Genomic DNA, 55,360 nt, shown 5'->3' on the forward strand with positions numbered 1-55,360 from the left:
ACCGGGTCTGGATTGCGCTTGCTCATGAAGATATCGGCGACCAGCACAGACGCACAACACTTGGCCCGCTTTGGATGCTGGTCAATTATTTTGCTTTCGTCGGCACGTTTGTCTTTGTTTTCGTGACCACAGACGCCAGCAACCCAAGCTATATAGCCTATGTGGCCATCGGGATGCTGGTGTGGTTCTACCTCAGCGAAACCATCACCACGAGCGTGTCGCTCTTTCAGCGCGAAGCGAGCTTCATTCAAGGCACGACCCTGCCACTGTTCGTCTATGTGATGCGATTGACGATGCAATGCATCATCAGGGCTGCTTATTCGCTGGCGGGCTGCGTTCTTATCCTGTTGCTGGGCGGCTACGGAATCAACACAAATTGGCTACTGTCGGCGCTGGGTCTGCTGCTCATCATCTTAGCGACTCCGGCGGTTGTCACGATTTTTGCGTTTCTTGGCGCTTTCTTCCCAGATAGTGAGTTCATAGTCGGGAACATGATGCGGGTAGGCATGTTCTTCACGCCCGTCTTTTGGGTCTATACCGGGCAAGATGGCGTTCAAAAACACGCTTATCATTGGAACCCGTTCACCTATTTCCTGGAGGGTGTGCGCGAGCCGATCACGGCAGGTATATTGCCGATGCATGCCTTGACGGTGACGGGCTGTATCTGTCTCGGCGCCTGGGCTCTTGCGTTGCTGCTGCTGGGTCATTATCGCAAGCGCATCGTTTTTCTGATTTGAGTTCCATGACTTCCATCAAACTAAACAATGTCAGCCTCGTTTATCGCCTGTTCGAAAAGTTGACGCTGTCGGCGCCTGGCCGGCGCCGAAGTGCCCTTGGCGGCCACATAGCAAATTCCGGCACCAAGCAGGTTGTGCAGGCGCTCGATGACGTCAGCTTCGCACTCAAGGCGGGCGACCGATTGGGACTTGTCGGCCCAAATGGCGCCGGCAAGACCACCCTGCTCAAGGTCCTATACGGAATCTATCAGCCGTCGGGCGGCACGATATCGATCGCGGGCAAGGTCGACGCACTGTTCAATATCCACATAGGGTTTCGTCCCGAGGCCACCGGGCGCAGAAACATCGTGCTGAGGGGGTTGATCAGCGGCTGGACGGCCGCCGAAATCGAAGAGAAGATGGAAGAAATAATCGATTTCAGCGAACTGGGCGATTTCATTGACCTACCGTTTAAGGCTTACAGCCAAGGCATGGCGGCACGTCTGGCATTTGCGGCAGCGACTGCGCTTGAGCCTGAAATTCTGCTGATGGATGAATGGATCGGCGCCGGCGACGCGTCATTCCAGGAAAAAGCCAAACGACGGATGGACGAACTGGCCGAAAAGGCCGGCATCATCGTGCTGGCCAGTCACGACGATGCGCTGATCCAGCGCGTTTGCACGAAGAAAATGACACTTCGAGCTGGCCGGGTAGAATCGCTAACTTAATGCATCCCGCGATGTTTGGCGGAAGCTTACTTTGTTGCACCGCGACCAAGCGTGGTTATCCATTGCACACTGCGGTAGAGCGGCCTAAGGACCCTGAACGCTGTTGGCGATCTAATCACGATCGATCTCTTGATCGAGAAGATGAGGCCGTGAAAGGCTCTTCTCACACCCAGGTTTCCGATTTCCACCGGTGCTCCATTGGCGCACAATGCTTGCAATTTGGCCTCCAGCATAACGTAGTTATGAGCAGCATGCCTGGCGGTCATCACGTGTCGGAAAGTGTATCCAGCGTCGATTGCGACATAGGCTATGATCCGCTCTATTGCATGGGCCAAACTCCCGTCCCGATAATCCATATTGGCGAAATCGTCCCAGCTCCACTTATTTGCGAAAAGCTTCCTGAGGGCAGCAGGACGAAACCAGTACATTCCGCCGTAAGGCGCGACAGGGCTATGGTCGTCCAGATTGACGGCAACACCCAGCTTGTCGGCCAGCTTTGCGACGTTGTCTTTGTTTCCAAACCACGAGTGGCCCATAGTCGGATACCCGATGTGAACCATCGGCGGCATAACGAGGCCAAGCGCAGGATTGTTGGCGAACAGATCAAGCAAATTCTGGACATATCCAGGAGTGTGGAGAAGGTTCTCAAACATGTGAAGTTTGAACAAGTCTCCCTTTGAGCCGTCTTGAGGAGATCGTTTGGAATGGATACGGCATATCAAGTCGTACCGGTCCTCGAGCGCGTAGTCCCGGCACCCGATCAGAAGGGCGGAGGTATCCCGGCCCTCATTCGACTGAACGACCAAAACCACGGCTTTCCTGGAATTTGGCGCTTTCGCGATCGCCTGCTTGATCAACGCCTGCTTTTTTGCGGTATCTGTCGTAATGATGAGGTCGTAGCCCTTCGGTATGTTTTCGGTGTAGCCTAGAATCTCATCGATCATGTCGACGTGATATACATGAGCAAGAACAGCTATCCGAAACCTGGTCCGGGCGCTCTGTGCACCCGTAGGCACATCTGGCAGCACGGAGAGAAGCGCGGCGTTGCCATTTAGCGTGCGGGGCGGGCCTAGGCGGCCGACACTTCTCCATATCAGCGACAAATCGTAGTTTGACCGGTCTTTGATTATCTCCAGAGCCCGCGGCAGATTGATAGCCTCGCGCTCCAGAAACAGCGTGTCATGAAAGAAGAGGCGCTTCTTTAAAATCGGGCTTCGGTCCTCCAGTGTTTTGTCTGGCTCCATTAGGACCGGATAGGGCGTCTTGTACCGTTCCGGGTCAAGCAACACCGAACAGGTGTAACCCAAGCCTTGGAAATGCGCAGTGAACACCGTCTCATGCTTTCCAATCGAATCCATATAGGAGAGGACGGGGTCCATTTCGGTCCAATAATGACGAAATGCTTTTGATTGATGCATAGACCGCCGGACCGCGATGAAATGGGAGTTGAGATGGAAGGGCATCTCTGTTCTTCTGGAGTCGAACGGATGGGGCCTCAGGGCTCTGTGACCGGAGATCCCCCAAAAATCACAGGGACGTTGGTCCATTTCCGAGAACATTTCCGAAAAGGGGAAGATCGGCCCGTAAAACGTGTGGTTGAAGAGCAAAATCTCATCGAAGCGAGACAGTTCCTCCCACCCTATATGTTCAAGGGCGGCCTTGTACGCCCACACATCGAACCCACTATTGTCCCTGATCAGGAATTCATCGGCGGCTAACGAGAGGAGAGACTCGGCCTCTTTGTCTGCGGGTCCGTTGGAAACCACCACCATGTGCTCGACGAAAGGGCGTATCGAGGCAAGCAGATGAAAATAATACTCATCTATCTTGCCGTGCGGATCATAATAGAACGCGACCGCTAAACGCTTCATCAGCTTTCCTTGTTGAATTTCTTCACCGGTGTCGGTCAGAGCGTCGGAAAAACCAGGCAACCGACTACCCCCTCACGTCCGACTGAACTGCTTCGCCACTCAGCAGCGGATCGGTGCTCTTGCGACCGGCAACTCGAGACGAGAACCGCTTGCCCCATCTGTTGACTGGATCCTCAACGAAGTAGTTCATGAGGAAGGCCGCCGGGATTACCAAGGCCAAAGTCATCGTCAGACTGAATACGAAGGCAACTGTTTGACTTGCGACCAGTTGCTGGATCGACCTCATGGTCGGAATGAGGATGACGATAATGGGCATGTGAAGAAGGTAGACTGAATAACTGATTCTTCCCAACCAAGCTGAAACACTATTGACGATCACAGCAATGGGAGCAAGGCCAAGGCCGACGACCAGCGAACCGAACATAAATCCTTCCCAATAGTATTTGTCCAATAGCGCGACCTTGTCGGTGGCGATTGCAAAAAATAGCACAGGGACAGACGCGACGAGAGCCAACCCGATCTCCTTCCTCTCCGGACGCTTTTCCAGCAGCGGCAAAGTGTAAAATGCAACGATCCCAAACATAAACATCGGGGATCGATAAAGAATTGAATAGAGATGATAGTTTACCGGGTCTGCAACGAACAAGTTAATGGTCATAAAGAACATGGAGGCTACACCAATCGAAATGAATAGCGCAGTAACTGAAAGTAAAATCCCCTTTGAACGCCCGTACACCAGTGGGAACATGAGGTAAAATAGCATTTCTACCCCTATCGTCCAACCTGCTGGCACGATAGAAGATTGATAATCTGGAACCAAATTGAAAGCAAACGTTAGGTTCAACAGGATTGATTTTGCATCGATCAATACCCCGCTGAAATTATGAATGCACATGACTAGGATCATTAAATAGAATAGAGGGGCGATCCTGAAAAAGCGACGCAGCGCGAACCCAATTATTGGCCGAGCTTCGCGGTCATGAACTGGCATGCTAAGGCAGAGCGAAAATGCACTCACGACGAAAAACAGGCTCACGCCCATAACGCCATTTACGACGAACAGATCGAGAAACGCCGCCACCTGGAGCCGCGGAGACGGGAGCATGGCTACGTGCACAACAACTACCCAAAGAGCGGCCAGTCCACGTAGCGCGTCAAGGAAGACCACCCGTTTTGAACTGGCGTTGGAGGCGATTGGCAATTTGATAACTTTCATCGGGATTGTGGAACACCAAGACCTTGTAAGACTCCGACTGCGCAATCTATCGGCTTAAGGCTATTCTGCTCCGCGTACATCGTTGAATTCTGCGCCACTCTGAGCGCAAGGCTTAAGAGTTGAGCCTCATATCCACCCAGTCGCAGAGGCGCCCTATCCCGCTTTCGACAGAACACTGCGGCTGCCATTTCAGATCTGTTACTGTACGGCCTATTTCCGCTACAGCCCACCGGACGTCGCCGTTGCGGTACATCCCATTGACGTGCGGTTCCGGCGCACCGTATCTACCCGCAATGATCTTTGCCAATTCCAAAATGGTTGTCTTCTGGCCGGTTCCCACATCATAGGCGAGAGATTGAGAGAGTTCTGTCTCGGTCGCCATAACGATGGCTGAACCCACATCATCGATGAAGACGAAATCTCTTCCGATGTTGCCGTCCTCGTAAATCGGGATGCTTTTCCCTTCTCTGGCCATTCGAATGAAGAGCGACACAATTCCAGTGTACGGGTTGGTCAAGGACTGGCCCGGCCCATAAACGTTTTGCAGTCGCAGCACATTCACCGCAGACCCAAACGAGAGCGCCCAAGACCGGAGCATCTGCTCTTGTGCTAACTTCGTTGCGCCGTAAATGCTGCTCGGATGAGGAACTACGCTCTCTGCGTTCATCGACATTGGCTCTAGACCGAGAAAATCCCACTCCGCACGCTCAAGCTGCTGTCTCGATCTCTGACCAGGATATGTGACCTCGCCCGACTTCATGGATCGCCATGCCCCTTCTCCATAGACAGCGCGACTGGAAGACAGAACGAAGCGCTCTGGCACGTGCGATGCAGCGGCGAATGCATCGAGCATCCTTGAGGTGCCAACCACGTTCACCAGGGCGTGGCGCGAGGCCTCTGTAAGGGATTGCCCCGTGCCTGTCTCCGCTGCCAGATGCACCACGACGTCCGGTCGTACGGTTTCCAATGCCTGCGCCCAGGTCGAAGCCTCGGTCACGTCGGCAATTATGAGTTCGACCCGAGGGTCAAGTTCGACAGGACGTTTCCGTTCAGCGTGAATCTGGGGATGCAAACTATCGATGACAATTACACGCCCGAAACGGTCCGCCAACTTGGTCGACAGCGCACAACCAATGAATCCGGCTCCGCCGGTCACCACACATATTTTGGACATTCGATCAGCATTCCATGTTTCGGTGCGGGTGTTCGCCATCAGCGGCGACCCAATCTGAAAAGATTGGCGACGCGAAACTTGAGCATTTTGGAACACCACCTGACATTGCCTGAAAATGCCCGCAGAGGTGCAGTGACTCGCCAACTTGTTGAGTTCTTGAATTCTTCAACAGCAAGCTCGGTTTCAGTTATTTTTGCCTCAAGTGCAGTCGTCAACGCTTGCGCCTGCACAATTTCCTTATCGCGCCCTTCGACCTGTCGCTGCCACTCTTCTCGGCTCAGCGCAAAGTGTGCCTCGCACTCGCTCGCCCGCGTTGCCGCCCGCTCGCGCTCGACTGTCAGCGCAGCGATCTCGCTGTCGCGCTGTTCGACCTGTCGCTGCCACTCTTCGCGGCTTAGCGCGAACTGTGCTTCCCTCTGCCTCACCCCATGAGACGTATTCTCGTGATGAGCGACCGCTTGGCCCAAATGGGCGAAGGCTGTTCGTACAGCCCCCAGGCTGGAGCCTTGTCTGCCGGCTGCGAAAAGCGCCTCGACGGCCTTCGGATAACTGTCGCCAAGCGCCAGAACGCCAAGTCCGTGCCCATGCAGGAACTCGAAATGCGGCCGGCCCGCCGAGATCTCGCTCCAGAAACGAAAGACGCCGAAACCGCGCTCTCGCACATTGGTATCGTGAAAGAGCACAACGGCGTTTTGCGAGAGCTTCGGCCGCCAAACGTCGAAGTCATGCCGAACAGCTTCGTAGGTGTGCAGACCGTCGATGTGCAACAGATCGATGCTGTCATCCTCGAAATGGCTAACGGCCTCGTCGAATGTCGACCGCACTAGGCGTGAGAAGGAGCCATACTTTGGTGCGTGGTAGGCGACCAGATCGGAATAGACTTCCTCTCCGTAAAAACCCGCATGCTCGTCACCTGTCCAAGTGTCGACCGCGTAGCAATTGCAGGTCAGACGCAATAGCTCGATAGCTTGGCAAGCGGCACAATAGGAGACCCCGTTCTGCGTGCCAAGCTCCACAAACCGACGAGGTCTGAGCGCATCGACTAGCCAAAACATGAATGGGACATGCTCAACCCATGCAGATAGAGCCATGAGCTCAGGGAACCTGAATGTTGTCGAATTGAAAGGAATCATAGCTGCCTTTCCGGCCCAGCCAAGCGCATTGTCCCCACAATGGGCAAGGGCATCGTCAAGCGGGCCAAAGGCATTGGAGCACCTTTTCTGTCGACTTCTTCCAATCAGGCGAGGTCCACCCAAACGACGCTGCGAACTTTGCCCTCGACAACCGCGAATTGGCGGGGCGCTTTGATCTGGTTGGATAATCGCTGGTCGCGATGTCGCGTATCCCCGCATAAGGGCCGCCAACCCTCCGGCTCGTCTCCATAATATGCCGGGCAAAGCCGCTCCAGTTGGTCTCGCCGGTGCCGGCAAGATGATAAATGCCGTAGCCGTCAAAATCGCCGCGCAACACCGCCGCCGCATGCAGGATCGCGTCGGCAATATCAAGTGCGGATGTCGGATTTCCCCATTGGTCGGCGACCACGGCGATCTCGTCGCGGTCGCCGGCCAGCCGCAGCATGGTTTTCACGAAATTCTTGCCGAACGGGCTGTAGACCCAGGCGGTGCGCAGGATCAGATGGCGCGGATTGACGGCGGCCACGGCCAGCTCGCCGGCAAGCTTGGAGGCGCCGTAGACGCCGAGCGGTGCGGTGGCGTCGGTCTCGACATAGGCGCCGTCCTTGGTGCCATCGAAGACGTAGTCGGTCGACAGATGGATTACGGGCACGCCGAGCTTCGCGGCCGCCTCGGCGACCTTGCCGGCGCCGACGGCGTTCACAGCGAAGGCAAGATCGGGCTCGTCCTCGGCCTGGTCGACGGCGGTGTAGGCGGCAGCCGACACCACGATATCCGGCCGCGCTGCCGCGAGTGCGTCGAACACCGTATCGGGCCGCGCCAGATCGAGCACTGGGCGGCCGAGGGTGACGACCTCGATGCCATCGCGCCTCTGCCCGGCCTCCAGCAGGCTGGCAGCGACCTGACCGTCGCGTCCGGTGACAACCAGCCTCACGCCGCGCCCTTCCTGTCTTCAACCTGGCCGCGCGACCGGACTTGCCCCAGCCGCTCGCCGGCGTAGCGCTGCTCGCGGATCGGTCCCCACCACCATTTGTTGTCGAGGAACCAGTCGACGGTCCTTGCAAGGCCGCTGTCGAAACTCTCCGCCGGCGCCCAACCGAGATCCCGGCCGATCTTGGAGGCATCGATTGCATAGCGGCGGTCGTGGCCGGGCCGATCGGTGACGAAGCTGATCAAATCGCGGTAGCTCCTGCCGCCGCTGCGCGGACGCCTGATGTCGAGCAGGCCGCAGATCGTCTCGACGACGCCAAGGTTGGTACGCTCGGAATTGCCGCCGACATTGTAACTTTCGCCGGGCTGGCCCTTTGTGGCGACCAGTTCCAGAGCACGGGCGTGATCCTCTACGAACAGCCAGTCGCGCACATTGGCGCCAGCGCCGTAGACCGGCAGCGGCTTTTCGTCGAGCGCGTTGAGGATGACCAGCGGGATCAGCTTTTCGGGGAAGTGATAAGGCCCGTAATTGTTCGAACAGTTGGAGAGCACGACCGGCAGGCCGTACGTCTCGTGCCAGGCCCGCACCAGATGGTCGGATGCGGCCTTGGAGGCGGAATAGGGCGAGGATGGCGCGTAAGGCGTCTCCTCCACGAACATGCCGCCATCGAAGGGCAGATCGCCGAACACCTCGTCGGTCGAGACATGGTGGAAGCGGAAGCGCGCCTTCCTGTCCTCGTCAAGGCCGCGCCAATATTCGAGCGCCGAATTCAGCACCCGGTAGGTGCCGACGATGTTGGTCTCGATGAAGGCGCCGGGTCCGTCGATCGAGCGGTCGACATGGCTTTCGGCGGCGAGGTTCATGACGACGTCGATCTCGTCGCGGTGGAGGATGTCGAGAACCGCCCGCTCGTCACAGATGTCGGCCTGCGCAAATTTGTAGTTGTGTGCATTCTCGATGGTGCGCAGCGAGGCCAGATTGCCGGCATAGGTGAGCTTGTCGAGATTGGTCACATGGTAGGCGGGATTGGCGCACAAATGCCGGCACACGGCCGAGCCGATGAAGCCGGCACCGCCTGTCACCAGAAAATTCATGGCGCTCTCCTCACATCGTCGCGCGTCATGCGAACACCTCGGCCTCAGCAAGCGCCGACGCCTTGAGGTCCTTGGCCGAGAGCTCGAAGGCGCCGGCCGGCGACGGCCAATCGATGCCGATATCAGGATCGTCGAAACGGATCGATCGATCATGCGCCGGCGAATAGGTGTCGGTGACCTTATACAGAACCTCGGTGTCCGGCACGAGCGTGACGAAACCGTGCGCGAAACCCTTCGGCACGAGGATCTGGTTGCCTCTCTCGGCCGATATTTCGAGCGCGACCCATTTGCCGAAGGTTTTCGAGCTGCGGCGGATGTCGACCGCCACGTCGAGAATCTTGCCTCGGATCACACGCAGCAACTTGTCCTGCGCGCGTGGAGGCAGTTGATAGTGAAGCCCCCGCACGACACCTGCGGCAGCCGAATAGGAATGATTGTCCTGGACGAAACGCAGATCGATGCCGGCCTCGGCAAAGGCCTCGGCATTCCAGGTTTCGATGAAATAACCGCGCGCATCGCCGTGCCGCTTCGGCACGATTTCCAGCACGCCGTCCAAACCGAGCTGCCTGACTTCCAGCACCCTATGTCTCCGTCAGCTCGGTGACACGCCGGCGCAGATAGGCGGCGTATTCGTTCTTGCCCAGGCGCGTGGCGCGCTCAAGCACCTTGTCGGCGGTCAGCCAGCCCTGCTCGAAAGCGATTTCTTCAGGACAGGCGACTTTGATCCCCTGGCGGTGCTCGATCGTGCGCACGAAGGAAGAGGCTTCATGCAGGCTGTCATGCGTGCCGGTGTCGAGCCAGGCATAGCCGCGGCCGAGCTGATGCACGTGCAATTTCCCGCGCTCGAGATAGACGTTGTTGACCGCCGTGATCTCGAGTTCGCCACGCGCCGAGGGCTTGATCGTCGACGCGATGTCGACGACCTCATTGTCGTAGAAATAGAGGCCGGTGACCGCCCAGTTGGACTTCGGCTCCCGCGGCTTCTCCTCGATCGTCAAAGCCGTGCCGCTGAGCTTGTCGAACGACACCACGCCGTAGCGCTGCGGGTCCTCGACATGGTAGGCGAACACCGACGCGCCGCTTTGGCGCTGCGCAGCAGTGCGGCAGAGCTGCGACAGGCCCTCGCCGAAATAGATGTTGTCGCCGAGAATCATCGACACATTATCCTTGCCGATGAAGTCGCGGCCGATGATGAAGGCCTCGGCAAGCCCGTTGGGCTGCGCCTGCTCGGCATAGGAGAATTCGACCCCGAATTCCGAACCGTCGCCCAGCAACTCCCGAAACACCGGCAAGTCGCGAGGTGTCGAAATGATCAAAATCTGGCGGATACCGGCGAGCATCAAGACGCTCAGCGGATAAAAAATCATCGGCTTGTCGTATATCGGCAGAATCTGCTTAGAGATCGCTAATGTAAGGGGATACAGACGCGTCCCGCTGCCTCCTGCAAGGATTATTCCCTTCAACAAGCTCTCCTTGAATTACCGGCCCCCGCCTCGAAATCAAGTTGCCCGTGCTTAGGTTTCGCGCAATGGCTTGTCAATTCAATCTCGGCCGTGGATCGGCGCCAGAATTGCTCTGCATCTGCCGCCTCGCGGCAATTTGACCGACCAGGCACAAGCTGACGGTGCAAATGGGCGTGGCGATTTGGCAACCGGCTTGCACCATCGGCTGGCGGACGCGTGACAACAAAAAGCCGGCGGGCCTTGGACCCGCCGGCTCATTCATTTGTCCGGTTTCAGGGCTGCTTGGGCAGCAGCGACCATACCGCCGGCACCAGGCTGGCGGCGAGCGCAACCTTGATCAGGTCGCCGAGGACGAACGGCAAAACGCCGAACTGCCACGCCTTTTCCGCGCCGATGAGGGTGGCCAGCCAGGCAAAGCCCATGGCCATCATGACGATTTCGGCGACCAGCATGGCGTTGAACAACTTGATCGGGTGGCGGTCCCAGCCGCGGTCGGCGGCCCAGCCGACAATGGCCGCCATGACGACGAAGCCGGCGAGATAACCGCCGGTGCCGCCGATCATGTAGGCGATGCCGATGCCCTTTTCAGGCGTGCTTTGGAAGACCGGGAAGCCCATGGCGCCTTCGGCCATGTAGAGAAGCAGGGTAGCGACGCCAAGCCGCAGGCCAAATGCAGTGGCGATCAGCAGGACGGCCAGCGTCTGCAGCGAGATGTCGACCGGCCCGAGCACGACTTTCGTCTTGGCCGACAGGGTCAAAAGCAGCGTTCCGGCGATCGCCAGCAAAAGCTGGGTTGCCAGGCGCTGCGCGCCCTCCTGGGGCAAAGCGAGAGAAACAAGCGGGCGCATCGTCGTTGCAAGTGCCATGGTCTTCCCCAATCCGGATTGCCGCAGATCGCGGCCTTGCGTTTTTCTATATTGGCTTCCGTGTTATGCGGCAATCAGTTTTGCCGTCTTCCTGAACAGAGATTCAACGACACCGCCATGGCGCTCAAATTCGACACCAGCTTCGATCCGGCATATGGCGAGGGCGTCACCGTTGCGCCGGACGTCTTGCGCGTCACCGCCAAAAACCCCAGCCCGTTCACCTTTCACGGCACCAACAGCTACATCGTCGGGCGCGATACGCTGGCGGTGATCGATCCCGGCCCCGATGACGAGGCGCATTTCCAGACGCTGCTCAAGGTGATCGCAAACCGGCCGGTCAGCCATATCTTCGTCAGCCACACGCATCGCGACCATTCTCCGCTGGCCGCCCGGCTGAAAGCGCACACCGGCGCTATTGTACTGGCCGAAGGCCCGCACCGCCCGGCAAGGCCGCTGCGGATCGGCGAGATCAACCCGCTCGACGCCAGCGCCGACACGGTTTTCGTCCCGGAGATCGCGTTGCCCGACAATGCGCTGGTCGAGGGCGATGACTGGACGATCCGGACGGTGCTGACGCCGGGCCACACCGCCAATCACGCGGCATTTGCGCTCGAAGGCACCGGCATCCTGTTTTCAGCCGACCATGTGATGGCGTGGGCGACATCGATCGTGGCGCCGCCGGACGGAGCGATGGCCGACTACATGGCCTCGCTCGACAGGCTGATCGCGCGCGGCGATCGCCTGCTGCTGCCCGGCCATGGCGGCCCGGTGACCGCGCCGCGCAGCTTCATGCGCGGCCTCAAGACCCATCGCAAGATGCGCGAACGGGCGATCCTCGAACGGATCCGCGACAGCGACCGGACGATCCCGGACATGGTCAAGGCTATCTACCGGGACACCGACCCGCGCCTGCATGGCGCCGCCGGCCTGTCGGTGCTTGCCCATCTCGAGGACCTGGTGGCGCGCGGCCTGGTTGCTACCCAGGGTGACCCGGCCATCGACGGCGTTTTTGTGCCGGTGGGGTAGAACTACTCAGCCGGCGCGGCACCCACCTGCCCTGCAACCTCCTGGTCGAGTTCGGCGAGGAACCCGACGATGCGCGCCGCATTGTCGCCGAGGTCGTAGCGGCCGTAGCGGGAGGCTGAGCGCATGTCGACGACGATGGTGTCGCCATCATTGCTGACCCGGATGGCGACGTCGGCGGGCAGGCCTACGACGAAGCTCCGGGCAACGGCCGATATCGTCACCTCGTCTTGACCGTCCGTCACCGGATATGGCGCAGTAAGTTGCCAATCGCGGCGGTCGAGCACGGTTTCAACGGCGTCGACGACGGTTTCGAACGGCAGATTGTAGCTGTGCCCGGTGACCAGCGGATAGGCGTCGGCCTGCAGGCGCACTTCGCCAGGCGTTGGCGGCGCGAGCACGTTCATGTCCTTGGTGCGGTCGCTGGTCTCGAGCACCGGCGGATTGTCGAGGTCCGTCGAAATGTCCCTCAGGGGCGGCGTGGTCGCCGCCAAATAGGTGGCAAAGCCGTAGGGCGTCAGCACCAGCAGCGCCAGCAGGGCGCCGACCGAGAGGTCGCGGCCGCCACGGTCACCGAAATGCCACAGCCGGGACAAAGCGAGGCCGGCAAACAGCAAAGCGAACGCGGCAAGCAAGGCGACGATCGCCAGCACCCACAGGAAGGCCGGCGTTTCGACCAGTTCGAAATGATGGCCGGCCAGCACGGTGAGCAGCAGGACCAGGGCAAAAGCGCCCGTGCGCCGCGACCAGCCGGCCGCCTTCGATGTCTGCCGCTCGTCAATTTCCATTGTCTTCAGCACCGCCCCAACCCGCACAGACGCTTAGAGCAAAGGATGCTCAAATTGAACATCCCCTGCCCTAACGTTTTTGCGGCCGGTAGCTTGAAGGTCAAGGAAACGCACGGTCCCGGTCAATCCGTCGGCAGGCGGTAGTCGCTGAACTGCTTGCGCAAGGTGATCTTCTGGATCTTGCCGGTGGCGGTGTGCGGGATTTCACTGACGAAAGCGACGTCGTCGGGTATCCACCATTTCGGCACCTTGCCGTCCATGAACGCCAGTATATCGGCCTTGCTCGGCTCCTTGCCGGGCTTGGCGACCACGACCAGCAAGGGCCGCTCGCCCCATTTCGAATGATGGACGCCGATCGCCGCGGCCTCGGCGACATCGGGATGGCCGACGGCGAGGTTCTCCAGGTCGATGGTCGATATCCACTCGCCGCCCGACTTGATGACGTCCTTGGCGCGATCGGTGATCTGCATGTAGCCGCCGGAATCGATATGGGCGACATCGCCAGTGTCGAACCAGCCGTCCTTGTCGAACTGCTCGGCTCCGACGCCGCCATAATAGGCGCTGGCGACGGCTGGACCGCGCACCTTCAGCCGGCCGAAGGTCTTGCCGTCCCAAGGCAGTTCCTTGTCGTCGTCATCCGTCACCTTCATCTCGACCCCGAAGGGCGGGTAGCCCTGCTTGCCCTGGATATCGAGCCGGTCCTCGCCCTCGAGCGCTTGATACTGCGGCTTCATGGTGCACAGCGTGCCGAGCGGTGACATTTCGGTCATGCCCCAGGCATGGATGACTTCGACACCGTAATTGTCCTGGAATTTCCTGATGATGGCGCGCGGGCAGGACGAGCCGCCGATGACGACTTTGCTGAGATAGGGAAGCTTCTTGCCGGTGTCTTCCAGATGCTGCAGCAGCATCATCCAGACGGTCGGCACGGCGGCGCTGAAGGTCACCTTCTCGGTGTCGAGCAGCTCGTAGATCGAGGCGCCGTCCATCTTGCAACCGGGCATGACCAGCTTGGCGCCGATCATCGGCGCGCTCTGGCCAAGGCCCCAGGCATTGGCATGAAACATCGGCACGACGGGGAGGATCGTGTCCCGCGCGGAGAGGCCCATGGCGTCGGGCATGGCAGCAATCATGGCATGCAGCACATTCGAGCGGTGGCTGTAGAGCACACCTTTGGGATCGCCCGTCGTGCCGGAGGTGTAGCACATGCCGGCTGCGGTGTTTTCGCCGAAAACCTTCCAGGCGAAGTCGCCATCGGCCTCGTTCAACCAGTCCTCATAGGCAACCACATTCGACAGCGTCGTTTCAGGCAGATGCGCCTTGTCGGTCAGGACGATCACCTTTTTCAGCGATTTGACCGCGCCGGCGATCTTTTCCAGCAGCGGCATGAAGGTCAGGTCGACGAAGATCCCTCTATCCTGCGCATTGTTCATGATCCAGACGATCTGCTCGGGGAACAAACGCGGGTTGAGCGTATGGTAGATGGCGCCGATGCCCATGATGCCGTACCAGGCCTCTATGTGGCGCGCCGTGTTCCAGGCCAGGGTCGCGATGCGGTCGCCGAGCACAAAGCCATCGCGCTCCAACCGTTGAGCGACCTTGAGCGCGCGGCGATGAACTTCAGCATAGGTGGTGCGAACGACAGGACCTTCGATCGAGCGCGAGACGATCTCGCGCGTCCCGTGCTGCCGCTCGGCATTGTCGATCAGCTTGTGGCAGAGCAGCGGCCATTCCTGCATCAGTCCGAGCATCTGGTTCCTCCCATTGCTTCCTCGTTTTTCCCGTCTTTTGTTCCATTGTGGGACGAACGGACGGATTGTCCAGCCATGACGTCTCCAACCGTTAACGGCTGAAGCAAGCAGTGATCGAAAGGCGGGGAAAACCGCCACAATCCGGCCATCGTCGACGTTAAGGTTCGTTAACGGGGTAGGGGTGCGGATTGGCGACTGAAAGAGGTTCGCATGGACACGCAGCTCGACGGCAAGCAGATCGACGGCAAGCAGATCGATTACAGGCAGATCGACGACAGGCAGCTGGATGACAGCGAGGCCCAAGACGTGCAGTTGGACGATATTCGCCTCGACGACAAAGAGCTTGAAGACACGCTTGCCGCAAGTCTGGCCGATCTCGTGCCGGAGGCCAAAAAGGTCTCCGAAGACGAATTTGTCGAGGTGGTCGGCGGCGCCCTTGAAGCGGTCGGCGGCACGCTGCTGTTCAAAATGTGCGTCCAGAACGAAGGCGAAGGCCAGCATGTCGCCGCCGCATCGATCGGCGATGGCGGCAATCGCCAGTTCCTGCTGCTCACCTTGCCGACAGGCGGCGGCCCACTGAAGGTCGAGACGACGTCAAGAAGCACCAACCCGGTAGCCGGTATTGCCGCGGCCTATGCCGGCCTCATGGACGTGTTCAAGACCGCAGCCTGAGCATTCCACGCGGGATCGTTTTTAGTGATCGGAAGGCCAGCTCTGGGCTACTGGCGAAGGCTTGCGCAACGGGTTCTCCAGACACATTTTAGAGACATGGGAAGCATCCCGCACGCTCTCAATCGGACTGTGCTCCCAATCGAACAAGGAGAACCCCGCATGGACCAGATCGCCAACCCCGCCCCCGGCTTTCAGAGCAATCCCGGCAAGGTCATCACCGTCGAACCCTATCGCGGTACCGTGGTCGTGCGTGCCGGCGATACGGTGATCGCCTCATCGACGCGGGCGAAGCTTCTGTCCGAACCGCCCTACCGCCAGGCATTCTACATCCCCTTCGAAGACATCGACTTCACCCAGCTCGGCAAAACCACCCTGTCGACCCACTGCCCCTACAAGGGCGACGCCAGCTACTGGAGCGTGCTGCCGGCCAGCGAGACCGGCAAGGACGCAATGTGGGGCTATGAGCAGCCGTTCGACGAAATGGCTGAGATTCGCGACCACGGCGCCTTCTATCCCGACAGGGTGACGATCGAAGCAGCACCGGCCTGAGCAAGCGACTCAAGCCGCCGTTGCTCGCTTCGTCATCCCAGGGTCTTCGCGACGGAGCTTCGCTCCTGTTTCATCCTGGGATGACGAAGCTCAGAGGCCTCGGCTAATCTCAAACGTCGGCGACGTCAGTCCAAAGGCGGTGAAACTGCCTGCCGCCGCCTGATCCTAATCAGTCGTCCCGTCGTTGCCGACACCGTCGGCGTCATCCAGCCGCACGAACATCAGCCCCTTGGCCTTCAGCGCGAGCAGACCTTGCACGACGCCCTCGCCGGCGGCGTGGGTCGGCTGGTTGATGTGGGCGATGATGACATCGCCATCCTTGGCGGCGGCGATGCGCCGGGCGGTTTCTTTTGCGCCGAGCAACGAGCCGCCATCGCCGTTGATCGAAAAGCCGGCGACCTTGAAGCCAAGCTTGCGGATCATGGCGATAGCCGACGGGCTGTATTCGGCGGTCGCGCCGCGAAACCATTTCGGCGCCGGCTCGCCGGTGCCAGCGAGAGCGGCAGCGCCCGATTCGACTTCGGCCTGCACCGCTTCCGGGCTGCCGGCGCTGCGGATGCCATAGATCTTGCGCGGCGTGTCGACGGCCGGGATGTGATGGCCGCCATGGTTTTCCAGTTCGAACAGGTCCGGATGCGCGCGCATGATCTCGACGGCGGCGGCGTTGCGCTTCAGCCAGATACCGGTGACGAAGATCGTCGCCGGAATCCGGTTCTCCACCAGCGCCGACAGGATCCTCGTATCGGTCTGGCCGCCGCAGGCGTCGAGCGTAAGCGCGACGCGGCCGACACTGCTACCGTCCTCAGCCTTCAGATGCAGCGCCGGCTCGACAAGCGGCGCGGCCTGGGCCGAGGACACGGCCACGATAGATAGCGCCAAGGCGCAAAACAGCTTTTGCAAGGGATGCCTGTCTTGTCTGAGAATCGGCGCTGTCATAGCCGCATCCCAGGACCCGCAACAAGGCGGAAATCGGGATAGTGGCCGTGAGAAAGCTGATATCCCGACAATGTGACCGCCGCGCACCGTCAGACGGCGTGTTCCAGTTCCACATGCGTGCGTGACAGGACTTCGCGCACGGCCGCGACGACCGGTTCGACCTCGAGGCGCCAGACGCAGCAGGCCTTGCTGGGATCGAGCGGATTGCACAGGCTGCCCGCCACGCAATTGCACGGCATGGATGGCTGCAAGGCGAGGCTGGGCACGCCGACCGGTCCCCAGACGGCCGGGCTGGTCAGGCCGAAAAGGCCGACAACCGGCGTTCCGGCCGCTGCTGCCATGTGCATGGGGCCGCTCTCATTGCCGACAAACAGCCGCGCCTGCTGCAACACCGCCAGCAGCGTTTCCAGCGACAGCGCGCCGACGAGGTTGACGATCGACGCGGCACTGGCGAGGATCTGCTCGGCCGGCTTGCGCTCGTCAGGGCCGCCGACGAGTACGAAATCCAGTCCGGTTTCGCGCGAAATCGTGTCGATCACGGCGGCAAAGCGTTCATGCTGCCAGCGCCGGCCGTGAAAACTTGCGCCGGCATGCACCGCGATAAAGCCGTTTGGCCGCAAATGGTGTTTGTCCAGCAATGCCTGGGCCCTCGCCGTCTCCATCGGCAATGGCCGAATCGACGGCACCCGCACGCGCAGGCCGACGCCGAGCGGCTCGAGCGGCGAAAGGTAGCGGTAGAGATAGTGACGTTCGCCAAAACCGAACGGCTCGGCAAAGACATTGGCGGGCTGGCGCTCATGCCAGCGCAGCGGCCTTTCCGGAGGATTGTAGCCGATGCGGGTGCTGGCGTTGAGGAACCTGACGATGAGCCGCGATGTCTTTGAATCGGTGAGGTCGATGGTCAGGTCGAAACGGAATTGGCGCAGCTTGCTGATCATAGAATAGAGCTCGCGCCCACGCTCCAGCGGGGTGCCGCGCATGGCGGCGCGGCGGAAGCTGACGACCTCGGCGGCGATGCCGTGCGCGGTGACGAAACTGGCGAGGCGCGCCTCGCAGAGAAAGACGATCCTGACACCGGGATATTCGAGCTGCAGGTTCTTGGCGAGCGTGGAGGACAGAACAATATCGCCGATGAACTTGGTCTGGATAATCAGGATCGAGCGGAAGGGTCTGGGCGAAATCTGTAACATCTTTTTCTCGGCACCGGGCGGGTTGGGGGGCCGTGAAATTGGGAAGAAACGATGTCGGGATTGCGTGTTGGGGCGCGCACATCAGCGTGAATTTGCTTACAAAATCGTAAGCTTAGCGCCAAACGGCCACCCACGGGTGGCCGTTTCATCGATACCGAAAGGACTGTGTCGAAATCAGGATGCCGCGGCGCTCTTTTTGGGGCGCGGCACTGCTGTTTTGGCAATCTGCACCGCGGCTTGGGCTGCGGCCAATCTCGCGATCGGCACGCGGTAGGGAGAGCACGAGACATAGTCGAGGCCGACCTCTTCGCAGAAGCGGATCGAGGCCGGATCGCCGCCATGTTCACCGCATATGCCGAGCTTGATGTCGGGCCGTGTCGCCCTGCCCTTTTGCGCAGCCATGCGCACCAGTTCGCCGACGCCCTCGATGTCGAGCGAGACGAACGGGTCCTGCTCGATGATGCCTTTCTGCCGATAGGTCTCGAGGAAGGACGCCGCATCGTCGCGCGAGATGCCGAAAGTGGTCTGGGTGAGGTCGTTGGTGCCGAAGGAGAAGAACTCGGCCGTAGCAGCGATGACGTGGGCGCGGATCGCCGCGCGCGGAAGCTCGATCATCGTGCCGGTGAGATAGTCGATCTTGACGCCGGTCTCGTCCATGACAGCCTTGGCGACCGCATCGATGCGCGCCTTGACGTAGTCGAGCTCCTTCACCAGGCCGACCAGCGGCACCATGATCTCGGGAACGACCAGCGCGCCGGCTTTCTTGCCGGCCTCGACGGCTGCCTCGAAAATGGCGCGCGCCTGCATCTCGGCAATCTCGGGATAGGAGACGGCGAGGCGGCAGCCGCGATGGCCGAGCATCGGGTTGAACTCGTGCAGGGCTTCGGTGCGCTGCCTGAGCTTGTCGAGCGAGACGTTCATGGCGGCGGCGACCTCCGCCACCTCCGCTTCCGTCTTGGGCAGGAATTCGTGCAGCGGCGGATCGAGCAGCCGGATCGTCACCGGCAGGCCGGCCATGATCTCGAACAGTTCGAGGAAATCCGAGCGCTGCATCGGCAACAGCTTGGCAAGCGCGGTGCGGCGGTCCTTCTCGGTATCGGCCAGGATCATCTCGCGCATGGCGACGATACGCTCGCCGTCGAAGAACATGTGCTCGGTGCGGCAGAGGCCGATGCCTTCGGCGCCGAAGGAGCGCGCCATGCGCGCATCGAGCGGCGTCTCGGCATTGGTGCGCACCTTCATGCGGCGCACCGCATCGGCCCATTCCATGATGGCGGCGAAATCGCCCGACAGTTCCGGCTGCAGCATCGACACGGCGCCCTTCAGCACCTGGCCGTTGCTACCATCGATGGTGATGATGTCGCCCTTGCGGAAGGTCTGGCCCATCGACATCAGCGTGCCGGCCTTGTAGTCGACACGCAGCGAGCCGGCGCCCGAAACGCAAGGCTTGCCCATGCCGCGCGCGACCACGGCGGCGTGGCTGGTCATGCCGCCGCGCGTGGTCAGGATGCCTTCTGAAGCATGCATGCCGTGAATGTCTTCGGGGCTGGTTTCGATGCGCACCAGGATTGCCTTGCGACCTTGCGTCTTCAGATCCTCGGCATCGGCGGACGAGAAGACGATCTCGCCGGTCGCGGCGCCCGGAGAAGCCGGCAGGCCGACGCCGATGACATCGCGCGCGGCCTTGGGGTCGATGGTAGGATGCAACAGCTGATCGAGCGAGGCGGGATCGATGCGGGCGACCGCCTCCTCCGTCGTGATCAGCTTGTCGCGCGCCATTTCGACGGCAATCTTCAGCGCCGCCTTGGCGGTGCGCTTGCCGGAACGCGTCTGCAGCATCCACAATTTGCCGCGCTCGATGGTGAATTCGAGATCCTGCATGTCGCGGTAGTGCTGTTCCAGGCGGTCGGAGATGTCGACGAAGGACCGGAACGCGTCCGGCATCAGTTTCTGCAGCGACGGCTTGTCGGAGCCGGCGGCGATGCGCGCCGCCTCGGTGATGTTTTGCGGCGTGCGGATGCCGGCTACGACATCCTCGCCCTGCGCGTTCACCAGGAATTCGCCATAGAGCATCTTTTCGCCGGTCGAGGGGTTGCGCGTGAAGGCGACGCCGGTGGCCGACGTCTCGCCCATGTTGCCGAATACCATGGCCTGGACATTGACCGCCGTGCCCCAGCTTTCCGGGATGTCGTGTAGGCGCCGGTAGGTGATGGCGCGGTTGTTCATCCAGCTGGAAAACACCGCGCCGATCGCCCCCCACAGCTGCTCGTGCGGGTCCTGCGGAAACGGCTTGTCGAGTTCCTCCTCGACCTTGGCCTTGTAAAGGGCGATGACGCTCTGCCATTCCTGCGCTGTCAGTTCGGTGTCGAGCTCGTGGCCGAGGCTCGCCTTCTGGTCCTCCAGGATTTCCTCGAACACTTCGTGGTCGAGACCCATGACGACATCGGAATACATCTGAATGAAGCGGCGGTAGCTGTCATAGGCAAAGCGGGCATCGCCGGAATCGGCTGCCAACGCCTCGACCGTCTCGTCATTGAGGCCGAGATTGAGCACGGTGTCCATCATGCCCGGCATCGAGGCCCTGGCCCCGGAGCGGACCGAGACCAGAAGCAGCTTCGACGGATCGCCGAAACGGCGCCCCGTCAGCTGCCCGATATGGTCCAGCGCCTTGACGACATCGGCCTGCAACGCGGCCGGATAGCTGTTGCCGTTGGCGTAATAGGCGTTGCAGACTTCGGTGGTGAGGGTGAAGCCCGGCGGCACGGGCAGGCCAAGACTGCACATCTCGGCCAGATTGGCGCCTTTGCCGCCGAGAAGGTTGCGGTCGCCCGCACGTCCCTCCGCGGCGCCATCGCCGAAGGTGTAGACCCATTTGGTCATGCTCGCCCTCCAAGTCCTCGGAAGATAGAACACCGGGGCCAAGACCCGGTTCCCCCGCGTTCCGACCCGAGCGTTATTATGCTGCAGTGCGAAAGGCAAGGTGTGGCAGCGAAGCCCGGCGACTACAATCGATTAAGCAAAAGCTGCGTCGAAAAGACTTGCCGGATCGCTGCCCAGGATATAGAACATATAGGGAACAAGTTGGGAGCAGCGTGATGAAACTCAACGGAAAACTCGACTATCTCGAACTGCCCGCGACCGGCGCGACGCTGGACAGCGTCAAGGCTTTCTACAGCGCCGCCTTCTCGTGGTCGTTCACCGATTACGGGCCGACCTATTCGGCCTTCGGCGAAGGGCTCGATGGCGGCTTCCAGGCCGATGCAGCGGAGGCGCCGGCGAAACCATTGCCGGTGCTCTATTCGCAGGATCTGGAAGCAACGCTCGACGTTGTCGAAAGCGCCGGCGGCACGATCGTCAAGCCGATATTCTCGTTCCCGGGCGGCAGGCGGTTCCATTTCACCGATCCCGCTGGCAACGAGTTGGCGGTCTGGGGCGAATAGCGCGTCCCCGCGCCAAGCGGTGGATCAGTTTTGCACAGTGGCCAACTCGGCATTGAGCTTTCGTGCCGCTCGTCCTATAAGGCCGCGCGCAACGGGCAAAGCTCGCTTGCTGGGGCGTCGCCAAGTGGTAAGGCATCGGTTTTTGGTACCGACATTCCCAGGTTCGAATCCTGGCGCCCCAGCCAAATCACATGCCTTTGGAATCAATGATTTACCGACCTTATCGATGGCTGCCGTCAGGAGCTATCTGACTCCCACGCGACCCCGACTCCGTTGACAGAGCCGGGGCCGTGCGGAGAGGATCAGTAATCGTTGTCGTCCTGGATGACGACGGGATGATGCCGATGATGTCGATAATAGCGATGATGGCTGCGCTCGATCGAGCCGGTCACGATGACCGTATCCCGGCGATGATGTCTGCGGCCGTGGTCGTAGAAGGCAACCGTGCCGTGTCTGCGGTGATGAAGGCGTTGACCCTGGTCATTGATGACCTTTACGCTCCTGTGATGATGTCGATGGTGGGTCGTGATGACCACGTCAGCTTCGGCTGCCGGAGCTATCGTCGGCATGGCAATGAACAGCGCCAAGGCGCTCACGATCATTGTTTTCATTGTAATATCTCCACCTGCTAATTATCCCTTCGCGGGGATAACCGCGTCCCATCCCTTTGGTTCCGAGTAGCGTCGTCGGTCCACGGGCGCGATCAGTGACGGCTGCTCCCGTGCAACACGGCGTATCGAAAGAAGAAGTTGCGACAGCAGCTCCTGTTGGCAACTTCTGGTAAAGGCGCTCTTTCAAGCCGACCACCAGGGTTACGCCACTCGACAAAGGAGCGCTGCACAGGACCCTTCTATGTCGTCGCGTTCGATCTCCTGATCTGTGACGGGAAACACCCGTCTTGCGAGGAAGACCGTCGGCACAATTTGTGAGATTTACGAGACCAATCAGGCCATCTTAGATCGCCTAAGTCGGGCCGTCTCAGATCCCGTAAGAAAGTGCAAGGTAAACCACCGGCGCCAAGATCAGCAGAACCGCGATTCCGATAACCACTGCGATTGCCAGGCGCTCTGTTCGCCTGACAAGCTCAGCGACCTTGTCGTCGTCAGCCGATGGTATGAGGTCAAGAACGGAAGAAACCTCCGCAGGACTGTCGTTGTCGTTTGCGGGTCGGGTTGCGCCGTCACGCACAGATCTCTGGACAAAGGTCACTGTTAGCCTCGCTATTGAAACGCACGCCGTTGGCGGTGTCACGACAATCGGGTGCCCGCTAACCTCTCAGGAATGGCGGGCACCCGATTGACCACCGATGAAGGGACTCATGCTCGGCAGCCCGGTTCCAATGTATCGGGAGGGCATAGGTTGCCCGCCTTCAGGCCTATGGCTCCGACGTCAGGACTTCAGTCATACCCTGTTCGGACCTTGGTCTGGCAATCGACGAAGCGCTGGCCGCCATTTTGTTTCGACGCAGAAAATGCGGGAACATTAGTAGGCTCTTACGAGTTCACTCCCAGCAACTAGTTCGGGAGAGATACGGTGAACAACATAATCTGGCTCATCGGAGCAGTCGTTATCGTGATTGCGATACTGAGCTTCCTGGGCTTCCGATAAACGTGGCAGCTGAATTGCGGTCGGAGCCTATTGCCATCTGTGCCTTATAGGCATCGCTTTCGCGTTGGCCGGGCGCTTTGCATGTGGGCTTTGGCGTTCGCTCTCAGGTGGCGCTTAAATTCCTTCTCTTCGAACCTTACAGAATGCGCGTCGCAAGCAGGTCGCAAGGGCGACGGTCCTGTTGCAACAGTCGGATCGAGGCCATCGCCGACGAAATCAACAAAGCATGCTGCGTCAGCTCGCCTCGCGCATCGCCTCGGCGGCCTGCAGATCGACCGAGACCAGTTGGCTGACGCCCTGCTCGGCCATGGTCACGCCGAACAGGCGGTTCATGCGCGCCATCGTGATCGGGTTGTGGGTGATGATGACGAAGCGCGTCTCGGTGGTCGCGGCCATTTCGTCCATAAGGTTGCAGAAGCGCTCGACATTGTGATCGTCGAGCGGCGCGTCGACTTCGTCGAGCACGCAGATCGGCGCCGGATTGGTCAGGAACACGGCAAATATCAGCGACATCGCCGTCAGTGCCTGCTCGCCGCCGGACAGCAGCGTCATGGTCTGCGGCTTCTTGCCGGGCGGACGTGCCAGGATTTCGAGCCCGGCTTCGAGCGGGTCGTCGGATTCGATCAGCTGCAGTTCGGCCGTGCCGCCACCGAACAGATGCGAGAACAGCCGCTGGAAATGGCCGTTGACCACCTCGAAAGCGGCAAGCAGCCGTTCGCGGCCTTCGCGGTTCAGGCTCTGGATCGCTTGCCTGAGCTTGCGGATCGCCTCGATGATGTCCTCGCGCTCGGAGACGATGGTCTCCAGCCGGTCCGACAATTCCTTCTGCTCTTCCTCGGCGCGCAGATTGACGGCGCCGAGCCGCTCGCGCTCAACCTTCAGCCGGTCGAGCTGGCGCTCGATCTCGGCCATTTCCGGCATCGGGCTGTCGGCTTCCAGGCCAGTATGGCGAATGACCAGATGCGGCGGCGTGTTCAGCGTTTCCTGGATGCGCGCCTCGACCTCGAGCCGGCGCTCATCGGCGGCGGTCAATCGCTCTTCGGCGCGGACGCGGGTTTCGCGGGAATCGGCCAGCGACTGGATGGCCGCGGTGGCGGCCTTGTCCAGCTCGGCCTGCTTGTTCTCGGCCTCCTGCAAACGGTCGGCGGCCGCCTTGCGCAAGGTCTCGGCCTCGGTCAGCTGCGACAGCAGCGCGCGCCGCCTGGCGTCGATCTCGTCGGGGGCGTCGGCCAGCGTTTCGCGCTCGGCCTCGGCCTCGGCCCTGCGCTCGCCCAGCGAGGCAATCTGCGTCGAGGCGTTTTCGGCCCGCTGCAACCAGTTGCTGCGCTCGGCGCCGATGGCGTCGAGCCGGCGCGTGCGCGCCTCGGCTTCGCGGCGCAGGCCTTCATGGACGGCGCGCGCGTCGGCCAAGGTTGCGCGGTCCCTGCCGACATTGGCGGCGGATTGTTCAAGCTGCAATTGCAGGTCGCCGAGATCGGGGGCGTCCTGCAGCAGCATTTCGGCCTCGGCGAAGGCGGCGGCCGTTTCTTCATGGCTGTCGACGATTCGTGCGCGCGCCTCGTCCAGGGCGGCGCGGCGGCTTGCCAGCTCGCCACCGGCCTTTTCGGCCTCGGCCAGCGCGCTGCGGGCGGCGTCCAGGCCGTGCTGGGCATCGCGCCCGGCCTGGCGGGCATTGCGTTCGGCCTCACTCGCCTGGCGGAGTGCATGTTCGGCCTGGGCAAGGGCAGCCTCTGCCTCGCGCATGATCTGCGTCGCCTGCACCGCCTCGGCATCGAGCTCGGCCAGCCGGTTCTTCTGCGCCAGCCTTTGCGCGGCCGCGGTCGGTGCATCGGCGCTGGCGGTCAGCCCGTCCCAGCGCCACAGCGCGCCGTCACGGCTGACCAGCCGCTGGCCGGGGGCAAGCAGCGTCTGCAGGCGTTTGCCGTCGGCGGCATCGACGATGCCGATCTGCGCCAACCGGCGGGCAAGCTGCGAAGGCGCGCGCACCACGCTGGCGAGGCTCTTGAGGCCTTCCGGCAAGGCCGCATCGCCTGGTTGAACCTGGCTTTCGCCCCAGTGCACCGGCGCGCTGCGGTCGAGCGGCACGTCGAGATCCTCGCCAAGCGCAGCACCAAGGGCCGTCTCATAGCCGCGTTCGACGCTGAGTTGCTCCAGCACCGACGGGAAAAGATCGCCGCTGGCGGCATTGAGGATCTTGGCCAGCGTGCGGGCTTCGGTCTCGATGCCGGCGAGTTCGGCCCTGGCATCCTGCAGCGGCGGACGGGCGGCACTCTCGGTGGCGCGCGCCTCGGCGACCGCCTGTTCGGCAGCAATGGCGCCGGCCTCGGCCTCCTCCAACCGGGCGAGCGCGTCCTCGACCAGAGCGCGCTTCTCGGCGGGATCGGGCAAGCCCGCAACCTTCGACATAATCTCGGACAATTCGCGGTCGACATCGGCCAGATGGCGGGCAAAGCGATCGCGGCGTTCGGCGTTTTCGCGCAGCGTGCGTTCGATCTGATTGCGCGCGGCGGCGGCCTCGGCGCGTTCGGCGGTTAGCGCAGCGAGCTTGGCTTCGCTCTGCGAGAGCGTTGTGCCGGCCTGCTCGAAAGCGGCCCGCGTCGTGGCCTCGCGTTCGGCGGCGCCGGCATTTTCGGAATTGAGCGTGGCTTCTTCTTCGCGCAGGCGCTCAAGAATATCCGCATTGTCGCGCACCATGCGCTCCTCGCGCGCGATGTCGCCGTCGAGCTGCTGCAGCCGGCGCTCGAGTTCGGCCTGGCGGGCGCGGATGCGGCCTGCCTCCTCCTCGATCTGCGCCTTGGCGATCGACAGGCGCTGGAAGGCGGCAGCCGCGGCGGCCTCGGCATCGCGCAGATCGGGCAGCCGGTGGGCGCCGATGCCTTGCTCACGGGCGGCAGCCATCTGGGCGGCGGCGCGGTCGCCGACCAGAGCTGTGGCAACCGCCAATGCCGAACGCGCATCGCCCTCCTGGGTTTTGGCCAAAGTCCAGCGCAGATGCAAGAGCGTGGCTTCCGCCTTGCGGATATCGGCCGACAGGTTCTTGAAGCGCGATGCCTGGCGCGCCTGGCGCTTAAGGCTTTCGATCTGGCTCTCCAGTTCGCCGACGACATCGTCCAGCCGTTCCAGATTTTGTTCGGCCGCCTTCAGCCGAAGCTCGGCCTCGTGACGGCGCGTGTGCAGGCCGGAAATGCCGGCGGCCTCTTCGAGCAGCGCGCGGCGCGCCTGCGGCTTGGCCTGGATCAGTTCGCCGATGCGGCCCTGTCCGACCATGGAAGGCGAGCGCGCGCCGGTCGACTGGTCGGCGAACAGAAGCTGCACGTCCTTGGCGCGGGCTTCCTTGCCGTTGATGCGGTAGAGCGAGCCGGCTTCGCGCTCGATGCGGCGCGACACTTGCAATTCATCGGCGTCGTTGAAGGCGGCGGGCGCGGTCCGGTCGCTATTGTCGAGGAACAGCGTGACTTCGGCGGTGTTGCGGGCCGGGCGCGTTCCCGAGCCGGAAAAGATCACGTCGTCCATGCCGGACGCGCGCATGTTCTTGTATGAGCTTTCGCCCATCACCCAGCGCATCGCCTCGACAAGGTTCGACTTGCCGCAGCCATTCGGCCCGACAATGCCGGTCAGGCCACGTTCGATGACGAACTCGCCGGGTTCGACGAAGGACTTGAAGCCGAGGAGGCGAAGGCGCGAAAACTTCATTCGCGCCTGCCTGGAAGGCACAAAGGTGCGCTGACGCCGAAGCGCAGTCGCTCCGGCGCCGCCTGGACGTCAGAGCAGAGGGTCGATGATGGCCGATATTTCCTCAATCGACATCGCACCTTTGTAGGTTTTCCCGTTGATGAAGAAGGTCGGCGTCGAGTCGACCTTGAATTCATCGGCGCCGCGCTTCTGGACCGATCTCACATCGTCCAGAAGTTTCTGGTCCGTCAAGCAGGCCTCGAAGGACTCCTGTGTAAAACCGGCGAGCTTGGAGATCTGCAGCAGCGCATCCTTGGTATTGTTGACGCCGACCCAGTTGGCCTGCTGCTTGAACAGCACGTCGACCATCGGGAAATAATTGTCCTTCGAACAGCGCGCCAGCATGAAACCGGCCTCGGCGCTCGGATCGAATGGGAATTCGCGCAGGATGTAACGCGCCTTGCCGGTGTCGATGTATTTGGTCTTCAACTCAGGGAAGGTGGTCGCGGCGAAATGCGCACAATGCGGGCAGGTCATCGAGGCATATTCGACGATGGTGACCTTGGCGTCATCCTTGCCGAGCTGCTTGTCGGGCAAAGCGCCGGGCTTCAGCAGTTCGGCCATGTCGACATTGCCGGAAGACTCCGGGACCTTGACGGCGGCCGGAGTGGCAGGCGTCGAAGCAGGCGCGGGAGCCGCAGGCTTCACATCCGCTGCTTTGGCGTCCTCGCCTGAATCGCTGCATGCGGCGAGCATAGCCACTGCCGGAATGACGGCCAGCGAAGACAGGAGGTTTCTGCGGGACAAGCTACGGTTCATGCGAATCACCTGACTGTGGTTTGATTTTGCAACGCAAAGGCTAGAAAAGGCGAGAGTTGGCGGGAATTAAGGCATCGCCGTCCCCATTCCAATCGCCAAACTCTACATGCAGGATCACGAATGCGCGAGATAGATGACGCGTTCATGACCGACTGATTGCCGGTTGATTACCTTGGCCGCTTCCTTTGGCCAAGAATTGTGGCGCCAAGACGCTCCAGCGAGGCGCGCAAGCCTTCATCCTCGATCTTGCCGACGGTATCGGACAATTTGGCCTTTTCGACAGAAGTCAGTGCTCTCGGCGTCGGTTTCGGCCGGGCTTTGTCCCTCAGCACCGGCTTTTGCACGATCCGGATCCTGCCGATCGCGTTGAAGCCGAGAAAGGCATTGACGCGGTTGATGATCTCGCCGGTCTCGTGCTGTAGGTGCAGCGCGGCCATGCCCTCGCAGGCGATGACCAGCACCGCCGGCTCGAACGGATCGTCCTCATGCATGCGGCGCGGCCACTGGATTTTTTCGGGGCGCGAATGGCCGGCGAGCCTGGGGCCGGCGATCTCTTCCCATGACTGCACCAGCCCGATCGAAATGCCGGCCCGCTTGCGCAGCACGGGGTCGAGGATCGCGGTCGCGAGATCGCTCACCGGAACGGGATTGCCGTAAGGCGTTCTCCCTGCCATGTACGTTCTCCAGCCACGCTCCTCACCAGCCTAGAGCCAGCCCGCGATCAATGGCACTGCACGAACAGACCCGCAAGGCCGCATCCGAACCAACTCTATCAGGAGAGATCGCCGCGCGTCTGCTTGCCTGGTATGACGCGCACCATCGCGAACTGCCGTGGCGGATCACGCCGCACGCGGCGGCCGGCGGTGCACGGCCGGACCCCTATCGCATCTGGCTGTCGGAAGTGATGCTGCAGCAGACCACGGTCGAAGCGGTAAAATCCTATTTTCGCGCCTTTGTCGAGAAATGGCCTGATGTGAAGGCGCTGGCGGCTGCGCCGGCCGAGGATGTGATGAAGGCCTGGGCCGGGCTCGGCTATTATTCACGGGCGCGCAACCTCAAGGCCTGCGCCGATCTGGTTGCGAGCCAGGGCGGCCGTTTTCCCGACAAAGAAACGGGATTGAGGGAATTGCCGGGGATCGGCGCCTATACGGCGGCGGCGATCGCGGCGATCGCCTTCGACCGTCCGGCGGCGGTCGTCGACGGCAATGTCGAACGTGTCATCTCGCGGCTCTATTCGATCGCAACGCCGCTCAGCGAGGCAAAGCCCGAGATCCGCGCGCTCGTCGAAAGACTGGTTCCGCAGACAAGGCCGGGCGACTTCGCCCAGGCAATGATGGACCTTGGCGCCACGATCTGCACGCCAAGACGGCCGCGCTGCATGCTGTGCCCGGTGCGCGAGGATTGCAGCGCCATCCTGTCCGGCGACCCCGAGCGCTTTCCGGTCCGCCTGCCCAAGGTCGACAAACCACTCAGGCGGGGTGCCGCCTTCGTCGTCGAGCGAGGCGACGGCGCCATCCTGCTGCGCAAGCGGCCTGACAAGGGCCTGCTCGGCGGCATGACCGAGGTGCCGACCACAGGTTGGACAGCCCGGATAGACGGCGCAACCACTTCGGAGGCAGCGCCCTTCGCTGCGGACTGGCGGCGCGCCGGAGAGATCGCGCATGTCTTCACCCATTTCGCGCTCGAGCTCGAAGTTTTTCACGCTCAAGTGAAAAGTGATGCGCCGGAAGGGCATTTCTGGTCGCTGGCCCATGACATTTCCGGTGAAGCGCTGCCGACGGTCATGAAAAAGGTCATCGAAGCAGCGATACCGGGCGCAACCAAAAAACACCGCCCAATTGACTAGCATTCGCTTTGAAAGGCCAGAAATGACTGAAATCCGCCATATCGTGTTCGACATCGGCCGCGTCTTGCTCCACTACGATCCAAACATTCCGTTCAGCCGCCTCATTCCCGATGCCGAAGAGCGCAAGTGGTTCTTCGACAATGTCTGCACGCATGACTGGAACATCGAGCAGGACCGTGGCCGGACGTGGGAAGAGGCGGAAGCGCTGCTGATCGCGGATTACCCGGATCATGCTGAAAATATTCGCAATTTCCGTCGCTATTGGAATGACATGGTGCCGCATGCCTATGACGACAGCGTCGCCATCATGCTCGGTCTGATCGAGAGCGGCCGCGACGTGACCATGCTGACGAATTTCGCCGCCGACACGCTTGCCGAGGCGAGGCTGCGCTTCGATTTCCTCAGCCGCCCGCGCGGCGTGACCGTGTCGGCCGATATCCGTGAGATCAAGCCCGACCGCGCCATCTACGACCATCACGTCGCCGCGTTCGGTCTCGAACCGTCAGCCACGCTGTTCATCGACGACAGCCCCAGGAATGTCGATGGAGCCAGGGCGGCTGGCTGGAATGCTGTGCTGTTCACAGATGCAAAAACGCTCAAGGCGGACCTTGAGCGGTATGGCATCGCGACCTGAGCTACGCAGAGGGGTCGAAGGTAGCGCTTTATGGCGCCCCCCTCTGCCCTGCCGGGCATCTCCCCCCAAGGGGGAGATCAGCAGCCGCTGCGGCCGTTCTCACCTTGCAAGATCAAAAATTGGCGAAAGCGTTGATGACAGCAATCTCCCCCCTTGAGGGGAGATGCCCGGCAGGGCAGAGGGGGGCCGTCGTAGAGCGCCGAATTTAAACCTTGAATCTCAGGCCCCTGCGCGCTCCATACCGAGCCTGGCGATGCGGCGCAGTTCGTCGATCGGGGTCAGGCCGCCCGAGCGCTCATAGTGCCAGAAGGTCCAGCCATTGCAGGCGTCCAGGCCCTGCACTTCGGCGCCGATCTTGTGGATCGAGCCGGCGCTGTCACCGATGGCAACCGTGCCGTCGGCGCGTACCTTGGCCGACCAGCGCTTCTTGGCATCGTAAAGCGTGGCGCCGGGCTGCATAAGCCCGGTATCGATGAGGCTGACAAAGGCGACGCGCGGCTCGGCGCGCTTGCCGGTGAGCACGGCGAGATCGGCGCTTTCCAGCGGCCGCACGGCATCGATGCGCTCATTGGCGGCGTCGATATAGGCCTGTTCGCGCTCGATGCCGACGAAATGGCGGCCGAGGCGCTTGGCCACGGCACCGGTGGTGCCGGAACCGAAAAACGGGTCGAGCACGATGTCGCCCGGCTTGGTCGAGGCCATCATGATGCGGGCGAGCAGCGCTTCCGGCTTCTGCGTCGGATGCAGCTTGTCGCCATTGTCGTTCTTCAGCCGCTCGCCGCCAGTGCAGATCGGGAACAGCCAGTCGGAGCGCATCTGGATGTCGTCGTTCGATGCCTTCATCGCTTCGTAATTGAAGGTATAGCCCTTGCCCTTCTGGTCGCGCGAGGCCCAGATCATGGTCTCATGCGCGTTCTGGAAGCGGCGACCGCGGAAATTCGGCATAGGGTTGGTCTTGCGCCAGACGACATCGTTGAGAATCCAGAAGCCGAGATCCTGCATCTTGGCGCCGACGCGGAAGATGTTGTGGTAGGAGCCGATGACCCAGATGGTGCCATTCGGCTTCAGCACGCGGCGTGCCGCCAGGAGCCAGGCGCGGGTGAAGGCGTCATAGGCCTCGAAGCTCTCGAACTGGTCCCAGTCATCGTCGACGGCGTCGACCTTGGACTGGTCGGGCCGGTGCAAATCGCCGTCGAGTTGCAGATTGTAAGGCGGATCGGCGAAGATGACGTCGATGGATTTTTCCGGCAGCCGGTCGAGCGCGGCGACACAATCGCCCTTGAGGATCGTGTCCAGCCACTCGGATTGCTGGGGGGCGTGGGAGAGGTCGGCGACAAGACGCACGGCAGACATTTTTACACCCAAGGCACGCGTTACTGTTTACTCCCCGTTATGGTTACCGATCAGCGTAAATATTCGGTGAAGGACGCAACGGTCCAGGCAGCCCTGACGTCGTCAATTTGCGCAGCCCGGCCCGTTGGTGTATGTCGCGCCGCTTGAGCCTTGCCGGGCCTCCATCACCCTCCCTCGTTCGGATTGCCATGCCCCAGCCAGATCTTGTCATCTTCGATTGCGACGGCGTGCTCGTCGATTCCGAAATCATCGCAGCCCGCGTCGAGGCCGAATTGCTGACCTTGGCCGGATATGAAATCTCGGCTGAGGAATACGCCGAAACCTATGCCGGACTGACCTTCAAGGACATCATGATGCGGGTCGAGCAAAAATCCGCCATCCCGTTCCAGGCCTCGATGATCGACCGGGCCGAAGAGCTGGTCGACCGCAAACTGCGCAGCGACGTGCGCGCCATCGACGGCGTGCGCGAGGCGGTCGCCGCGGTCACCGCGCCGCGCTGCGTCTGCTCGAACTCACGCTTGGAGCGGATCGAGTTCATGCTCGAGAAAGTGGGCCTGCTGCCGTTCTTCGCCGGCCGGATTTTTTCAGCGCTGGAAATACCAAGCAAGAAAACCAAGCCCGCGCCGGATGTGTTCCTGATCGCGGCGCAGCAACTCAACGCCAATCCGGCAAACACCTTCGTCATCGAGGATTCGGTGCACGGCGTCACCGGCGCCAGGGCCGCTGGCATGCGCGTGATCGGCTTCACCGGCGCCGCGCACAGCTATCCCGGCCATGCCGATGTGCTGACCGAAGCCGGCGCCGAAACCGTCATCCGCCGCTGGGCCGAACTGAAAAGTGTGGTTGCCGCTCTGTCGGAATGGTCGGACGCCTGAACCGATCAGTCCTTGGCTTTGGCCGACCTGGCCGGTTTCTTCTTAGCCCTGTTGTAGGCAATCGCGGCGCGGACGAGCGCTTTCAGCGCATCCGCATCGATCACGTCGCCCTCCGACACATCGATGGCGCGCCACACCTTGCCGTTGAGCCCGTTGTTGAACAGCCTGTCGGGATCCGGCAGGCTGGCACCGTGAGAAAAGGTCAGCTTCACCTTGTCCTTGTGAGCGTTGCCGACGGCGATCATGCCGTCGCGTGACCATACCGGGCTGCCCATCCACTTCCACTCCTCGATGATTTCCGGGTCGGCGTCGAGGATGGTCTTGCGCAGGCTGGCCAACGTCTTGCCCCGCCAATCGTCCAGCTCCCGGATTCGGGCATCTATCCGCTCGGAGGCAGAGGCGCCTCCCTCGTCCTTGCTCGACATGCTGATCTTCATGGTCTGCCTCCGTTCACATCTTCTCGCCGGGCAATCGGCTGGCCTGCTTCACCCAGGAGGCGAAGCGGGCTTCGTCGATCTCTTCGCCTTCATGGATGTCGAGATAGCGCACTTCCTTTTGCCTGGAACCGCCGGGAGGCACAGGATCGAGCGACGTGCCGCGAAAGAAGGCGACTTTGACGTATCTGGTGAAGCAATGCAGGCTGAGGAACCAACCGTCGCCCTCGATGCCATAGAACGGTGAGTTCCACTTCACCGCCTTGCAGACGCCGGGGAAGGCGCTGACGATAAGTGCGTCGATCCGGCGCCCGACATCGCTTTTCCAGCCCGGCATGGCGGCAATATATGCCTGCACCGGAGCGTCCCCATAGACCTTAGGGATCTGCGGGTTGCCGCCCGAAAGCAGGACCGGCTTTTCCGGCTTGTCTGGGGCCGGTTTTGCGACCTTCGATTTTCCCGGCGCCTTGGCCATGTCCTACCCTTGCGCGCCCTGCTCGCCACGCGATCTCGCGACGTAAGGCAGCACGAACATGTAGAGGCCGCTGAACAGCAGCAGGAATAGCGGCAGCAGCGGCGAATAGACCACCCAGGCCGGAGGTTGCCCGAACGCCATGGTGATGAAATTGGCTGCCACGGTCAGCGTGAAGATGATCGACAGCCAACGATGGGTTTGACGTATCCATTTGCTCAAGTTCATTGCAACTTCCTCTTGAACCAGCGCCTACCAACGCGCCAGTTGGGTGATCTGGATGAGATTGCCGCAGCTGTCGTTGAGCTGGGCGATGGTCGAGCCGGTCACTTCTGTCGGCGCCATGGCGAACGCACCGCCGCGTCCCTTGATGCGCTCGTAATCACCCTTGACGTCGTCGGTGAACAGCATGAGCGCGGGCTGCCCCTGCTTGAAGATGGCCTGCTGGTAGGCCTTGGCGGCCGGGTTGTCGTTGAGCGCCAGCTGTAGCTCGGCTCCCTCGGGCTCATCGGGTGAGATGACGGTCAGCCAACGAAAAGCCCCATTGCTGAAGTCGGCCTTCACAGCAAAGCCCAGCACGTCGGTGTAGAAGCGCAGTGCGTTGTCCTGGTTGTCCACATAGACGCTGGTCAGCTTGATCTTCATCGATTTCCTCCTTTTTGCATTCGGTGCCCCGCGATCAGGGCATGGTACCGGCAGGCTTCAATCCGGCTTCGCCAGGACCTGCTCCAGCTTGGTGAGGAATTGCTGCCACCCGGCCCTGGCGCCGCCATAGGCCTGCTTCTGGCTCGGATGGAAGCCCGACTGCTCGACGCGCAGATGGGTTCCCGAGCTCGTGGGTGTGAGCGTGAACGTCACCACGCTCTTCAGATTGTAGGCGGCATCCTCATGCGCAAAATCCCAGCTGTAGGACAGCGTCCTGTTTTGCTCGATGGCCAGCACCTCGCAGTCGAGCACGCCGCCCCAGTCGCCGCGAAGATTGAAGCTGTGGCCGACGACAGGCTTGAAATCGTTCTTCATGAGCCAATCCTCCATCAGATGCGGCTGCGTCAACGCGCGCCAGATCTTCTCCGCCGGCCAGGATATTTCACGTTCGACGACGACGGTGCGCAGTTCGGGATTGCTCACTGGTCCATCCTTTTCAGCAGGTTCTCGAGATCATCGAAGCGGCTCTCCCAGAATCCTGTCATTTGAACTGTCCAGTCGGTCAGCGGACCAAGTGCCTCGGGCTGCGCGCTGTAGTGGGTCTGGCGTCCGGCGTGGCGGTCACGCACCAGGCCGGCCAGCTTCAGGACGCCGAGATGCTTCGACACCGCCGGTTGCGAGACCCCGGACTGCGCCGTCAGCGCCCCCACGGTCTGCTCACCTTGGCGGCACAAGCGCTCGAAGATGGCCCGCCGGGTCGGGTCGGCAAGCGTTCTGAACAAAGTATCGTGGGCGTCCGGCATCGGGATCAATAACCTGCGAGCTATTGATTGACGTATAACCGCCGGGATATGGATGAGTCAAGTGCGCTGGCGGAATGGATCGAGATTAAAGCGCAGACGCGACCTGCCGCAGGCGCACGCCTGCAGGATTACGATCGGATCGTTTGGATCTTTCAAAGAGTTGACCGGCACCGTCGCAGCAGCGACGGCGCCCAGGCGCTTAGTTCGTCGCCGGAGCGCGCTTCTTTTTCTTGCCGGACTTCTTGTCCACCGCCGCCGGCGCGGTGTCGTCATAGCCGGCATAGACAGTGTAATCCCGGGCGGAGGGTTCGGGCACGACGACGTTGGGATCGGTGAACACGAACTGGGTGGCGGTCGAGGGATCGCTGACCTGGATCTGATAGGGGTGGATCTGCGAATAAAGCACGTCGGGGCCGTGCATGACGGCAATGCGGATCGGCATGGTGATGGTGCCGGGGGCGAACAGCGGTCCCGGCACGATCTTGCCGGCAACGCCAACCTTCATCGTCAACTGGCCGTTGGCACGGCTGCAATCGCGGCTCACATCGCTGATCGAGGCCTGGTAGATGATCTTGGCCGGATCCTTGTTCGGATCGACGATGGAGCCGTCAGGCGCCGTCTGCGCGGCGGCAGCGGCCTCGGCATCCTGTGTTGCATCAGCCTTTTTCTTTTTCGGCTGCGGCGCGCCCTTGGCGTAGGTATTGAAGTATGCGGTGCCATCGCGCACCGTCACTTTCGGGCAGTAGGCCTGCAACTGGCTGGCGAGAACCTTGGGATCCTGAGGCGGTATTGGCGCATTCGGGTCGGTCTTCTTGCCGAAACCGAGATTGAGGATGCCATTGTCGCTCGATTGGCAACCGGCGGCGGCAAGCATAAAGCCGGTTAGCGCCAGACCCGCGACAAAGCGACGGTTGAACTTATGAAACGCCATGAAACTGCACTTCCCTCTCGCAAAGTTGGTGACGTATAGCAACGCCACGGCAAAAATGCGACTGAGGCGGCTCGGAAAATTAACCAATTGCCGTGGATGAAACCGGCGGCAGCAATGGACCTTTGACGATGCGCTATGTGAGTACCCGCGGGGATGCGCCCGTGCTTGGATTTGCCGATGCGGTGCTGGCGGGGCTGGCCCGCGACGGCGGGCTTTATGTGCCGCAGACATGGCCGCAGTTTTCGGCAGCCGAGATCCGCGCCATGCGCGGCCTGCCCTATGCGGACCTCGCCATCCGCGTGCTGACGCCGTTCCTCGGCGGCGAGATCGCCGCACCCGTCTTCGAGCGCCTGGTGCGAGAAGCCTATGCCACCTTCCGCCACCGGGCCGTCTGCCCGCTGGTGCAGACCGGCGCCAACACGTTCATCCTCGAGCTCTTCCACGGTCCGACGCTGGCCTTCAAGGACGTTGCCATGCAGCTGCTTGCCCGGCTGATGGACCATGTACTGACTGAGCGCGGCCAGCGCGCCACCATCGTCGGCGCGACCTCGGGTGACACTGGCGGCGCCGCCATCGATGCCTTTGCCGGCCGCGACCGAACTGACATTTTCGTGATGTTCCCGCATGGCCGCGTCTCGCCGGTGCAGCAGCGGCAGATGACGACATCGACGGCCGCCAACGTCCAGGCGCTGGCGATCGAAGGCAATTTCGACGATTGCCAGGGCCTGCTGAAGGATATGTTCAACGATCATGGTTTTCGTGATCGCGTGTCGCTGTCGGGCGTCAATTCGATCAACTGGGCCCGCATCATGGCCCAGATCGTCTATTATTTTTCCTCGGCGCTTTCGCTCGGCGCGCCGGACAGGCCGGTCTCCTTTACCGTGCCGACCGGCAATTTCGGCGATATTTTCGCCGGTTACGCCGCCAAGAAGATGGGCCTGCCGATCGAGCGGCTGATCGTCGCCACCAACGACAACGACATATTGGCGCGCACTTTCGCGACCGGTGAATACCGCACCAAGGGTGTGTTTGCGACGACGTCGCCATCGATGGACATCCAGGTATCGTCGAACTTCGAGCGACTGCTGTTCGAGGCCTGCGACCGTAACGCAGAGACGGTGCGGCGTTACATGGCCGGCCTCAAGCAATCCGGCGCCTTCACCATCGAAACCGCGGAAATCGACCGGATGCGGTCCGAATTCGACGCCGGGCGCGCCGATATGGACGAGGTTGCAGCCACCATTCGCTCGACGCTCGAATCCAGCAATTATCTGCTCGATCCGCACACGGCCGCGGCCGTGCATGTCGCCGCCGGCCAGGCCGACGGTGCAGTGCCGATGGTGGTGCTGGGCACGGCGCACCCGGCCAAGTTTCCGGCCGCCGTCGAAGCCGCCTGCGGCGTGTGGCCGGCCCTGCCCGCATGGCTGGGGTCCTTGATGTCAGCCGACGAAAAGTACACGGTACTTCCATCCGACCTGAAAATGGTGGAAGATTACGTGAGCCGCCACTCAAGGGCAGCGCGTTAGGGAGTACTTGCCATATGGGTGTTGAGGTAAGCCGTCTGTCGAACGGCCTGACAGTCGCCACCGAAACCCTTCCAAGCCTCGAATCCGTTGCCCTTGGCGCCTGGGTCAAGTCCGGCGCCCGCAATGAGCGTGACGACGAGCACGGAATGGCCCATCTGCTCGAGCATATGGCCTTCAAGGGTACGAAAAGGCGGACGGCCTTCGAGATCGCCTCGGAAATCGAGGATGTCGGCGGCGAGATCAATGCCGCCACATCAGTCGAGACGACGTCCTATTACGCCAGGGTGCTGTCCGACGATGTGCCGCTGGCGGTGGATATCCTTGCTGATATCCTGCAGGAGTCCGAATTCGACCCAGAGGAACTGGAGCGCGAGCAGCATGTGATCCTGCAGGAGATCGGCGCCGCGCACGACACACCCGACGACATCGTCTTCGACCGTTTCACCGAGACCGCCTTCCGCCACCAGACGATCGGCCGCTCGATCCTCGGCACGCCGGAAACCGTCAAATCCTTCACCTCCAAACAGCTGCATGATTTCATCGAGCGCCAATATGGCGCCGAGAAGATGGTGATCGTGGCGGCAGGCGACATCAAGCACGACAATTTCGTGCGCGAGGTCGAAAAGCAGCTCGGCGGTTTCCGCAGCAAGTCCGACAGCACGATGCCGCAATATGCGCAGTATGTCGGCGGCGATTTCCGCGAGGATCGCGACCTGATGGACGCGCAGATCGTGCTCGGCTTCGAAGGCCGAGCCTATCATGTGCGCGATTTCTACGCTTCGCAGGTGCTGTCGATGATCCTCGGCGGCGGCATGTCGTCCCGGCTGTTCCAGGAGGTTCGCGAAAAGCGTGGCCTGTGCTATTCGGTCTATGCTTTCCACTGGGGTTTTTCCGATACCGGCATCTTCGGCGTTCATGCCGCGACCGGGCAGAGCGACATTGCCGAACTGGTGCCGGTCATTATCGACGAGCTGCAGAAGGCCGGCGAGAATATCCTTCAGGAAGAGCTCGACCGCGCCCGCGCGCAATATCGCGCCGGCCTGATCATGTCGGCTGAAAGCCCGGCCAGCCGCGCCTCGCAGATCGCCAGGCAGCTGCTTCTGTTCGGTCGGCCGATCGCCAAGGAGGAATTGATGGAACGGCTGTCGGCGCTGACCGTCGAGCGGCTGACCGACCTTTCGTCCCGGCTGTTTTCGACCAAGCCGACGCTGACTGCGGTTGGACCGGTGGGTACGCTCGCGCCCTATGAGGCGATTCTCGATTCGCTTGCGGGCACGCACACCACGGCCCGCAAGCTCGCCGTCTAAGCCTTCAAGCGCCGGTGTTCGCGCTCCCTTTCTTTCGCCGTGACCTGCCGGCACTGAAAGGCGACCGGGTCATGCTGCGCGTGCCCTACACCAACGACTATCGCGAATGGTCGGCGGTGCGCGGCGAAAGCCGTGCCTTCCTCGAACCGTGGGAGCCGCGCTGGACGCCCGATGAACTCGACCGCACCGCCTGGCGGCTGCGCATCGGCCGCTACCGCGAAGACTATGCGCAGGGAACCGCCATCGCCTTCTTCATCTTCGAGAAGGCGAGCGGCAAGCTTGCAGGCGGCATTACGCTCGGCAATATCCGCCACGGCGTCTCGCAAAGCGGCCATGTCGGCTACTGGATCGGGGAGCGGTTCGGCGGCCGCGGCCTGATGACCGACGCGGTCAAGGTGGTCTGCCGCTTCGCCTTCGATACGCTGAGGTTGCACCGGATCGAAGCTGCCTGTATTCCCGACAATGTCCGGTCGATCCGCGTGCTTGAAAAAGCCGGATTCCGGCGCGAAGGACTTCTGCGATCCTACCTCAGGATCAACGGCATCTGGCAGGACCACTACCTCTACGCCCGGATCGCGGACGATCCGCCGGGCGCTGGAACGAAGGACTGATTTTTGACGAATTTCCTGCGAAACGGGTCGCTGTTGGCCTTTGTTCTGGCGGTTGTCGTCACGCTTTGCGCGGCGCTCCCGGCCTTCGCCGTCGAACCGATCAAGATTGCCCGCGACGATGTCGCGCTCGACCTGTCGCGCGCCGTCCAGATCTACGTCAATCAGGGCGAAAACTTCCAGGTGTCGACCGCGCCCGGTCCCGACGGCATCGTGCGGCGCATCGAGGTCGAGGCCAATGACGCGCGCTCGAGCGGCGACTGGGCGGTATTCGCGCTCGCCAACACCACCGACCAGCAGCTCGACCGGCTGATCGTGGCGCCGCATTTCCGGCTGGTGAATTCCGGCATCTTCTGGCCCGATCTCGGCGCCACCCGCATCGCCGCGATCACCCCCAGCGAGGGCTTCGCGCTCGACCGCCAGTCAAGCTCCGACGCCGACGTGTTCCGGGTGACGCTGAACCCGGGAACGGTGATCACCTTCATCGCCGAACTCGCCTCGCCGAAGCTGCCGCAGGTCTATCTATGGGAGCCGGAAGCCTACAAGGACTCGGTCAATTCCTATACGCTGTTCCGCGGCATCGTCATCGGCATCGCCGGGCTGCTGGCGCTCTTCCTGACCATCCTTTTCGTCGTCAAGGGAACCTCGATGTTTCCGGCGACAGCCGCACTTGCGTGGGCGGTACTTGCCTATATCTGCGTCGATTTCGGCTTTCTAAACAAGATCATAGAGATATCGCCCGGGAACGAGCAGATGTGGCGGGCGGGAACGGAGGTGGCGCTTGCGGCGACCTTCGTGGTGTTCCTGTTCGCCTATCTCAACCTCAACCGGTGGCACGGCCATTTCAGCTATGGCGCGCTGGTCTGGATCCTCGGCCTGGTGCTGATTGCGGGTGTGGCCATCATCGATCCGGCCGTCGCCGCCGGTATTGCCCGGCTGTCCTTCGCCGCCACCGCGCTGACCGGGCTTGGCCTCATCATCCTGCTCGGTCTTCGTGGTTATGATCGTGCGATCATGCTGGTGCCAAGTTGGGTGATGGTGCTGCTATGGCTATGCGGGTCGTGGATGGCGATCACCGGCATGCTCGACAACGACATCGCCCAGCCGGCATTGGGCGGCGGGCTGATCCTGATCATCCTTTTGATCGGCTTCACCGTCATGCAGCATGCCTTTGCCGGCGGCGCGCTGCATCAGGGCCTGTTCTCCGATCTCGAGCGCCAGGCGCTGGCCGTCGCCGGCTCCGGCGACACGGTGTGGGACTGGGACGTGCTGCGCGACCGCGTCGTCACCAAGCCCGACGTCAGCATCCAGCTTGGCCTCGCTCCCAACAGCCTGGGGGGTGCGGCCCGCAACTGGCTGCCGGTGCTGCATGCCGACGACCGCGACACGTTCCGCACCACGCTCGACGTGGTGCTCGAACATCGGCGCGGCCGGGTCTCGCAGAATTTCCGCCTGCGCGGCGCCGACGGGCACTACCACTGGTTCTTGCTTCGGGCGCGGCCGGTGATCGGCTCGGATGGCGAAGTGATTCGCTGCGTCGGCACCATGGTCGACGTCACCGAGCAGAAAAAGTCCGAGGAAAGGCTGCTGCACGATGCCGTTCACGACAATCTGACCGGCCTGCCCAACCGCGAACTTCTGATGAACCGGCTGGAAGCCATCATCTCGATCGCGCGCACCGAAGAGAAGGTGCGCCCCACCGTCTTCGTCATCGACATCGACCGTTTCAAGCAGGTCAATGACGGGCTTGGCATCTCGGCCGGCGACACCATCCTGCTCACCATTGCGCGCCGCTTGCACCGGCTGTTGAAACCGAAGGATTCGCTGTCGCGCTTTGCCGGTGACCAGTTCGCCCTGATGCTGCTCTCCGAACAGGAACCCTCCCGCATCGCGGCGGTGGCAGACGCCATCAAGCACGCGATCAACAACCCGATCACCTTCGCCAAGCGCGAGATCGTGCTGACCGCCTCGATCGGCCTGATCACCTGGACCTCGGCGCAGACTTCGGCAGAAGACATGGTCAAGGACGCCGAGCTTGCCATGCACCAGGCCAAGCGCTTCGGCGGCGACAGGATCGAGCCGTTCCGGCCGGCCTTCCGCACCGTCGGCACCGACCGGCTGCAATTCGAATCCGATCTGCGCCGCGCCATCGAGCGGCGCGAATTCACCCTTGCCTACCAGCCGATCGTGCGGCTGGAGGACGGCAGCATTGCCGGCTTCGAAGCGCTGCTGCGTTGGGACCATCCGCGCCGCGGCATGATCCCGCCCGGCGATTTCATTCCGGTCGCCGAAAGCTGTGGCCTGATCGTGCAGCTTGGGCTGTTTGCCATGCAGCAGGCGGCCGAAGACCTCGCCGGCTGGCAAAAGCAGATCGGCGACACCCCGCTGTCGGTGTCGGTCAATCTGTCCAGCCGCCAGCTGATCCGCCGCGACCTGGTCAGCGATGTCCGCTCGGTCATCGCCCGCGCCAATCTGAAGCCGCGCTGCTTCCGGCTCGAACTTACCGAATCGCTCGTCATGGACAATCCAGAGCAGACCTCGCATGTGCTGACCAAACTCAAGCAGCTCGGCATCGGCCTGTCGCTGGACGATTTCGGCACCGGCTATTCCTCGCTCGCCTATCTGACCCGCTTCCCCTTCGACACCATCAAGATCGACAAGAGCTTCGTCGACGACGCGACGCCGAAGCGGGCGGTGCTGCTCAAATCCATGGTCAACATGGCGCATGAACTCGGCCTGTCGGTGGTGGCCGAGGGCATTTCCGACGAAAGCGATGCGCTGGAATTGCGCCAGATGGGCTGCGAATATGTGCAAAGCTTCATGTTCGGCGCGCCGATGCCAGGCGACCAGGTGCTGAAGGCGTTGAAAGAGCAGTACCCGATGACGCAGGCGTGATGGGTGAGGCATGCGTCGTGCAGGCGCGTGGTTACATTGGAATGAACCGCGAAAATTAGCTGAAGCGACCGCGCCTTCGTCATCCTAGGGCGAAGCAAGGAGCGCAGCGACGCAGCGCAGACCCTAGGATGACGAAAGTGGCGGGCGGCTTCGGCTAGTCGCGAAGGTTCGGCGGAACGTCGGCGAGGCGAGGCCTCAGGCGTGCCCCGCGGCCAGGCTCAAATGCGCCAGATCAATCCCGATCGATGCCAGGATGCGGTCGTATTTGCGCTCGATGTCGGCGTCGAACAGAAGCTCCGGCGTGGCCGGACAGGTCAGCCAGCCATTCTCGGCGATCTCGGTTTCCAGCTGGCCGGCGCCCCAGCCGGAATAGCCGAGCGCCATCAACGCGCGCCGCGGGCCGCGGCCGGACGAGATGGCGCGCAATATGTCGACCGTCGCGGTCAGGCAGATATCGTCGGAGACGGTGAGCGAGGATTCCACCCGGTAGTCGCCCGAGTGAAGGACGAAGCCGCGGCTGCGGTCCACCGGGCCGCCATTGCGCACCACGAAGTCGCGAGCCTGCGCCGGCAGCCTGATCGCCTCCTGCTCGTTCATGATGCCGAGCTGCACCAGAAGATCGGGAAACAGCATCTGCTGCGTCTGGTTGATGATCAGGCCCATGGCGCCTTCATCGCTGTGCGCACAGATGTAGATGACCGAGCGCGTGAAGCGATCGTCCTTCATGCCGGGCATGGCAATCAGAAACTGGTCGTCAAGAAAGCCGCGTCCACCGGCCGTCTTTTTGTGGCGCAACAAGTCCATGGACGGGAGCGTAACGCGTTTCCGGGACGCCGAAAAGATGCGCCGCGTGGGATTCGGCCAAAGCCCAATGGTTGGAACAACTGAATCTTGAGTGCGAACTTCGCTCGGCCGATTGCTTGAACCCAACTGTTCCTTGCCCGAAGGTCACGCAAATATGATACGCAGAGCGCCATGAAAACATTGCGCGGCCATGAACTGACGATCAAATCAACGCCATGCAAAGATTGAAAATCCTGCTGCTCGGCGCCGCCATTGGATGCGGAGCAGCTATTCCCGCCGCCGCGTCCTCTTCCGACTGGTACAACAGCGAAGGCGGCAGGGTGCGGCTGGTGACATCAGGCAAGGCCGACGAGGCCGGTCGCATACAGGGCGTGCTCGACATCGCGCTCAAGCCCGGCTGGAAAACTTATTGGCGCGATCCGGGCGACGCCGGCGTGCCGCCGCAGATCGACGTTTCGGCCAGCACCAACATCACCGATGCTGCGTTTTCCTTCCCGCCGCCGCAGCGCCATGACGACGGCTACGGCAAATGGGCCGGCTACAACCATCCGGTCTCGCTGCCGGTGACATTCACTTTGTCGTCGCCTGGGGATGCGGCCGTCATCGATGCCGACATCTTTCTTGGCATCTGCGAGACGATCTGTATTCCGGTGCAGACGCGGCTGAGCGTCGATCCCGCCGCCGATCCCGACAATGCCGAGGATGCGGCGCTGGTGAAGGCTGCACTCGCCACCTTGCCCGCGCCTGCCAAGCCCGATTTCGGGATCAAGGTGCTGCCGGGCGACCATGAGACGCTGATGGTCGAGGCGACTTTTCCCGGAGATCCGGAGGCGGCGGATTTATTCGTCGCCGGGGGACGCGATTATATGTTCGGGGCGCCTGCACGCAGCGAAAAGGACGGCCGGCTGGTATTTACCATTCCGATCCTCGACCGGCCGTCGACGACACCGACCGATGGCGGGTTGTATTACACCCTGACAAGTGCCAAAGGCGCGGTCGAGGGCGTTCTGCCGTTCCCCTGATACCGAACCCGATCCGGGCTTTCCCTTGATCCAGGCCTTGTCGGCGGTTGCGGGAGATGCCCGATTTCGCTATCGCAAGAAACCTTCCCTGCTTTTCACACGAGGACCATCATGACGATTGCCGTTGGCGACAAACTGCCCGATGCGACCTTCAAGGAAATGACCGCCGACGGCGCCAAGGTGATCACCTCGGCCGAGATTTTCGCGGGCAAGAAGGTCGTGCTGTTCGGTGTTCCAGGCGCCTTCACGCCGACCTGCAGCAACAATCATCTGCCGGGCTATCTCGAGAACCACGATGCCATCCTGGCCCGCGGCGTCGACACCATCGCCGTCGTGTCGGTCAACGACGTCCATGTCATGGGTGCCTGGGCCAATTTCACCGGCGGTCAAGGCAAGATCCTCTATCTCGCCGACGGCAATGGCGATTTCGCCAAGTCGATCGGCCTCGACTCCGACTATTCCAGCGGCGGCATGGGATTGCGCTCGAAGCGCTTCTCGATGATCGTCGACAACGGCAAGGTCACCGCGCTCAACGTCGAGACCAAGCCAGGAGTCGACACGTCGGGTGCCGCTCACATTCTGAGCCAGCTCTAAACCGCGGCGGCCGCCTCGGCTCATGAACGCCATGGCCTGACGACCACGCGCTTCCAGCCGGATTGCCTGCTTTGGGGGACATCGACGATGTTTGACATCATCTGGCGCAGCATTGCGATTGGCATCGGCGCCACGGTGCTGATGGATCTTTGGGCGCTGTTCCTGCATCTGGCGCTCAGTCAGCCGCGGCCGAACTGGGGGCCGCCCGGCCGCTGGGTCTGGCACCTTAGGGAAGGCAAGGTTTTCCACGACGATATCGCCCAAGCCGCACCCTATGCGCATGAGCAGGCGCTGGGCTGGGCTTTCCACTATGTCACCGGCATCGTCTACGGCTTCATCCTGGTGGCGCTGGTGGGCACGGCATGGTTGGACGCGCCGACCTTCCTGCCGGCCTTCATCCTCGGCATGGTCACCATCGGCGCCGGCTGGTTCCTGCTGGCGCCCGGCATGGGCGGCGGCTGGGCTGCCTCAAAGCGTCCCAACGCGATGCAGATCCGCGCCTTCAACGTGATCTCGCACACGGTGTTCGCGCTCGGCCTCTACGGCACGGCCCTGCTGATCCGCTGAGGACGGGTTCTATCTGTTGGTCGCGCGCGGCTTCATCGCGGCTACGGTATCGATGATCTCCTGACATCCGCTTTAGCGCGACGCCAGACTGTCTATCGGCCGCCATCCGTGGACGACGCGGCGCGTGCCGACGTCATAGGCGAAGTAATTACCACCGCCGGCCGGCTGGTCCGCCGCGCGGCTGATTGCGCGGCCGCTGAGCGAGAGCAGCAGCAATGTTCCGACGCCGCCATGGCCGACGAAGGCAATGTCGCCGCCGTCGGCAGCACCCAGCACCGTTTCGACCTCGCTGACAATGCGTTGCTGGGCGTCGATGGCCCGTTCCCAGCCGCGAATGCTTTTGTGCGGATTGGCGAAGAACTGGTCGGCGACCGCCTCGAACTCCGGCGGCGGCAGGAAGCCGGTTGCCGACCGATCGTTCTCATGCATGCGCTCCTTCACCTCGACCGCGAGGCCGAGGTGTTTGCCAAGGATCTCGGCGGTTTCGATCGCCTTGCGCTCGGCCGACGAGACGACACGGCGGATCGATCCGACCCATGGCTGATCGAGCATGGCTGATGCTCGCGCTCGTCCGATCTCGGACAGCCCCCAGTGCGGCACGGGAACGTTGGCATCGATCTGAACCTGGGGATGGGTGATGTAGTATACGATCGGCATGATTGAGATCCCCTTGCCGATAGCTTGAGCTCAATAGCTTTGGGTCGAGCGCCGTGCCCGTGGCGCCGGCTGCTTCTCGGATGCCGCCGGCTTCAGCGCCACTTTCGGCGCCGCAGGTTTGGCTGAGCCCCTCTTGAACGGCGCCATACCTTCCCTTGCGAGTTCGTCGGCGCGTTCGTTCTCGGTGTGGCCGGCATGGCCCTTGACCCAGTTCCAGGTCACCTTGTGGCGCCCATTGGCCTCATCCAGCGCCTGCCACAGTTCACCGTTCTTGACCGGCTTCTTGTCGGCGGTCTTCCAGCCGTTTTTCTTCCAGCCGTGGATCCATTTGGAGATACCGTCCATGACATATTTGCTGTCGGTGTGAAGCTCGACGGCGCACGGCTCCTTCAGCGCATTCAGCGCCGAGATGGCGGCCAGCAGCTCCATACGGTTATTGGTCGTCTCGGCCTCGCCGCCCGACAATTCCCTGGTCTTGCCGTTGAAGCGCAGGATGGCGCCCCAGCCGCCGGGACCGGGATTGCCCGAGCAGGCGCCGTCGGTGAAGATTTCAACCTGCTTGGTCATGTCAGTCCGTATTCAGAAGGCGACTTGATCGCGCGGTGGAAGCGCATGCGGCGGATATATTCGGTCGGATCGCGCTTCATGACCAGCCCGCCGTCGGGAACGGTCAGCCAGTCATAGAGCCGGGTCAGCATAAAGCGCAGCGCCGAGCCGCGAGAAAGCATCGGCAGCGCTGCTTTCTCGCCATCGCTCAAAGGCCGCACGCTCTGATAGCCGGCCAGCAGCGCCGTGCCTTTGGTCAGGTTGAAGGAGAAATCCTTCTCGAAACACCAGGCGTTGAGACAGGTGGCGACGTCATAGGCGTAGAGGTCGTGGCAGGCGAAATAGAAGTCGATGAGGCCGGACAGTTTCTCGCCGAGGAAGAAGACATTGTCGGGAAACAGATCGGCATGGATGATGCCTGCCGGCAGGCCCTGCGGCCAATGGCGTTCGAAATCCGCGAAATCCGCGTCGACCTCGGCCGCCAGTCCCGGCTCGACCTCGTCGGCTCGGTCGCGCGAGGCATTCCAGAGTTTGCGCCAGCCCTCGATGGCGAGCGCGTTGTCACGCGTCATCGCAAAATCCTGGCCGGCGAGATGCAGGGCGGCGAGCGCCTTGCCGACCTCCGCGCAATGCGCCGCTGTCGGCCGCCGCAGCGACAGGCCTTCGAGGAAGGTGATGATGACCGCGGGACGGCCGGCCAGCGTGCCGATGACGGTGCCGTCATGCGCGGTCACCGGCAGCGGACAGGAAATGCCTTTGCGGGCGAGATGGCCCATCAGGCCGAGGAAGAACGGCAGGTCGGCCTTGTCGACGCGCTTCTCGTAGAGCGTCAGTATGTAAGAGCCGCTTGAGGTGTGCAGCAGGAAATTCGAATTCTCCGTGCCTTCGGCGATACCCTTGTAGGACAAGAGTTCGCCGACTGGATATGCCCTCAGGAACGCGCCGAGTTCGCCCTCATTGACGTCGGTGTAGACCGCCATGGGCTGTTCACGCGGCTCCGTTGACGAAGGCCATGTCGGCCCGCGTCAGTTCGACATCGCGCAGAACCCGCATGACTGGAAAATCCTCCGTTTCGGTGGCCGTGATCGCCAGGTCGATGTTCACCTCGAAGCGCTGGCGGAAGGCGTCGATGATCTCGTCGACGATGATCTCCGGCGCCGACGCGCCGGCAGACAGGCCGAGCGTCGATATATTTGTGATGTCATTCCACGGAATTTCGGCGGCGCGCTGTACGAGAAGCGACATGGTGGCGCCGGCGCGCTCCGCCACTTCGACAAGACGGCGCGAATTGGAGGAATTGGGCGCACCGACGATCAGATAGAGATCGGCGCCGGCGGCGGTTTCCTTGACCGCTTCCTGGCGGTTGGTGGTGGCGTAGCAGATCGATTCGGCGGCCGGTGCATGCAGTTGCGGGAAGCGCTCCTGCAGCACCCGCAATATGCCGGCAGTGTCTTCGACCGACAACGTTGTCTGGCTTACGAAGCCGAGCGCTTCCGGGTCGGCGGGGGCAAAGGTCCCAGCGTCGGCTTCGGTCTCGATCAGCGTGACGGCGCCTTCAGCCAGTTGGCCCATGGTGCCGATCACTTCGGGATGGCCGGCATGGCCGATCAGAAGCACATGGCGGCCGAGCCGCTGATGGCGCATCGCCTGCTTGTGCACCTTGGACACCAGCGGGCAGGTGGCGTCGAGATAGAAGAGCTCGCGTGCCTTGGCGTCGGCCGGCACCGATTTCGGCACGCCGTGGGCCGAGAAGACAACCGGCGACTTGCGGTGCTCGGCCGGGATTTCCGAGAGTTCCTCGATGAAAACCGCGCCAAGGCTTTGCAGGCCTTCGACGACATAGCGGTTGTGCACGATCTCGTGGCGGACATAGACCGGCGCGCCGTATTTCTTCAACGCCAGCACGACGATCTGGATCGCGCGGTCGACACCGGCGCAAAAGCCGCGCGGCTGGCAGAGCCGGATCGTCAGCGGTGGTTTTGTGGCGGTCTGCAGCATGATTCCAGATCGGTTGATCGTATCGTGACGCGAAATGAGGTGTGCACCCCTGCCCTGTCAAGGGCAGTTGAGATCAGGTTGAATGGTCAACCTGATCTAACTCTTTGTTGGAGCATGATCTTGTCCGAAACCGGTTCCCACTTTTCGGGATGATGCTCTGGATCATTCAGTCTTTGCCGGGCGGCGCAGCCTGATGATCAGAACCGCGGCAAGAGCCGCCGCCAGGCCATACCAGGTGAAGGCATATTGCAGATGAGAGTTCGGCAGGTCGATGATGGTGACGCCGCCGACCGGCAGCCCGCCCGGGTTCGGCGTCTTGTCGGCGTCGATGAAGATCGGCACCAGCACGGCGCCGGCCGGCAGGCCGGCACTCGCCGCCATGACATCACGATCCTTCCAGTAGAAGATGTTCTTGGCCACGTCATTGTCGGGCAGCATCATCGACGGCTTGCCCGGCAGCGGGTTGCGCGCCAGGCCGGTGACCGTGACCTTGCCGGTCACCTGCCCTTGCGGCCGCTTGGCGGCATCCTTGAGATCATAGGGAACGAAGCCGCGGTTGATCAGGATATAGCGGCCATCGTCGAGGGCCAGCGGGGTGTAGACGTTGAAGCCGGCGTCGCCGTCCCAGGTGGCGTAGAAATGCCGCTCGCCGGAGTGCAGGAACGTCCCGCTGACGGTGACCGGCGTGTAGTCGACATCACCGGTTGCGGCGAATTCCTTCTCGACGTCCGCCAGCGGCTGCGGCGCTGAATGGGTGCGCTGGTCGATGGTCTGCAGAAGGGCTTCCTTCCAGTACAGGCGCTGCACCTGCCATGTGCCAAGCCCGAGCAGGATGACGAACACCACCAGGCCGAGGCCGAGCAGCAATGCCGTCTTCGGCCGCGAGCGGCCGGCGGGCTTGGTCAGCGCCTCGCTCATTGCCCCTGGTCCAGGCGGCCTTCGGCCGCCTTGTTGGCGTATTGAAGCGTCAGCAGCACCCCCTTGATCAACCTCAGCGCCGTCAGGCACAGTCCCACGGCCAGCGGTATCCAGATGATGAAATGCAGCCAGAGCGGCGGGCTCAGCGTCACCTCCACCCACAGCGCCAGCCCCACGACGATGAAGCCGATGATCAGGATAACGAACACCGCCGGGCCGTCGCCGGCATCGGCGTCGGAATAGTCGAGGCCGCAATTGTTGCAGCGCTTGCCGACGGTGAGGAAGCCGGAAAACAGCCGTCCTTCGCCGCAGCGCGGGCAGCATCCGTGCAGGCCGGCCGAGATCGGCTCAATGGGTGGCCAGATCGCCCTATCTTCACTCATGGATAGTCATGCTTTACGGCTCGATTTCGATCAGCGTTCCATCCGGCACCATAGTCCAGATTTCGTCCATGTCGCAGTCGGTAACCCCAATGCAGCCATCGGTCCAGTCGACCAATTGAAGCAGCCAGCCCGACCAGCCGAATCCGTTGGCCATTGATGGGGCGCCGAAAAGAAGAAAGGCGACCGCGTTGCCGCGACCGCCCTTCTGATTTGTCGGTTCGGTGAAAGCCGTCAGTGGCCTTCGATCACCGCGCCGACCGATCCCCAGACGTAGATCGATGCGAACAGGAACAGCCAGACCACGTCGACGAAGTGCCAGTACCAGGCAGCCGCCTCGAAGCCGAAATGCTGCTTGGGCGTGAAGTCGCCTTTCCAGGCGCGGATCAGGCAGACCAGCAGGAAGATGGTGCCGATGATGACGTGGAAGCCATGGAAGCCGGTCGCCATGAAGAAGGTGGCGCCGTAGATGGAATCCTTGAAGCCGAACGGAGCGTGCATGTACTCGTAGGCCTGCACCATGGTGAACAGCATGCCGAGGCCGACGGTCAGCACCAGGCCGTTGATCAGGCCCTTGCGGTCGCCATGGATGAGCGAATGGTGCGCCCATGTCACCGTGGTGCCCGACAGAAGCAGGATGATGGTGTTGTAGAGCGGCAGATGGAAGGGATCGAGGACTTCGAGACCCTTCGGCGGCCAGACGCCGCCAGTGAAAGCGGTGCGGGCGTAATTCTGCACTTCGCTCGGAAACAGGCTGGCATCGAAATAGGCCCAGAACCAGGCAACGAAGAACATCACTTCCGAAGCGATGAACATGATCATGCCGTAGCGCAGATGCAGCGACACGACGCGCGTGTGGTGGCCCTCATGCGCTTCCTTGATGGTGTCCGACCACCAGGCAAACATCGTGTAGAGGACGATGACGAGGCCGATGAAGAACAGCCATGGATTGGCGATGTTGTGGCCGAAAATCGGGAAATCGCCGTTCTTGAGATACTGCATCAGGGCGACGCCGCCGACTGCAGTCACCAGCGCGCCGATCGACCCCAGGAAGGGCCACGGGCTCGGGTTGACGAGATGGTAGTCGTGTTGTGGTTTTGCGTGCGCGTCTGCCATATCAACCCCCGAGATTTGCTTCGGTATCTGAAACTTTGCTGCTGCTGTCCGGCGTCGATGACGCCACCGGCTTGTTCTTTTGGACCGGGAACATGGTGTAGGACAGGGTGATCGTCTTCAAGTCCTTCAGTTCCGGCACGTTGACGATATCGGGATCCACATAGAACACGACCGGCATGTCCAGCGTCTCGCCGGGCTTCAGCGTCGTGTCGGTGAAGCAGAAACACTCGACCTTGTTGAAGTAGGGGCCCGCCAGTTCCGGCTGCACGTTGAAGGTGGCGCGGCCGGTAACGGCGCGGTCGAACTTGTTGGTGGCGCTGTAATGCGCCTGCGTGGTCTCGCCGATCTTGATGGTGACCGAGCGGGCGACCGGCTGGAACTGCCAGGGAATGCCGTTGGTGTTGGCGTCGAAGCGCACGGTGATGTCGCGGTCGAGGATGCGGCCGGCATATTGCTTTTCGGCGCGCTGCGTCGTGCCGCCATAGCCGGTGGCCTGGCAGAACATCTTGTAGAGCGGCACCGCGGCGTAGGCCATCCCGATCATGCCGCCGAAAAAGGCGACGCAGACGGCGGCGACGACGCGGTTGGTGTTCTTCTTCCTGGGATCGGTCACGGTCTGGCGGGTCATCATCGGCCTCATCCGGTATGGCCGAATTTCACGATGGTCGCGACGTAGAAGATGACGACCAGAATCGCCAGCGCGACGCCGATCGCCGCCGAACGGTTGCGCCGCGCCTTCTTCTGGCTTTCGGTCAGCGTGATCAGTTCAAGCTTCTTGTCGATCATGGTCATGCTCCACCGATGGCCAAAGCGCGACCGACGACATAGTCGGCAAGATAGATGGCGAAGATGGCGAAGAGGTAGAGCAGCGAATAGGCGAACAGAGCCTTGGCCGGCTTCATGACGCGGTCGCTATCGGTCATGCACAGCACTTTCCAGGCATACCAGACGAAGCCGGCGCCGAGAGCCACTGATGCGACGCCATAGAAGGCGGTAGTGAAACCGAGCACCCAGGGCAGCACGCCGATCGGCGCCAGGATCAGGGCGTAGGCAAAGATCTGGCGGCGGGTCGAGGCCTGGCCGGCAACGTTCGGCATCATCGGGATGCCGGCCTTGGCGTAGTCGTCGGACTTGAACAGCGCCAGCGCCCAGAAGTGCGGCGGCGTCCACAGGAAGATGATCAGGAACAGGACGAGGCTTTCCAGGCTCACCGTTCCGGTCACCGCGGCCCAGCCGATGACCGGCGGGATGGCGCCGGCGGCGCCGCCGATGACGATGTTCTGCGGCGTCGAGCGCTTCAGCCACATCGTGTAGACGACGGCGTAGAAGAAGATGGTGAAGGCAAGCAGCGCCGCCGACAGCCAGTTGACCAGCACGCCCAGCGTCATCACCGACAGCACCGAAAGCACAAGGCCGAAGCTCAGGGCTTCGCCGGGCAGGATGCGGCCGGACGGTACCGGGCGGCCGGCGGTCCGGCTCATCACCGCATCGATGTCGGCGTCGTACCACATGTTGAGCGCACCCGAGGCGCCGGCGCCGATGGCAATGGCCAGGATGGCGATCACCGCCAGCAGCGGGTTGATGGTCACGGGCGCAGCGACCATGCCGACAAAGGCCGTGAACACCACCAGCGACATGACGCGCGGCTTCAGCAGGGCGAAGAAATCGCCCGACGTGGCTTCCGACATGCGAAAGCCCGCTTCGTCAATCATTGGGTCGTCGACAAGGGCCATGCGTACATAAGTCCAATCATTCCGTTGGCCGAAAACCGCCGGCGGGCCGGCGGTTTCGTATTCGGGCTGCCTTACTTGATCTTCGGCAGCTGTTCCCACTGGTGGAAAGGCGGCGGCGAAGGCAGCTGCCATTCGAGCGTCGTTGCACCCTCGCCCCACGGGTTGGCGCCGGCGACGCGCTTCTTCTGGAAGGCCTCGAACACGCCATAGAGGAAGATCACCACGCCGACGGCCGATATATAGGAGCCGTAGGACGACACCATGTTCCAGCCGGCGAACGCGTCGGGATAGTCGATGGTGCGGCGCGGCATGCCGGCCAGGCCGAGGAAATGCTGCGGGAAGAAGATCAAATTGACGCCGACGAAGGTGACCCAGAAGTGGGTGTTGGCGATCACCGGCGAGTACATGTAGCCGGTCATCTTGGGGAACCAGTAGTACCAGCCGGCGAAGATGGCGAAGACCGCACCCAGCGACAGCACATAGTGGAAGTGGGCAATGACGAAATAGGTGTCATGCAGCGAGCGGTCGAGGCCGGCGTTGGCGAGCTGGACGCCGGTGACGCCGCCGACCGTGAACAGGAAGATGAAGCCCAGCGCCCACAGCATCGGCGTCTTGAACGAGATCGAGCCGCCCCACATCGTCGCGATCCAGGAGAAGATCTTCACGCCTGTCGGTACGGCGATGACCATGGTGGCGAAGACGAAGTAGCGCTGCGTGTCGAGCGACAGGCCGGTCGTGTACATGTGGTGCGCCCAGACGATGAAGCCGACGGCGCCGATCGCGACCATGGCGTAGGCCATGCCGAGATAGCCGAACACCGGCTTCTTCGAGAAGGTCGAGACGATGTGGCTGATGATGCCGAAGCCCGGCAGGATCAGGATGTACACTTCGGGGTGACCAAAGAACCAGAACAGATGCTGGAACAGGATCGGATCGCCGCCGCCATCCGGGGCGAAGAAGGTGGTGCCGAAATTGCGGTCCGTAAGCAGCATAGTGATGCCACCGGCCAGAACCGGAAGCGACAATAGCAGCAGGAAGGCGGTGATCAGAACCGACCAGGCAAATAGCGGCATCTTGTGCAGCGTCATGCCCGGCGCGCGCATGTTGAAAATGGTGGTGATGAAGTTGATGGCGCCGAGGATCGAGGACGCGCCGGCAATGTGGATCGACAGGATCGCCAGATCCATGGCTGGCCCGGGCTGGCCGGAGGTCGACAGCGGCGGATAGAGCGTCCAGCCGCCGCCAACGCCATAGGCGCCGGGCGCGCTCGGCATGAAAGCCGAAGCGATGAGCAGCAGGAAGGCCGGCGGCAGCAGCCAGAACGAGATGTTGTTCATGCGCGGGAAGGCCATGTCAGGCGCGCCGATCATGATCGGCACCATCCAGTTGGCGAAGCCGCCGATCAGCGCCGGCATGACCATGAAGAAGATCATGATCAGCGCGTGCGCGGTGCCGAAGGCGTTGTACATGCTCTTGCCGCCGTCGATGGCGGCATCGCCGTTCATGCCGTAGACCATCTGCGCCAGACCGGTGAATATCTGGATGCCCGGCTCCTGCAGCTCCATGCGGATGACGACCGAAAGCGCGCCGCCCACGATGCCCGCGAAGATCGCGAAGATCAGGTAGAGCGTGCCGATGTCCTTGTGGTTGGTGGAGTACACCCACCGGACCCAGCCATGATAGGGCTTGTGGTCGTGGTCGTCGTGAGCTGCAGCTTCTGCCATGGTCGGCTCCGTTCCCTAATTCTTGCTAACCCGCGGCATCAATTGCCGGCGGCCGCTACCTTGTTGGTACCGTCGACCTCGGCCATCAGCGCCTTGTTGGCGCCGGGGAGGTCGGTCTTGGCTGCTGCCAGCCAGGTCTTGTACTGCGCATCGGATACGACGCGGACGGCGATCGGCATGAAGGCATGGTCCTTGCCGCAGAGCTGCGAGCACTGGCCGTAATAGATGCCTTCCTTTTCCGCCTTGAACCACGTCTCGTTGGTGCGGCCGGGAACCGCGTCCATCTTGATGCCGAAGGCCGGAACGGCAAAGGAATGGATCACGTCGGCTGCGGTAACCAGGACGCGCGTCATGGTGTTGACCGGCACGACCATCTCGTTGTCGACCGCCAGCAGGCGCGGATAGACCTTGCGGTCTTCCTTGCCAATCGCGGCGCGGTCGGCGTCCTGCAGGATGGCCGAGTTGAAGGAGAGCGTGTTCTCGGTCTGGTACTCATAGTCCCAGTTCCACTGATTGCCCGTTACCTTGACGGTCAGCTTGGCCTCTTCCGGCGGCGTGTACTGCGCCGTCAGCAGCTGGAACGAGGGAATGGCGATGAACAGCAGGACGACGACCGGCCCGACTGTCCAGATGATCTCGATCAGCGTGTTGTGGCTGGTCTTGGACGGAACCGGGTTTTTGCTGGCGCGGAACCTGAAGATGCACCAGGCGAGAAGCGCCAGAACCAAAGCAGTGATCGGGACGACGAACCACATCGTGTAGTTCCCGAACCACTCGATCTGCCGCATCATGTCTGTCGCCGGCGGCTGAAAAGTCATCTCCCACGGCTGCGGCTGGGCCGCATGGGCGGAGGCACCGGCGAAAAATGCGGCGGCGGCGCCTGCCGTTGCCATCAATTTGGCGCTTGCTGGGAATTTTCTCATCGCCCTCTTCATCTCCCGGTTCCTCGCGATCGCGACGCAAGAATATCGAACAATGCCGGGATGGGAATCCCGGACAGTCCCAAGGGTGGTTCAAACCATACTCTATTTCCCTCCGCAAGAAAGGAGCGGGCGAAACCGTGCGGCATTTTTGCGCGCAAGTGCTGCCGTGCTGTTTCGACGGCCTCGTGGCCCGCGCGGGTCGTCGACAGACAGGCTATGCGGGCTTGTGTCCGGAATGCGCCCGACGGTCGCAATTCGGGCGAATTTGCTAGGGAAAAGCGCATTATTGCGCCTGCCGGGGCTGACCGGCGGTCGCCCTATCCTTTACTTGGCCTTGGCGCGGCTTAAAGTGCCGTGATTCGCAATGGAGCCGTCATGACCTCTTGGCTTTCGAGAAACGCCTGGCATT

General features: G+C 61.9%; 57 protein-coding genes and 1 tRNA gene (2 of these 58 only partly in view). 18 read left to right on the top strand and 40 right to left on the bottom strand.

All coding sequences use genetic code 11. The features are described 5' to 3' along the window. Nucleotides 1–737: the 3' portion of an ABC transporter permease gene (locus tag ACYG9R_RS03595; RefSeq protein ID WP_023824229.1), read on the top strand. 55 nt of this gene lie to the left of the window's left edge; only the last 737 of its 792 coding nucleotides appear in the window; its start codon lies beyond the left edge, outside the window; the stop codon is at nucleotides 735–737. A 5-nt stretch (nucleotides 738–742) separates the two neighbouring features. Continuing rightward, on the top strand, nucleotides 743–1,444 hold the full coding sequence (locus ACYG9R_RS03600) for an ABC transporter ATP-binding protein (protein ID WP_023824230.1): 702 nt from the start codon (nucleotides 743–745) through the stop codon (nucleotides 1,442–1,444). 26 nt (nucleotides 1,445–1,470) lie between these two features. Here ACYG9R_RS03600 and ACYG9R_RS03605 read toward each other — a convergent pair whose 3' ends face one another. The 9 genes from ACYG9R_RS03605 to ACYG9R_RS03645 form a co-directional block, all read right to left on the bottom strand. Then, entirely contained in the window at nucleotides 1,471–3,375 is a 1,905-nt protein-coding gene (locus ACYG9R_RS03605) for a rhamnan synthesis F family protein (protein WP_245260081.1), read from the bottom strand. Between the two features lie 4 nt (nucleotides 3,376–3,379). After that, complete coding sequence (locus ACYG9R_RS03610) at nucleotides 3,380–4,531, bottom strand: acyltransferase family protein (protein WP_023824232.1); 1,152 nt, start codon at nucleotides 4,529–4,531, stop codon at nucleotides 3,380–3,382. Nucleotides 4,532–4,643: 112 nt separating this feature from the next. Next, nucleotides 4,644–5,744 (bottom strand): NAD-dependent epimerase/dehydratase family protein, encoded by a 1,101-nt coding sequence (locus ACYG9R_RS03615; protein WP_280800230.1) that lies wholly within the window; start codon nucleotides 5,742–5,744, stop codon nucleotides 4,644–4,646. Next, nucleotides 5,744–6,838, bottom strand: a complete 1,095-nt coding sequence (locus ACYG9R_RS03620; protein ID WP_023824234.1) for a class I SAM-dependent methyltransferase — start codon at nucleotides 6,836–6,838, stop codon at nucleotides 5,744–5,746. Before ACYG9R_RS03620 ends, ACYG9R_RS03615 begins: the two co-directional genes overlap by 1 nt. Before the next feature lie 55 nt (nucleotides 6,839–6,893). After that, nucleotides 6,894–7,772, bottom strand: a complete 879-nt coding sequence (gene rfbD, locus ACYG9R_RS03625) for a dTDP-4-dehydrorhamnose reductase (protein ID WP_023824235.1) — start codon at nucleotides 7,770–7,772, stop codon at nucleotides 6,894–6,896. Beyond that, complete coding sequence (gene rfbB, locus ACYG9R_RS03630; protein WP_023824236.1) at nucleotides 7,769–8,863, bottom strand: dTDP-glucose 4,6-dehydratase; 1,095 nt, start codon at nucleotides 8,861–8,863, stop codon at nucleotides 7,769–7,771. Before rfbB ends, rfbD begins: the two co-directional genes overlap by 4 nt. Before the next feature lie 25 nt (nucleotides 8,864–8,888). After that, complete coding sequence (rfbC, locus tag ACYG9R_RS03635; RefSeq protein WP_023687179.1) at nucleotides 8,889–9,443, bottom strand: dTDP-4-dehydrorhamnose 3,5-epimerase; 555 nt, start codon at nucleotides 9,441–9,443, stop codon at nucleotides 8,889–8,891. Nucleotide 9,444: 1 nt separating this feature from the next. Beyond that, nucleotides 9,445–10,326, bottom strand: coding sequence for a glucose-1-phosphate thymidylyltransferase RfbA (gene rfbA, locus ACYG9R_RS03640; protein WP_023698135.1), 882 nt, complete (start codon nucleotides 10,324–10,326; stop codon nucleotides 9,445–9,447). Nucleotides 10,327–10,598: 272 nt separating this feature from the next. Then, nucleotides 10,599–11,192, bottom strand: a complete 594-nt coding sequence (locus ACYG9R_RS03645; protein ID WP_023703207.1) for a biotin transporter BioY — start codon at nucleotides 11,190–11,192, stop codon at nucleotides 10,599–10,601. Between the two features lie 117 nt (nucleotides 11,193–11,309). Here ACYG9R_RS03645 and ACYG9R_RS03650 point away from each other — a divergent pair, with 117 nt between their 5' ends. Next, nucleotides 11,310–12,218: an MBL fold metallo-hydrolase gene (locus ACYG9R_RS03650; protein WP_023692735.1), complete on the top strand. Its 909-nt coding sequence runs from the start codon at nucleotides 11,310–11,312 to the stop codon at nucleotides 12,216–12,218. A gap of 2 nt (nucleotides 12,219–12,220) precedes the next feature. On the opposite strand, the gene ACYG9R_RS03655 is transcribed toward ACYG9R_RS03650, so the two are convergent. Together ACYG9R_RS03655 and ACYG9R_RS03660 are read right to left on the bottom strand one after the other, a co-directional pair. Next, nucleotides 12,221–13,003, bottom strand: coding sequence for a DUF1499 domain-containing protein (locus tag ACYG9R_RS03655; RefSeq protein ID WP_023703206.1), 783 nt, complete (start codon nucleotides 13,001–13,003; stop codon nucleotides 12,221–12,223). A 122-nt stretch (nucleotides 13,004–13,125) separates the two neighbouring features. Beyond that, nucleotides 13,126–14,754, bottom strand: coding sequence for a fatty-acid--CoA ligase (locus ACYG9R_RS03660; protein WP_023703205.1), 1,629 nt, complete (start codon nucleotides 14,752–14,754; stop codon nucleotides 13,126–13,128). A gap of 312 nt (nucleotides 14,755–15,066) precedes the next feature. Here ACYG9R_RS03660 and ACYG9R_RS03665 point away from each other — a divergent pair, with 312 nt between their 5' ends. Both ACYG9R_RS03665 and ACYG9R_RS03670 read left to right on the top strand, forming a co-directional pair. Next, a complete protein-coding gene (locus tag ACYG9R_RS03665; RefSeq protein ID WP_023824237.1) occupies nucleotides 15,067–15,426 on the top strand; it encodes a hypothetical protein in 360 nt (119 codons plus the stop codon). Between the two features lie 159 nt (nucleotides 15,427–15,585). Next, complete coding sequence (locus tag ACYG9R_RS03670; RefSeq protein WP_023670696.1) at nucleotides 15,586–15,975, top strand: DUF427 domain-containing protein; 390 nt, start codon at nucleotides 15,586–15,588, stop codon at nucleotides 15,973–15,975. 165 nt (nucleotides 15,976–16,140) lie between these two features. On the opposite strand, the gene ACYG9R_RS03675 is transcribed toward ACYG9R_RS03670, so the two are convergent. The 3 genes from ACYG9R_RS03675 to ppdK all read right to left on the bottom strand — a co-directional run bounded on the left by ACYG9R_RS03675 (nucleotide 16,141) and on the right by ppdK (nucleotide 20,981). Further along, nucleotides 16,141–16,911 carry a polysaccharide deacetylase family protein gene (locus tag ACYG9R_RS03675; RefSeq protein WP_050485822.1) on the bottom strand — a complete coding sequence of 257 codons (771 nt, stop codon included), beginning with the start codon at nucleotides 16,909–16,911 and terminating at the stop codon, nucleotides 16,141–16,143. A gap of 89 nt (nucleotides 16,912–17,000) precedes the next feature. Further along, entirely contained in the window at nucleotides 17,001–18,101 is a 1,101-nt protein-coding gene (locus ACYG9R_RS03680; protein ID WP_023670694.1) for a glycosyltransferase family 9 protein, read from the bottom strand. 174 nt (nucleotides 18,102–18,275) lie between these two features. After that, nucleotides 18,276–20,981: a pyruvate, phosphate dikinase gene (gene ppdK / locus ACYG9R_RS03685; protein ID WP_023670693.1), complete on the bottom strand. Its 2,706-nt coding sequence runs from the start codon at nucleotides 20,979–20,981 to the stop codon at nucleotides 18,276–18,278. Between the two features lie 215 nt (nucleotides 20,982–21,196). Between ppdK and ACYG9R_RS03690 the strand changes: the two genes are divergently transcribed. Together ACYG9R_RS03690 and ACYG9R_RS03695 are read left to right on the top strand one after the other, a co-directional pair. Next, a complete protein-coding gene (locus tag ACYG9R_RS03690; protein ID WP_023670692.1) occupies nucleotides 21,197–21,541 on the top strand; it encodes a VOC family protein in 345 nt (114 codons plus the stop codon). 110 nt (nucleotides 21,542–21,651) lie between these two features. Then, nucleotides 21,652–21,726, top strand: a tRNA-Gln gene (locus ACYG9R_RS03695). 117 nt (nucleotides 21,727–21,843) lie between these two features. Here the strand turns inward: ACYG9R_RS03695 and ACYG9R_RS03700 are convergent. The 4 genes from ACYG9R_RS03700 to ACYG9R_RS03715 form a co-directional block, all read right to left on the bottom strand. After that, nucleotides 21,844–22,152 carry a hypothetical protein gene (locus ACYG9R_RS03700; RefSeq protein WP_023670691.1) on the bottom strand — a complete coding sequence of 103 codons (309 nt, stop codon included), beginning with the start codon at nucleotides 22,150–22,152 and terminating at the stop codon, nucleotides 21,844–21,846. A 1,231-nt stretch (nucleotides 22,153–23,383) separates the two neighbouring features. Then, a complete protein-coding gene (gene smc, locus ACYG9R_RS03705; protein WP_460221806.1) occupies nucleotides 23,384–26,842 on the bottom strand; it encodes a chromosome segregation protein SMC in 3,459 nt (1,152 codons plus the stop codon). A 69-nt stretch (nucleotides 26,843–26,911) separates the two neighbouring features. After that, nucleotides 26,912–27,640, bottom strand: coding sequence for a DsbA family protein (locus ACYG9R_RS03710; protein ID WP_023692056.1), 729 nt, complete (start codon nucleotides 27,638–27,640; stop codon nucleotides 26,912–26,914). Nucleotides 27,641–27,807: 167 nt separating this feature from the next. Next, the gene (locus ACYG9R_RS03715) at nucleotides 27,808–28,314 is read right to left on the bottom strand and encodes a DUF721 domain-containing protein (RefSeq protein WP_023687168.1); all 507 of its coding nucleotides are present in this window, start codon (nucleotides 28,312–28,314) and stop codon (nucleotides 27,808–27,810) included. 50 nt (nucleotides 28,315–28,364) lie between these two features. Here ACYG9R_RS03715 and mutY point away from each other — a divergent pair, with 50 nt between their 5' ends. After that, the gene (mutY, locus tag ACYG9R_RS03720; protein ID WP_023727471.1) at nucleotides 28,365–29,486 is read left to right on the top strand and encodes an A/G-specific adenine glycosylase; all 1,122 of its coding nucleotides are present in this window, start codon (nucleotides 28,365–28,367) and stop codon (nucleotides 29,484–29,486) included. A 22-nt stretch (nucleotides 29,487–29,508) separates the two neighbouring features. Further along, nucleotides 29,509–30,120, top strand: coding sequence for an HAD family hydrolase (locus ACYG9R_RS03725; protein WP_023754849.1), 612 nt, complete (start codon nucleotides 29,509–29,511; stop codon nucleotides 30,118–30,120). 219 nt (nucleotides 30,121–30,339) lie between these two features. On the opposite strand, the gene ACYG9R_RS03730 is transcribed toward ACYG9R_RS03725, so the two are convergent. Next, nucleotides 30,340–31,473: a site-specific DNA-methyltransferase gene (locus ACYG9R_RS03730; protein ID WP_023727472.1), complete on the bottom strand. Its 1,134-nt coding sequence runs from the start codon at nucleotides 31,471–31,473 to the stop codon at nucleotides 30,340–30,342. 188 nt (nucleotides 31,474–31,661) lie between these two features. Between ACYG9R_RS03730 and ACYG9R_RS03735 the strand changes: the two genes are divergently transcribed. Beyond that, the gene (locus ACYG9R_RS03735; protein WP_023706677.1) at nucleotides 31,662–32,348 is read left to right on the top strand and encodes an HAD family hydrolase; all 687 of its coding nucleotides are present in this window, start codon (nucleotides 31,662–31,664) and stop codon (nucleotides 32,346–32,348) included. A 5-nt stretch (nucleotides 32,349–32,353) separates the two neighbouring features. On the opposite strand, the gene ACYG9R_RS03740 is transcribed toward ACYG9R_RS03735, so the two are convergent. The 7 genes from ACYG9R_RS03740 to ACYG9R_RS03770 all read right to left on the bottom strand — a co-directional run bounded on the left by ACYG9R_RS03740 (nucleotide 32,354) and on the right by ACYG9R_RS03770 (nucleotide 35,633). Then, nucleotides 32,354–32,785, bottom strand: coding sequence for a DUF1801 domain-containing protein (locus tag ACYG9R_RS03740; RefSeq protein WP_245260083.1), 432 nt, complete (start codon nucleotides 32,783–32,785; stop codon nucleotides 32,354–32,356). 13 nt (nucleotides 32,786–32,798) lie between these two features. Further along, nucleotides 32,799–33,257: a DUF1801 domain-containing protein gene (locus tag ACYG9R_RS03745; RefSeq protein ID WP_023687163.1), complete on the bottom strand. Its 459-nt coding sequence runs from the start codon at nucleotides 33,255–33,257 to the stop codon at nucleotides 32,799–32,801. 3 nt (nucleotides 33,258–33,260) lie between these two features. Next, nucleotides 33,261–33,482, bottom strand: a complete 222-nt coding sequence (locus tag ACYG9R_RS03750; protein WP_023668396.1) for a hypothetical protein — start codon at nucleotides 33,480–33,482, stop codon at nucleotides 33,261–33,263. Between the two features lie 24 nt (nucleotides 33,483–33,506). Next, the gene (locus ACYG9R_RS03755; RefSeq protein ID WP_023687162.1) at nucleotides 33,507–33,899 is read right to left on the bottom strand and encodes a VOC family protein; all 393 of its coding nucleotides are present in this window, start codon (nucleotides 33,897–33,899) and stop codon (nucleotides 33,507–33,509) included. Nucleotides 33,900–33,956: 57 nt separating this feature from the next. Beyond that, nucleotides 33,957–34,382: an SRPBCC family protein gene (locus ACYG9R_RS03760; protein ID WP_023687161.1), complete on the bottom strand. Its 426-nt coding sequence runs from the start codon at nucleotides 34,380–34,382 to the stop codon at nucleotides 33,957–33,959. Beyond that, nucleotides 34,379–34,702 (bottom strand): ArsR/SmtB family transcription factor, encoded by a 324-nt coding sequence (locus tag ACYG9R_RS03765; protein ID WP_023687160.1) that lies wholly within the window; start codon nucleotides 34,700–34,702, stop codon nucleotides 34,379–34,381. The genes ACYG9R_RS03760 and ACYG9R_RS03765 overlap by 4 nt, the downstream gene beginning before the upstream one ends. Nucleotides 34,703–34,901: 199 nt before the next feature. After that, a complete protein-coding gene (locus tag ACYG9R_RS03770) occupies nucleotides 34,902–35,633 on the bottom strand; it encodes a hypothetical protein (RefSeq protein ID WP_023687159.1) in 732 nt (243 codons plus the stop codon). 128 nt (nucleotides 35,634–35,761) lie between these two features. On the opposite strand from ACYG9R_RS03770, the gene thrC reads away from it, so the two are divergent. The 4 genes from thrC to ACYG9R_RS03790 are packed head-to-tail and all read left to right on the top strand — an operon-like array spanning nucleotide 35,762 to nucleotide 41,969. Next, nucleotides 35,762–37,159 (top strand): threonine synthase, encoded by a 1,398-nt coding sequence (thrC, locus tag ACYG9R_RS03775; RefSeq protein ID WP_023824238.1) that lies wholly within the window; start codon nucleotides 35,762–35,764, stop codon nucleotides 37,157–37,159. Between the two features lie 14 nt (nucleotides 37,160–37,173). Next, complete coding sequence (locus ACYG9R_RS03780; RefSeq protein WP_023668402.1) at nucleotides 37,174–38,466, top strand: M16 family metallopeptidase; 1,293 nt, start codon at nucleotides 37,174–37,176, stop codon at nucleotides 38,464–38,466. A 14-nt stretch (nucleotides 38,467–38,480) separates the two neighbouring features. Next, the gene (locus tag ACYG9R_RS03785) at nucleotides 38,481–39,077 is read left to right on the top strand and encodes a GNAT family N-acetyltransferase (protein WP_023668403.1); all 597 of its coding nucleotides are present in this window, start codon (nucleotides 38,481–38,483) and stop codon (nucleotides 39,075–39,077) included. Between the two features lie 3 nt (nucleotides 39,078–39,080). After that, a complete protein-coding gene (locus tag ACYG9R_RS03790) occupies nucleotides 39,081–41,969 on the top strand; it encodes an EAL domain-containing protein (protein WP_023706671.1) in 2,889 nt (962 codons plus the stop codon). Between the two features lie 195 nt (nucleotides 41,970–42,164). Here the strand turns inward: ACYG9R_RS03790 and ACYG9R_RS03795 are convergent, their stop codons facing one another. Next, on the bottom strand, nucleotides 42,165–42,773 hold the full coding sequence (locus ACYG9R_RS03795) for a YqgE/AlgH family protein (RefSeq protein ID WP_023668405.1): 609 nt from the start codon (nucleotides 42,771–42,773) through the stop codon (nucleotides 42,165–42,167). A 215-nt stretch (nucleotides 42,774–42,988) separates the two neighbouring features. Here ACYG9R_RS03795 and ACYG9R_RS03800 point away from each other — a divergent pair, with 215 nt between their 5' ends. From ACYG9R_RS03800 to ACYG9R_RS03810, 3 genes are all read left to right on the top strand, one after another. Then, complete coding sequence (locus tag ACYG9R_RS03800; RefSeq protein WP_023824239.1) at nucleotides 42,989–43,795, top strand: protein-disulfide reductase DsbD domain-containing protein; 807 nt, start codon at nucleotides 42,989–42,991, stop codon at nucleotides 43,793–43,795. Nucleotides 43,796–43,906: 111 nt separating this feature from the next. Next, nucleotides 43,907–44,389 carry a peroxiredoxin gene (locus ACYG9R_RS03805; RefSeq protein ID WP_023668407.1) on the top strand — a complete coding sequence of 161 codons (483 nt, stop codon included), beginning with the start codon at nucleotides 43,907–43,909 and terminating at the stop codon, nucleotides 44,387–44,389. 87 nt (nucleotides 44,390–44,476) lie between these two features. After that, on the top strand, nucleotides 44,477–44,956 hold the full coding sequence (locus ACYG9R_RS03810; protein WP_023706669.1) for a DUF2938 domain-containing protein: 480 nt from the start codon (nucleotides 44,477–44,479) through the stop codon (nucleotides 44,954–44,956). A 72-nt stretch (nucleotides 44,957–45,028) separates the two neighbouring features. Here the strand turns inward: ACYG9R_RS03810 and ACYG9R_RS03815 are convergent, their stop codons facing one another. The 13 genes from ACYG9R_RS03815 to coxB form a co-directional block, all read right to left on the bottom strand. Next, nucleotides 45,029–45,613: a histidine phosphatase family protein gene (locus tag ACYG9R_RS03815; RefSeq protein WP_023824240.1), complete on the bottom strand. Its 585-nt coding sequence runs from the start codon at nucleotides 45,611–45,613 to the stop codon at nucleotides 45,029–45,031. Between the two features lie 30 nt (nucleotides 45,614–45,643). Further along, nucleotides 45,644–46,180 (bottom strand): ribonuclease HI, encoded by a 537-nt coding sequence (rnhA, locus tag ACYG9R_RS03820; RefSeq protein ID WP_023818961.1) that lies wholly within the window; start codon nucleotides 46,178–46,180, stop codon nucleotides 45,644–45,646. Further along, on the bottom strand, nucleotides 46,177–47,139 hold the full coding sequence (locus tag ACYG9R_RS03825) for a homoserine kinase (protein ID WP_023824241.1): 963 nt from the start codon (nucleotides 47,137–47,139) through the stop codon (nucleotides 46,177–46,179). The genes rnhA and ACYG9R_RS03825 overlap by 4 nt, the downstream gene beginning before the upstream one ends. Before the next feature lie 7 nt (nucleotides 47,140–47,146). Beyond that, complete coding sequence (gene ispH / locus ACYG9R_RS03830; RefSeq protein ID WP_023692071.1) at nucleotides 47,147–48,157, bottom strand: 4-hydroxy-3-methylbut-2-enyl diphosphate reductase; 1,011 nt, start codon at nucleotides 48,155–48,157, stop codon at nucleotides 47,147–47,149. 162 nt (nucleotides 48,158–48,319) lie between these two features. After that, nucleotides 48,320–49,075, bottom strand: coding sequence for an SURF1 family protein (locus tag ACYG9R_RS03835; protein ID WP_023709869.1), 756 nt, complete (start codon nucleotides 49,073–49,075; stop codon nucleotides 48,320–48,322). Next, on the bottom strand, nucleotides 49,072–49,458 hold the full coding sequence (locus ACYG9R_RS03840; protein ID WP_023824242.1) for a DUF983 domain-containing protein: 387 nt from the start codon (nucleotides 49,456–49,458) through the stop codon (nucleotides 49,072–49,074). The genes ACYG9R_RS03835 and ACYG9R_RS03840 overlap by 4 nt, the downstream gene beginning before the upstream one ends. A 13-nt stretch (nucleotides 49,459–49,471) precedes the next feature. Next, the gene (locus ACYG9R_RS03845; RefSeq protein WP_023668415.1) at nucleotides 49,472–49,612 is read right to left on the bottom strand and encodes a L,D-transpeptidase family protein; all 141 of its coding nucleotides are present in this window, start codon (nucleotides 49,610–49,612) and stop codon (nucleotides 49,472–49,474) included. Between the two features lie 77 nt (nucleotides 49,613–49,689). Beyond that, complete coding sequence (locus ACYG9R_RS03850; RefSeq protein WP_023668416.1) at nucleotides 49,690–50,571, bottom strand: cytochrome c oxidase subunit 3; 882 nt, start codon at nucleotides 50,569–50,571, stop codon at nucleotides 49,690–49,692. A gap of 1 nt (nucleotide 50,572) precedes the next feature. Next, complete coding sequence (locus ACYG9R_RS03855; RefSeq protein WP_023692073.1) at nucleotides 50,573–51,199, bottom strand: cytochrome c oxidase assembly protein; 627 nt, start codon at nucleotides 51,197–51,199, stop codon at nucleotides 50,573–50,575. Nucleotides 51,200–51,207: 8 nt separating this feature from the next. After that, nucleotides 51,208–51,357, bottom strand: a complete 150-nt coding sequence (locus ACYG9R_RS03860) for a hypothetical protein (protein WP_081726885.1) — start codon at nucleotides 51,355–51,357, stop codon at nucleotides 51,208–51,210. Between the two features lie 2 nt (nucleotides 51,358–51,359). Continuing rightward, nucleotides 51,360–52,304, bottom strand: a complete 945-nt coding sequence (locus ACYG9R_RS03865) for a heme o synthase (protein ID WP_023824244.1) — start codon at nucleotides 52,302–52,304, stop codon at nucleotides 51,360–51,362. Nucleotides 52,305–52,375: 71 nt separating this feature from the next. Then, on the bottom strand, nucleotides 52,376–54,028 hold the full coding sequence (gene ctaD / locus ACYG9R_RS03870) for a cytochrome c oxidase subunit I (protein WP_023668420.1): 1,653 nt from the start codon (nucleotides 54,026–54,028) through the stop codon (nucleotides 52,376–52,378). Between the two features lie 38 nt (nucleotides 54,029–54,066). Then, entirely contained in the window at nucleotides 54,067–54,963 is an 897-nt protein-coding gene (gene coxB / locus ACYG9R_RS03875; protein ID WP_050590533.1) for a cytochrome c oxidase subunit II, read from the bottom strand. Nucleotides 54,964–55,326: 363 nt separating this feature from the next. Between coxB and ACYG9R_RS03880 the strand changes: the two genes are divergently transcribed. Further along, nucleotides 55,327–55,360: the start of an invasion associated locus B family protein gene (locus tag ACYG9R_RS03880; RefSeq protein ID WP_023668422.1), read on the top strand. Its footprint extends 551 nt past the window's final position; the window shows 34 of its 585 coding nt (coding positions 1–34); the start codon lies at nucleotides 55,327–55,329; its stop codon lies beyond the right edge, outside the window.

The organism is Mesorhizobium sp. RSR565B, assembly GCF_054719465.1.

Excerpts from the sequence above, each read along its gene's own strand:
- ACYG9R_RS03600 (WP_023824230.1), top strand. The coding sequence starts at position 743 with ATGACTTCCATCAAACTAAACAATGTCAGCCTCGTTTATCGCCTGTTC.
- ACYG9R_RS03610 (WP_023824232.1), bottom strand. The coding sequence starts at position 4,531 with ATGAAAGTTATCAAATTGCCAATCGCCTCCAACGCCAGTTCAAAACGG.
- ACYG9R_RS03615 (WP_280800230.1), bottom strand. The coding sequence starts at position 5,744 with ATGGCGAACACCCGCACCGAAACATGGAATGCTGATCGAATGTCCAAA.
- ACYG9R_RS03620 (WP_023824234.1), bottom strand. The coding sequence starts at position 6,838 with ATGATTCCTTTCAATTCGACAACATTCAGGTTCCCTGAGCTCATGGCT.
- rfbB (WP_023824236.1), bottom strand. The coding sequence starts at position 8,863 with ATGAATTTTCTGGTGACAGGCGGTGCCGGCTTCATCGGCTCGGCCGTG.
- ACYG9R_RS03645 (WP_023703207.1), bottom strand. The coding sequence starts at position 11,192 with ATGGCACTTGCAACGACGATGCGCCCGCTTGTTTCTCTCGCTTTGCCC.
- ACYG9R_RS03650 (WP_023692735.1), top strand. The coding sequence starts at position 11,310 with ATGGCGCTCAAATTCGACACCAGCTTCGATCCGGCATATGGCGAGGGC.
- ACYG9R_RS03655 (WP_023703206.1), bottom strand. The coding sequence starts at position 13,003 with ATGGAAATTGACGAGCGGCAGACATCGAAGGCGGCCGGCTGGTCGCGG.
- ACYG9R_RS03660 (WP_023703205.1), bottom strand. The coding sequence starts at position 14,754 with ATGCTCGGACTGATGCAGGAATGGCCGCTGCTCTGCCACAAGCTGATC.
- ACYG9R_RS03670 (WP_023670696.1), top strand. The coding sequence starts at position 15,586 with ATGGACCAGATCGCCAACCCCGCCCCCGGCTTTCAGAGCAATCCCGGC.
- ACYG9R_RS03675 (WP_050485822.1), bottom strand. The coding sequence starts at position 16,911 with ATGACAGCGCCGATTCTCAGACAAGACAGGCATCCCTTGCAAAAGCTG.
- ACYG9R_RS03680 (WP_023670694.1), bottom strand. The coding sequence starts at position 18,101 with ATGTTACAGATTTCGCCCAGACCCTTCCGCTCGATCCTGATTATCCAG.
- ppdK (WP_023670693.1), bottom strand. The coding sequence starts at position 20,981 with ATGACCAAATGGGTCTACACCTTCGGCGATGGCGCCGCGGAGGGACGT.
- ACYG9R_RS03690 (WP_023670692.1), top strand. The coding sequence starts at position 21,197 with ATGAAACTCAACGGAAAACTCGACTATCTCGAACTGCCCGCGACCGGC.
- ACYG9R_RS03700 (WP_023670691.1), bottom strand. The coding sequence starts at position 22,152 with ATGAAAACAATGATCGTGAGCGCCTTGGCGCTGTTCATTGCCATGCCG.
- smc (WP_460221806.1), bottom strand. The coding sequence starts at position 26,842 with ATGAAGTTTTCGCGCCTTCGCCTCCTCGGCTTCAAGTCCTTCGTCGAA.
- ACYG9R_RS03710 (WP_023692056.1), bottom strand. The coding sequence starts at position 27,640 with ATGAACCGTAGCTTGTCCCGCAGAAACCTCCTGTCTTCGCTGGCCGTC.
- ACYG9R_RS03715 (WP_023687168.1), bottom strand. The coding sequence starts at position 28,314 with ATGGCAGGGAGAACGCCTTACGGCAATCCCGTTCCGGTGAGCGATCTC.
- mutY (WP_023727471.1), top strand. The coding sequence starts at position 28,365 with ATGGCACTGCACGAACAGACCCGCAAGGCCGCATCCGAACCAACTCTA.
- ACYG9R_RS03725 (WP_023754849.1), top strand. The coding sequence starts at position 29,509 with ATGACTGAAATCCGCCATATCGTGTTCGACATCGGCCGCGTCTTGCTC.
- ACYG9R_RS03730 (WP_023727472.1), bottom strand. The coding sequence starts at position 31,473 with ATGTCTGCCGTGCGTCTTGTCGCCGACCTCTCCCACGCCCCCCAGCAA.
- ACYG9R_RS03735 (WP_023706677.1), top strand. The coding sequence starts at position 31,662 with ATGCCCCAGCCAGATCTTGTCATCTTCGATTGCGACGGCGTGCTCGTC.
- ACYG9R_RS03740 (WP_245260083.1), bottom strand. The coding sequence starts at position 32,785 with ATGAAGATCAGCATGTCGAGCAAGGACGAGGGAGGCGCCTCTGCCTCC.
- ACYG9R_RS03745 (WP_023687163.1), bottom strand. The coding sequence starts at position 33,257 with ATGGCCAAGGCGCCGGGAAAATCGAAGGTCGCAAAACCGGCCCCAGAC.
- ACYG9R_RS03750 (WP_023668396.1), bottom strand. The coding sequence starts at position 33,482 with ATGAACTTGAGCAAATGGATACGTCAAACCCATCGTTGGCTGTCGATC.
- ACYG9R_RS03755 (WP_023687162.1), bottom strand. The coding sequence starts at position 33,899 with ATGAAGATCAAGCTGACCAGCGTCTATGTGGACAACCAGGACAACGCA.
- ACYG9R_RS03765 (WP_023687160.1), bottom strand. The coding sequence starts at position 34,702 with ATGCCGGACGCCCACGATACTTTGTTCAGAACGCTTGCCGACCCGACC.
- ACYG9R_RS03770 (WP_023687159.1), bottom strand. The coding sequence starts at position 35,633 with ATGGCGTTTCATAAGTTCAACCGTCGCTTTGTCGCGGGTCTGGCGCTA.
- thrC (WP_023824238.1), top strand. The coding sequence starts at position 35,762 with ATGCGCTATGTGAGTACCCGCGGGGATGCGCCCGTGCTTGGATTTGCC.
- ACYG9R_RS03780 (WP_023668402.1), top strand. The coding sequence starts at position 37,174 with ATGGGTGTTGAGGTAAGCCGTCTGTCGAACGGCCTGACAGTCGCCACC.
- ACYG9R_RS03795 (WP_023668405.1), bottom strand. The coding sequence starts at position 42,773 with ATGGACTTGTTGCGCCACAAAAAGACGGCCGGTGGACGCGGCTTTCTT.
- ACYG9R_RS03800 (WP_023824239.1), top strand. The coding sequence starts at position 42,989 with ATGCAAAGATTGAAAATCCTGCTGCTCGGCGCCGCCATTGGATGCGGA.
- ACYG9R_RS03805 (WP_023668407.1), top strand. The coding sequence starts at position 43,907 with ATGACGATTGCCGTTGGCGACAAACTGCCCGATGCGACCTTCAAGGAA.
- ACYG9R_RS03810 (WP_023706669.1), top strand. The coding sequence starts at position 44,477 with ATGTTTGACATCATCTGGCGCAGCATTGCGATTGGCATCGGCGCCACG.
- ACYG9R_RS03815 (WP_023824240.1), bottom strand. The coding sequence starts at position 45,613 with ATGCCGATCGTATACTACATCACCCATCCCCAGGTTCAGATCGATGCC.
- rnhA (WP_023818961.1), bottom strand. The coding sequence starts at position 46,180 with ATGACCAAGCAGGTTGAAATCTTCACCGACGGCGCCTGCTCGGGCAAT.
- ACYG9R_RS03825 (WP_023824241.1), bottom strand. The coding sequence starts at position 47,139 with ATGGCGGTCTACACCGACGTCAATGAGGGCGAACTCGGCGCGTTCCTG.
- ispH (WP_023692071.1), bottom strand. The coding sequence starts at position 48,157 with ATGCTGCAGACCGCCACAAAACCACCGCTGACGATCCGGCTCTGCCAG.
- ACYG9R_RS03835 (WP_023709869.1), bottom strand. The coding sequence starts at position 49,075 with ATGAGCGAGGCGCTGACCAAGCCCGCCGGCCGCTCGCGGCCGAAGACG.
- ACYG9R_RS03840 (WP_023824242.1), bottom strand. The coding sequence starts at position 49,458 with ATGAGTGAAGATAGGGCGATCTGGCCACCCATTGAGCCGATCTCGGCC.
- ACYG9R_RS03845 (WP_023668415.1), bottom strand. The coding sequence starts at position 49,612 with ATGGCCAACGGATTCGGCTGGTCGGGCTGGCTGCTTCAATTGGTCGAC.
- ACYG9R_RS03850 (WP_023668416.1), bottom strand. The coding sequence starts at position 50,571 with ATGGCAGACGCGCACGCAAAACCACAACACGACTACCATCTCGTCAAC.
- ACYG9R_RS03855 (WP_023692073.1), bottom strand. The coding sequence starts at position 51,199 with ATGACCCGCCAGACCGTGACCGATCCCAGGAAGAAGAACACCAACCGC.
- ACYG9R_RS03860 (WP_081726885.1), bottom strand. The coding sequence starts at position 51,357 with ATGATCGACAAGAAGCTTGAACTGATCACGCTGACCGAAAGCCAGAAG.
- ACYG9R_RS03865 (WP_023824244.1), bottom strand. The coding sequence starts at position 52,304 with ATGGCCCTTGTCGACGACCCAATGATTGACGAAGCGGGCTTTCGCATG.
- ctaD (WP_023668420.1), bottom strand. The coding sequence starts at position 54,028 with ATGGCAGAAGCTGCAGCTCACGACGACCACGACCACAAGCCCTATCAT.
- coxB (WP_050590533.1), bottom strand. The coding sequence starts at position 54,963 with ATGAAGAGGGCGATGAGAAAATTCCCAGCAAGCGCCAAATTGATGGCA.